This is a genomic window from Actinophytocola gossypii, assembly GCF_025165815.1.
GTDB lineage: Bacteria > Actinomycetota > Actinomycetes > Mycobacteriales > Pseudonocardiaceae > Actinophytocola > Actinophytocola gossypii.
Window position 1 is genome coordinate 114,676 of record NZ_JAFFZE010000025.1, and the last position, 43,513, is coordinate 158,188.

Annotated in this window: 52 protein-coding genes and 2 pseudogenes (1 of these 54 cut by a window edge); 35 read left to right on the forward strand and 19 right to left on the reverse strand. The window is 71.7% G+C overall.

All coding sequences use genetic code 11. The annotated features are described in order from the left end of the window. The 5 genes from JT362_RS30850 to dapC all read left to right on the forward strand — a co-directional run. Window positions 1–520, forward strand: the 3' portion of a protein-coding gene (locus JT362_RS30850; RefSeq protein ID WP_260195435.1) for an ABC transporter permease. 428 nt of this gene lie to the left of the window's left edge; the window shows 520 of its 948 coding nt (coding positions 429–948); the start codon falls outside the window, past its left edge; it ends in the stop codon at window positions 518–520. Between the two features lie 22 nt (window positions 521–542). Continuing rightward, window positions 543–1,391, forward strand: coding sequence for an N-acetyl-1-D-myo-inositol-2-amino-2-deoxy-alpha-D-glucopyranoside deacetylase (gene mshB / locus JT362_RS30855; protein ID WP_260195367.1), 849 nt, complete (start codon window positions 543–545; stop codon window positions 1,389–1,391). Then, window positions 1,391–1,783: a hypothetical protein gene (locus JT362_RS30860; RefSeq protein ID WP_260195369.1), complete on the forward strand. Its 393-nt coding sequence runs from the start codon at window positions 1,391–1,393 to the stop codon at window positions 1,781–1,783. Before mshB ends, JT362_RS30860 begins: the two co-directional genes overlap by 1 nt. An 89-nt stretch (window positions 1,784–1,872) precedes the next feature. Then, entirely contained in the window at window positions 1,873–2,199 is a 327-nt protein-coding gene (gene fdxA / locus JT362_RS30865; RefSeq protein ID WP_260195370.1) for a ferredoxin, read from the forward strand. Next, window positions 2,196–3,278 (forward strand): succinyldiaminopimelate transaminase, encoded by a 1,083-nt coding sequence (gene dapC, locus JT362_RS30870; protein ID WP_260195372.1) that lies wholly within the window; start codon window positions 2,196–2,198, stop codon window positions 3,276–3,278. The genes fdxA and dapC overlap by 4 nt, the downstream gene beginning before the upstream one ends. On the opposite strand, the gene JT362_RS30875 is transcribed toward dapC, so the two are convergent. The 3 genes from JT362_RS30875 to abc-f form a co-directional block, all read right to left on the reverse strand. Then, the gene (locus JT362_RS30875) at window positions 3,229–4,116 is read right to left on the reverse strand and encodes a CHAD domain-containing protein (protein WP_260195373.1); all 888 of its coding nucleotides are present in this window, start codon (window positions 4,114–4,116) and stop codon (window positions 3,229–3,231) included. The two genes, dapC and JT362_RS30875, sit on opposite strands and share 50 nt — an antisense overlap. 4 nt (window positions 4,117–4,120) lie before the next feature. Next, window positions 4,121–4,375, reverse strand: coding sequence for a hypothetical protein (locus JT362_RS30880; protein ID WP_260195375.1), 255 nt, complete (start codon window positions 4,373–4,375; stop codon window positions 4,121–4,123). Window positions 4,376–4,476: 101 nt separating this feature from the next. Next, a complete protein-coding gene (abc-f, locus tag JT362_RS30885; RefSeq protein WP_260195376.1) occupies window positions 4,477–6,078 on the reverse strand; it encodes a ribosomal protection-like ABC-F family protein in 1,602 nt (533 codons plus the stop codon). Between the two features lie 101 nt (window positions 6,079–6,179). On the opposite strand from abc-f, the gene JT362_RS30890 reads away from it, so the two are divergent. Next, the gene (locus JT362_RS30890) at window positions 6,180–6,791 is read left to right on the forward strand and encodes a TetR/AcrR family transcriptional regulator (RefSeq protein ID WP_260195377.1); all 612 of its coding nucleotides are present in this window, start codon (window positions 6,180–6,182) and stop codon (window positions 6,789–6,791) included. Here the strand turns inward: JT362_RS30890 and dapD are convergent. The 3 genes from dapD to JT362_RS30905 are packed head-to-tail and all read right to left on the reverse strand — an operon-like array spanning window position 6,788 to window position 9,153. After that, window positions 6,788–7,759, reverse strand: coding sequence for a 2,3,4,5-tetrahydropyridine-2,6-dicarboxylate N-succinyltransferase (dapD, locus tag JT362_RS30895; RefSeq protein ID WP_260195378.1), 972 nt, complete (start codon window positions 7,757–7,759; stop codon window positions 6,788–6,790). The two genes, JT362_RS30890 and dapD, sit on opposite strands and share 4 nt — an antisense overlap. A gap of 10 nt (window positions 7,760–7,769) precedes the next feature. Beyond that, window positions 7,770–8,645 carry a hypothetical protein gene (locus tag JT362_RS30900; protein ID WP_260195379.1) on the reverse strand — a complete coding sequence of 292 codons (876 nt, stop codon included), beginning with the start codon at window positions 8,643–8,645 and terminating at the stop codon, window positions 7,770–7,772. Window positions 8,646–8,661: 16 nt separating this feature from the next. Next, entirely contained in the window at window positions 8,662–9,153 is a 492-nt protein-coding gene (locus JT362_RS30905; RefSeq protein WP_260195380.1) for a SigE family RNA polymerase sigma factor, read from the reverse strand. 79 nt (window positions 9,154–9,232) lie between these two features. Here JT362_RS30905 and dapE point away from each other — a divergent pair, with 79 nt between their 5' ends. After that, complete coding sequence (gene dapE, locus JT362_RS30910; protein ID WP_260195436.1) at window positions 9,233–10,291, forward strand: succinyl-diaminopimelate desuccinylase; 1,059 nt, start codon at window positions 9,233–9,235, stop codon at window positions 10,289–10,291. Here dapE and JT362_RS30915 read toward each other — a convergent pair. Next, window positions 10,284–10,790, reverse strand: coding sequence for a hypothetical protein (locus JT362_RS30915; RefSeq protein WP_260195381.1), 507 nt, complete (start codon window positions 10,788–10,790; stop codon window positions 10,284–10,286). The genes dapE and JT362_RS30915 overlap by 8 nt on opposite strands. Window positions 10,791–10,830: 40 nt before the next feature. Here JT362_RS30915 and JT362_RS30920 point away from each other — a divergent pair, with 40 nt between their 5' ends. The 6 genes from JT362_RS30920 (at window position 10,831) to JT362_RS30945 (ending at window position 14,818) form a co-directional block, all read left to right on the forward strand. Continuing rightward, window positions 10,831–11,610, forward strand: a complete 780-nt coding sequence (locus JT362_RS30920; RefSeq protein WP_260195437.1) for an LOG family protein — start codon at window positions 10,831–10,833, stop codon at window positions 11,608–11,610. Between the two features lie 80 nt (window positions 11,611–11,690). Next, a complete protein-coding gene (locus JT362_RS30925) occupies window positions 11,691–12,116 on the forward strand; it encodes a hypothetical protein (protein WP_260195383.1) in 426 nt (141 codons plus the stop codon). Between the two features lie 66 nt (window positions 12,117–12,182). Then, complete coding sequence (gene folP, locus JT362_RS30930) at window positions 12,183–12,998, forward strand: dihydropteroate synthase (protein WP_260195439.1); 816 nt, start codon at window positions 12,183–12,185, stop codon at window positions 12,996–12,998. After that, the gene (locus tag JT362_RS30935) at window positions 12,998–13,906 is read left to right on the forward strand and encodes a glucosyl-3-phosphoglycerate synthase (RefSeq protein WP_260195384.1); all 909 of its coding nucleotides are present in this window, start codon (window positions 12,998–13,000) and stop codon (window positions 13,904–13,906) included. Before folP ends, JT362_RS30935 begins: the two co-directional genes overlap by 1 nt. Before the next feature lie 34 nt (window positions 13,907–13,940). Beyond that, on the forward strand, window positions 13,941–14,252 hold the full coding sequence (locus tag JT362_RS30940) for a DivIVA domain-containing protein (protein WP_260195385.1): 312 nt from the start codon (window positions 13,941–13,943) through the stop codon (window positions 14,250–14,252). Further along, a complete protein-coding gene (locus tag JT362_RS30945) occupies window positions 14,249–14,818 on the forward strand; it encodes a DNA-3-methyladenine glycosylase I (protein WP_260195386.1) in 570 nt (189 codons plus the stop codon). Before JT362_RS30940 ends, JT362_RS30945 begins: the two co-directional genes overlap by 4 nt. Here the strand turns inward: JT362_RS30945 and JT362_RS30950 are convergent. Beyond that, window positions 14,811–15,410: a DUF4245 domain-containing protein gene (locus JT362_RS30950; protein WP_260195387.1), complete on the reverse strand. Its 600-nt coding sequence runs from the start codon at window positions 15,408–15,410 to the stop codon at window positions 14,811–14,813. The genes JT362_RS30945 and JT362_RS30950 overlap by 8 nt on opposite strands. A 100-nt stretch (window positions 15,411–15,510) precedes the next feature. Here JT362_RS30950 and glpX point away from each other — a divergent pair, with 100 nt between their 5' ends. The 4 genes from glpX (at window position 15,511) to JT362_RS30970 (ending at window position 18,567) form a co-directional block, all read left to right on the forward strand. Then, window positions 15,511–16,566, forward strand: coding sequence for a class II fructose-bisphosphatase (glpX, locus tag JT362_RS30955; RefSeq protein WP_260195388.1), 1,056 nt, complete (start codon window positions 15,511–15,513; stop codon window positions 16,564–16,566). Between the two features lie 78 nt (window positions 16,567–16,644). After that, complete coding sequence (locus JT362_RS30960) at window positions 16,645–17,427, forward strand: S1 family peptidase (RefSeq protein ID WP_311202774.1); 783 nt, start codon at window positions 16,645–16,647, stop codon at window positions 17,425–17,427. 422 nt (window positions 17,428–17,849) lie between these two features. Continuing rightward, complete coding sequence (locus JT362_RS30965; RefSeq protein WP_260195389.1) at window positions 17,850–18,179, forward strand: L,D-transpeptidase; 330 nt, start codon at window positions 17,850–17,852, stop codon at window positions 18,177–18,179. A 10-nt stretch (window positions 18,180–18,189) separates the two neighbouring features. Then, complete coding sequence (locus tag JT362_RS30970) at window positions 18,190–18,567, forward strand: DUF2784 domain-containing protein (RefSeq protein WP_260195390.1); 378 nt, start codon at window positions 18,190–18,192, stop codon at window positions 18,565–18,567. Here JT362_RS30970 and JT362_RS30975 read toward each other — a convergent pair. Then, complete coding sequence (locus JT362_RS30975) at window positions 18,518–19,507, reverse strand: NAD(P)/FAD-dependent oxidoreductase (RefSeq protein ID WP_260195391.1); 990 nt, start codon at window positions 19,505–19,507, stop codon at window positions 18,518–18,520. The two genes, JT362_RS30970 and JT362_RS30975, sit on opposite strands and share 50 nt — an antisense overlap. A gap of 86 nt (window positions 19,508–19,593) precedes the next feature. Between JT362_RS30975 and JT362_RS30980 the strand changes: the two genes are divergently transcribed. After that, a complete protein-coding gene (locus JT362_RS30980) occupies window positions 19,594–20,988 on the forward strand; it encodes a class II fumarate hydratase (protein WP_260195392.1) in 1,395 nt (464 codons plus the stop codon). A gap of 6 nt (window positions 20,989–20,994) precedes the next feature. On the opposite strand, the gene JT362_RS30985 is transcribed toward JT362_RS30980, so the two are convergent. Then, window positions 20,995–21,867, reverse strand: a complete 873-nt coding sequence (locus JT362_RS30985) for a LysR family transcriptional regulator (protein ID WP_260195393.1) — start codon at window positions 21,865–21,867, stop codon at window positions 20,995–20,997. A gap of 81 nt (window positions 21,868–21,948) precedes the next feature. Here JT362_RS30985 and JT362_RS30990 point away from each other — a divergent pair, with 81 nt between their 5' ends. Genes JT362_RS30990 through pdxR form a run of 3 tightly spaced genes read left to right on the forward strand, consistent with a single transcriptional unit; the run spans window position 21,949 to window position 25,056 of the window. Beyond that, window positions 21,949–22,830, forward strand: coding sequence for an EamA family transporter (locus JT362_RS30990; RefSeq protein WP_260195394.1), 882 nt, complete (start codon window positions 21,949–21,951; stop codon window positions 22,828–22,830). An 11-nt stretch (window positions 22,831–22,841) separates the two neighbouring features. Continuing rightward, entirely contained in the window at window positions 22,842–23,663 is an 822-nt protein-coding gene (locus tag JT362_RS30995) for an NmrA/HSCARG family protein (RefSeq protein WP_260195395.1), read from the forward strand. Window positions 23,664–23,685: 22 nt separating this feature from the next. Continuing rightward, window positions 23,686–25,056 (forward strand): MocR-like pyridoxine biosynthesis transcription factor PdxR, encoded by a 1,371-nt coding sequence (gene pdxR / locus JT362_RS31000; RefSeq protein ID WP_260195396.1) that lies wholly within the window; start codon window positions 23,686–23,688, stop codon window positions 25,054–25,056. Here the strand turns inward: pdxR and JT362_RS31005 are convergent. Next, window positions 25,031–26,080 (reverse strand): MerR family transcriptional regulator, encoded by a 1,050-nt coding sequence (locus tag JT362_RS31005; RefSeq protein WP_260195397.1) that lies wholly within the window; start codon window positions 26,078–26,080, stop codon window positions 25,031–25,033. The genes pdxR and JT362_RS31005 overlap by 26 nt on opposite strands. Before the next feature lie 150 nt (window positions 26,081–26,230). Here JT362_RS31005 and JT362_RS31010 point away from each other — a divergent pair, with 150 nt between their 5' ends. After that, complete coding sequence (locus JT362_RS31010; RefSeq protein WP_260195398.1) at window positions 26,231–27,745, forward strand: ATP-dependent DNA ligase; 1,515 nt, start codon at window positions 26,231–26,233, stop codon at window positions 27,743–27,745. Window positions 27,746–27,772: 27 nt separating this feature from the next. Here JT362_RS31010 and JT362_RS31015 read toward each other — a convergent pair. Continuing rightward, a pseudogene (locus tag JT362_RS31015) lies at window positions 27,773–27,988 on the reverse strand (response regulator transcription factor); the annotation flags it as partial. A gap of 180 nt (window positions 27,989–28,168) precedes the next feature. Between JT362_RS31015 and JT362_RS31020 the strand changes: the two are divergent. The 3 genes from JT362_RS31020 (at window position 28,169) to JT362_RS31030 (ending at window position 29,773) form a co-directional block, all read left to right on the forward strand. Then, window positions 28,169–28,501: a hypothetical protein gene (locus JT362_RS31020; protein ID WP_260195399.1), complete on the forward strand. Its 333-nt coding sequence runs from the start codon at window positions 28,169–28,171 to the stop codon at window positions 28,499–28,501. Window positions 28,502–28,537: 36 nt separating this feature from the next. Continuing rightward, a complete protein-coding gene (locus JT362_RS31025) occupies window positions 28,538–28,873 on the forward strand; it encodes a hypothetical protein (RefSeq protein WP_260195401.1) in 336 nt (111 codons plus the stop codon). A gap of 282 nt (window positions 28,874–29,155) precedes the next feature. Continuing rightward, complete coding sequence (locus JT362_RS31030) at window positions 29,156–29,773, forward strand: hypothetical protein (RefSeq protein ID WP_260195403.1); 618 nt, start codon at window positions 29,156–29,158, stop codon at window positions 29,771–29,773. Window positions 29,774–30,070: 297 nt separating this feature from the next. Here JT362_RS31030 and JT362_RS31035 read toward each other — a convergent pair. Together JT362_RS31035 and JT362_RS31040 are read right to left on the reverse strand one after the other, a co-directional pair. Beyond that, window positions 30,071–30,640, reverse strand: a pseudogene (locus JT362_RS31035) (ATP-binding protein); the annotation flags it as partial. A gap of 221 nt (window positions 30,641–30,861) precedes the next feature. Continuing rightward, window positions 30,862–31,752, reverse strand: a complete 891-nt coding sequence (locus tag JT362_RS31040) for a hypothetical protein (protein WP_260195404.1) — start codon at window positions 31,750–31,752, stop codon at window positions 30,862–30,864. A 34-nt stretch (window positions 31,753–31,786) separates the two neighbouring features. Between JT362_RS31040 and JT362_RS31045 the strand changes: the two genes are divergently transcribed. From JT362_RS31045 to JT362_RS31060, 4 genes are read left to right on the forward strand one after another with little or no spacing between them, the layout of a single operon-like run. After that, the gene (locus JT362_RS31045; protein ID WP_260195405.1) at window positions 31,787–33,226 is read left to right on the forward strand and encodes a GuaB1 family IMP dehydrogenase-related protein; all 1,440 of its coding nucleotides are present in this window, start codon (window positions 31,787–31,789) and stop codon (window positions 33,224–33,226) included. A 30-nt stretch (window positions 33,227–33,256) separates the two neighbouring features. Further along, window positions 33,257–34,372 (forward strand): helix-turn-helix domain-containing protein, encoded by a 1,116-nt coding sequence (locus tag JT362_RS31050; protein ID WP_260195407.1) that lies wholly within the window; start codon window positions 33,257–33,259, stop codon window positions 34,370–34,372. 2 nt (window positions 34,373–34,374) lie between these two features. Continuing rightward, complete coding sequence (locus JT362_RS31055) at window positions 34,375–34,920, forward strand: PIN domain-containing protein (protein WP_260195408.1); 546 nt, start codon at window positions 34,375–34,377, stop codon at window positions 34,918–34,920. Further along, window positions 34,920–35,975 (forward strand): ABC transporter ATP-binding protein, encoded by a 1,056-nt coding sequence (locus JT362_RS31060; RefSeq protein WP_260195409.1) that lies wholly within the window; start codon window positions 34,920–34,922, stop codon window positions 35,973–35,975. The genes JT362_RS31055 and JT362_RS31060 overlap by 1 nt, the downstream gene beginning before the upstream one ends. 52 nt (window positions 35,976–36,027) lie before the next feature. Here the strand turns inward: JT362_RS31060 and JT362_RS31065 are convergent, their stop codons facing one another. Continuing rightward, entirely contained in the window at window positions 36,028–36,225 is a 198-nt protein-coding gene (locus tag JT362_RS31065) for a zinc ribbon domain-containing protein (RefSeq protein WP_260195410.1), read from the reverse strand. Next, entirely contained in the window at window positions 36,186–36,377 is a 192-nt protein-coding gene (locus tag JT362_RS31070; RefSeq protein WP_260195442.1) for a transposase, read from the reverse strand. The genes JT362_RS31065 and JT362_RS31070 overlap by 40 nt, the downstream gene beginning before the upstream one ends. 20 nt (window positions 36,378–36,397) lie before the next feature. Between JT362_RS31070 and JT362_RS31075 the strand changes: the two genes are divergently transcribed. Both JT362_RS31075 and JT362_RS31080 read left to right on the forward strand, forming a co-directional pair. Beyond that, window positions 36,398–37,201 carry an ABC transporter permease gene (locus JT362_RS31075; RefSeq protein ID WP_260195411.1) on the forward strand — a complete coding sequence of 268 codons (804 nt, stop codon included), beginning with the start codon at window positions 36,398–36,400 and terminating at the stop codon, window positions 37,199–37,201. A 137-nt stretch (window positions 37,202–37,338) separates the two neighbouring features. Beyond that, window positions 37,339–38,130 (forward strand): hypothetical protein, encoded by a 792-nt coding sequence (locus tag JT362_RS31080; protein WP_260195412.1) that lies wholly within the window; start codon window positions 37,339–37,341, stop codon window positions 38,128–38,130. 50 nt (window positions 38,131–38,180) lie between these two features. Here the strand turns inward: JT362_RS31080 and JT362_RS31085 are convergent, their stop codons facing one another. The 3 genes from JT362_RS31085 to JT362_RS31095 form a co-directional block, all read right to left on the reverse strand. After that, window positions 38,181–38,864 carry a DUF998 domain-containing protein gene (locus tag JT362_RS31085; protein ID WP_260195414.1) on the reverse strand — a complete coding sequence of 228 codons (684 nt, stop codon included), beginning with the start codon at window positions 38,862–38,864 and terminating at the stop codon, window positions 38,181–38,183. A gap of 82 nt (window positions 38,865–38,946) precedes the next feature. After that, window positions 38,947–40,284 carry an RNA 5'-3' helicase PhoH2 gene (phoH2, locus tag JT362_RS31090; RefSeq protein WP_260195415.1) on the reverse strand — a complete coding sequence of 446 codons (1,338 nt, stop codon included), beginning with the start codon at window positions 40,282–40,284 and terminating at the stop codon, window positions 38,947–38,949. Between the two features lie 283 nt (window positions 40,285–40,567). Then, window positions 40,568–41,359, reverse strand: a complete 792-nt coding sequence (locus JT362_RS31095) for an isoprenyl transferase (RefSeq protein WP_260195417.1) — start codon at window positions 41,357–41,359, stop codon at window positions 40,568–40,570. A 37-nt stretch (window positions 41,360–41,396) separates the two neighbouring features. On the opposite strand from JT362_RS31095, the gene JT362_RS31100 reads away from it, so the two are divergent. From JT362_RS31100 to JT362_RS31115, 4 genes are all read left to right on the forward strand, one after another. Beyond that, a complete protein-coding gene (locus JT362_RS31100; protein WP_260195418.1) occupies window positions 41,397–41,816 on the forward strand; it encodes a CoA-binding protein in 420 nt (139 codons plus the stop codon). Between the two features lie 62 nt (window positions 41,817–41,878). Next, window positions 41,879–42,538: a PAQR family membrane homeostasis protein TrhA gene (gene trhA / locus JT362_RS31105; RefSeq protein WP_260195444.1), complete on the forward strand. Its 660-nt coding sequence runs from the start codon at window positions 41,879–41,881 to the stop codon at window positions 42,536–42,538. 83 nt (window positions 42,539–42,621) lie between these two features. Beyond that, a complete protein-coding gene (locus JT362_RS31110; RefSeq protein ID WP_260195419.1) occupies window positions 42,622–42,819 on the forward strand; it encodes a type II toxin-antitoxin system HicA family toxin in 198 nt (65 codons plus the stop codon). After that, on the forward strand, window positions 42,816–43,205 hold the full coding sequence (locus JT362_RS31115) for a hypothetical protein (protein WP_260195421.1): 390 nt from the start codon (window positions 42,816–42,818) through the stop codon (window positions 43,203–43,205). The genes JT362_RS31110 and JT362_RS31115 overlap by 4 nt, the downstream gene beginning before the upstream one ends. Window positions 43,206–43,513 lie beyond the last annotated feature (308 nt).

Below are 43,513 nucleotides of genomic sequence, written 5' to 3' on the forward strand. Positions count from 1 at the left end.
CTTCGTGCTCGCGGTCGTGCTGCGCTCCGAGCTGGCCGGCCTCACCGTGTTCGGCGTCGAGGTGTTCCCCGGTGTGCCGCTGCGGTTCACCACCGAGGTGCCCTGGTTCAAGGAGGTCGCGCTGCCGGCCGTCACCCTGGCCGTCGGGGAGGTCGCGGTGATCGCCAGGATCGCCAGGGCGGCGATGCTGGACGTGCTGACCGCCGACTTCCTGCGCACGGCCAGGGCCAAGGGCGTCGCCGAGTGGCGGGTGGTCTTCCACCACGGGTTGCGCAACGCGCTGATCCCGGTGGTGCACCTGGTCGGCATCGGCCTCGGCACGACGCTGGGCGGAGCGTTCCTGGTCGAAGAGGTCTTCGAGTACCCCGGCCTCGGTTACCTGTTCTTCCGCTCCATCGGCGAGAAGAACGATCCGGTGGTCATGGCCATCACGGTGTACGCGACCATCACGTTCGTGCTCCTCAGCGCGCTGGCCGACCTGGTGTCCGCGTACCTCGATCCCCGCATCCGGATCCAGTGACCGACCGACTTAGGCTGATCGAGTGACACTTTCCACCGCGCCCCGGCTGCTGCTCGTGCACGCCCATCCGGACGACGAGAGCCTGTGGACCGGCGGCACCATCGCCCGCTACGCGGCGGCCGACGTGCAGGTCACGCTGGTCACCTGCACGCTCGGCGAGGAGGGCGAGATCATCCCGGAGTCGCTGGCCGGGCTCGCCGCGGACCGGGCCGACCAGCTCGGCGGCTACCGGATCGGCGAGCTGCGCTCGGCGTGCGCGGCGCTCGGCGTGTCCGACCACCGCTGGCTCGGCGGCGCGGGCCGCTGGCGCGACTCGGGCATGGCGGGCATGCCGGCGAACGGGCACCCTCGGGCGTTCGCCGGCGGGGACCTGGACGAGCAGGTGGCCGCGCTGGCCGAGGTGGTGGCCGAGGTGCGCCCGCAGGTGGTGGTCACCTACGGCCCGGACGGCGGCTACGGGCATCCCGACCACATCCGCGCGCACCAGGTCACGATGGCCGCCTGCACGGGCGCGGAGGGGGTCGAGCGGATCTTCCACGCGGTGACCTCGCGGCGCGCGACCGAGCTGGGGGTGGCCGAGCTGGCGGCCGTGCCGGAGCTGCCGTTCCGGCTGCCGGCGCCGGGCGAGCTGCCGGAGACCGACGACGCGGTGATCACCACCTCGGTGCCGACCGCCGAGGTACTGGCGACCAAGGTGCGGGCGCTGCGGGCGCACTCCACGCAGGTCAGCGTGTGGCAGTCGGCGGACGGGTCGGCGCGCTGCTACGCGTTGAGCAACGGCGTCGCCCAGCCGCTGCCGGCGGCGGAGTTCTACGTGCTGGCCGAGGGCGACCCGGACGGCGCGGCAGCGGACCTGTTCGGCGGCCTGTGATGACCGCGCGGGACCGGGTGCTCCTCGTGGTGCTGATGCTGGACGCGGTGGTGCTCGGGGTGGTGGAGCTGATGTTCCTGCCGCTGTCGTTCGACGGGTACCTGCTGCCGAACCTGGGTGGGTTCCCGCTGCCGCTGATGCCGCTGCTGGCCGCGGTGACCACGCCGCTGCTGGTCTCAGTGGCTGGGACGCTGTCGCCTCGGGTGGTGGTCGCGGCCGCTCCCCTGGCAGCGTGGATCGTGACGGTCGCGTGGGTCGGTGTGTTCGGGCCGGGCGGGGACGTGCTGCTGACCGCGGACTGGCGCTCGCTGCTGCTGTTCGGCTGCGGGGCGCTGCCGTCGGCGGTGGTGCTCGGCCGCGTGCTGGCCGCCACACATTCGGCCCCACGGTGACGTCGCTCGAGTGCCGAGGGGGATACTAGCGACAGCCGGTAACCTCCGCGTGCAGGCACATCTCTCACAGGAAGAAGCAGGAGAACGCAGTGACCTATGTGATCGCCGAGCCCTGCATCGATTTGCTCGACAAAGCGTGCATCGAAGAGTGCCCGGTCGACTGCATCTACGAAGGGGACCGGATGCTCTACATCCACCCCGACGAGTGCGTGGACTGCGGCGCCTGCGAGCCGGTGTGCCCGGTCGAGGCCATCTACTACGAGGACGACGTCCCCGACCAGTGGAAGGAATACACCAAGGCCAACGTCGACTTCTTCGACGAGCTCGGTTCCCCGGGCGGCGCGGCCAAGGTGGGCAAGGTCGCCGCGGACCCGCAGTGGATCAAGGACCTGCCCCCGGTCCAGCACGACGAGTGAGCCGCGCGCTCCCGACCTTCCCGTGGGACTCGCTGGCATCGGCCAAGGCCAGGGCCGTTGAGCATCCGGCCGGGGTGATCGACCTGTCCGTCGGCACCCCGGTCGACCCGGTGCCCGACGTCATCCAGCGGGCCCTGCTCGACGCCGCCGCCGAGCCCGGCTACCCGACCACGCACGGCACGCCCGCCCTGCGCGCGGCGGCCGCCGGTGCGCTGGCCCGCCGGCACGGGGTGACGGTGCCGGCGCAGGACGTGCTGCCCACGATCGGGTCCAAGGAGCTGGTGGCGTGGCTGCCCACGCTGCTCGGCCTGGGGCCAGCGGACACGGTGGTGATCCCGGCGCTGGCCTACCCGACGTACGAGGTCGGGGTGCGGCTGGCGGGGGCGTCGGTGCTGCGGTCGGACGGGCTGTTCGCGGCCGGGCCGGCGCGGCCCGCGCTGGTGTGGGTGAACTCGCCGTCGAACCCGACCGGGCAGGTGCTGCCGGTGGAGCACCTGCGCAAGGTGGTGGCGTGGGCGCGGGAGCGGGGCGCCGTGGTCGCCTCGGACGAGTGCTACCTGACGCTGGGGTACTCGTCCGCGCCGACGTCGATCCTGCACCCGTCGGTGTGCGACGGGGACGTGACGGGGTTGCTGGCGGTGCACTCGCTGTCGAAGTCGTCGAGCCTGGCGGGGTACCGGGCGGGGTTGGTGACCGGCGACCCGGCGCTGGTGGCCGGCCTGCTGGCGGCGCGCAAGCACGCGGGGATGATCGTGCCCCGGCCGATCCAGGCCGCGATGACGGCGGCGTTGTCCGACGACGAGCACGTGGCGGTCCAGCGTTCGCGGTTCGCGGGCAGGCGGTCGGTGCTTCGGGCGGCGTTCGAGGGGGCGGGGTTCCGGATCGACCACTCGGCGGCGGGCCTGTACCTGTGGGCCACCCGGGACGAGCCGGGGTGGGACACGGTCACCTGGCTCGCCGAACGCGGCGTCCTGGTGGCCCCTGGGTCCTTCTACGGGCCCGCGGGTGAGCGGCACGTGCGGGTGGCGCTCACGGTCTCCGACGAGCAGGCGGCGTCGGTGGCCGCGCGGCTGCGCTGAGCAGGTCGGCGGCGAGGCGGTCGACCTCGGTGAAGGCCTCGTGCCAGCGGGCGCGACGGTCGGCCCTGACGGCGTGCTCCCGCTCCACCAGGCGACCGGCGACGAAGACGGCCTCGTGGTCGATGTCGGCGAGCTCGGTGAGGTCGGCGAGTTGGTCGCGGATCTCCGCCTCGGCCACGCAGGCGTCCTGGTGGTCGCCGAGGACGTCCTGGAACTCGCGGGTGGCTTTGATCAGCCTGCGGACCGGTTTGCCGCCGGTCGGCTCGGCCAGCTCGGCGGCGTAGCGCAGGCGTTTGCCGCGGATGCGCAGCGCGTGCAGGTCGTCGTCGGGTGGGTCGTCGCCGAGGGCCAGCGCGTCCCGGCGGAGCTTGCGGTGCGGGCCGGCGATGACCTCCAGCAACGCGTCCCCGTCCCGAGGGGCGGGGACGCGCAGGCCGGTGAGGGTGTGCAGCAGGGCCGTGTACCGGCTGCCGTCGAAGACCTCCAGCAGCCGGCGCCTGGCCCGCCGGCGGTCGGCGACCAGGCCGGCGAGCAGGCGTTCGACCGCGGCCCGCTCCGCAGGCGGGAAGTCGGCGGACTGGGTGCGGATGCGGCCGAGCAGCACGTCCAGGTCGCGGACCCGGCCGAGGACGCCGCCCAGCCAGCGCAGTTCGTCCCGTACCGGGTCGAGGCCGGTGTCCGGGGTGGCCTTGAGCGCGGCCCGGAGGCGGCGGACCGCGACCCGCATCTGGTGCACGCCCTCGGGGTCGTCGCCGAGCCGCGCCACGGCCTCGTGCTCGACGAGCGCACGCACCTGTTCCTCGACCCGAGCGGAGATGTCGAGGCCGGCGCGTCCCACGGGCTCAGGCGGCGGAGAGCGCGTCCCGCAGCTGGCGGGCCAGCTCGGCCTCGGTGTAGAAGTACCGGCCGTGGGTCTCGCGCAGCGTCTGCTCGGAGTCCGCACTCAGCACGATGACCTCCGTGCCGGCGTACTCGGCCACCCGTTCCAGCTCGAACCGCCGGCGCATGGCGGTGTCGCCGTCGGCGAAGGACTCCTGCACGAGGAGCTCCCCGGTCTCACGGCGATAGACGAGCACGACATGGATCACGTTGTTCATGGTAGCCGCTCCAGAAGGTTGTCGAGGGAGTCGATCGCCGCCCGCACGGGGGCGACCGGTTTCCCGTAGCGCCGCACCTCCAGGTCGACAAGCTTGGGTGTTCAGCAGGCCAGGCGGCCGTTCTCGAGCGCCAGGCGGGTGCCGTGGAAGCGGCGGTGCAGGGCGCGGTCGTGCGAGACGACCACCAGGGCGCCGGGGAAGGCGTCGATCGCCTCCTCCAGTTCCTCGACGAGGGTGAGGGACAGGTGGTTGGACGGCTCGTCGAGCAGCAGCACGTCGGCCGGGCCGGTCACCAGGCGGGCGAGGGCGAGGCGGCGGCGCTGGCCGGCGGACAGGGCGCCGACCGGGACGTGCAGGTCCGAGGGGCGGAACAGGCCGAGCGCCAGCAGGCGCGCGGCGTGCTCCTCCGGCTGGCCGGGGCGGCCCTCGGCGAACGCCGTCAGCAGGGAGCGGCGTGGGCGGTCGACCGGGATCTCCTGCGGGAGGTAGGCCACCCGGCCGTGGCGGTTCACGACGCCCTGGTCGGGAGCGAGGGCGCCGGCCAGGACCCGTAGGAACGTGGTCTTGCCGGCGCCGTTCGGGCCGTGGACCAGTAGGCGGTCGCTTCGGGCCACCGTGAACTCCTCGATCGTGAGGCGTTCACCCACACGTACGTCGTGGAGCGTCACCACGGTGTCGGCTCGGGTGCCGGCGTCGGCCAGGCGGACGGTGAAGCGCAGCGGGTCCGGTGGGCGCGGCACGGGGTCCTCGTGCAGGCGGCGCAGGCGCTCCCGCGCGTTGCGCACCCGGCTCGACACCGAGCTCTGCACCCGGCCGGCGTCCCGGTCGTAGGCGACCTTGTTGCGGTCCTTCATCACCCGGCCAGGAGCCACCCGGTGGGCGGTGGTCGCGGTGAACTCGGTCAGCTGGGCGACCTCGTCGCACCACCGCTGGTACGCCTGCTCCCACCGGCGCCGCGCGGACGCCTTCGCCGTGAGGTAGCCCGCGTAGCCGTCGCCGTAGCGGGACACCGCGCACCGGTCGCCGTCGACCTCGACGACGGCCGTCGCCACCCGTTCCAGGAACACCCGATCGTGTGAGACGGTCACGATCGTGCCCTTGTGGGTGCGCAGATGGTCCTCGAGCCAGGTCAGCGCGGTGGCGTCGAGGTGGTTGGTCGGCTCGTCGAGCAGCATCACCTCGGGCACCGCGGCCAGCAGGCAGGCGAGGCCGAGCCGGGCCTGCTCCCCACCGGAGAGGCTGCCGAACCGGCGGTCGCGGTCGATGCCGGCGAGGCCGAGCGCGTGCATGGTCTTGTCCACCCGCGCGTCGGCCTGGTAGCCGTCGCGCAGTTCGAACGCGGTCAGCAACTCGCCGTACTCGACCAGCGCCGGACCGTCCAGATCGGACTCCAGCTCGCGCATTCTCCGTTCCATCGCACGGAGATCCGCGAGCGCGTCGTCGATCACGTCGGCCACAGTGGACGACGGCGGCAGCTCCGGCGTCTGCCCGAGGTAGCCGACGCTCGACGCGGAGACCACCACGTCGCCGTCGTCGGGCCGTTCCCGGCGGGCGAGCAGCCGCAGCAACGTGGACTTGCCGGCGCCGTTCTCGCCGACGACGCCGACGCGCTCACCGGGACGAACGGCGAGCGACACGCCGTCCAGCAGCAGGCGCTCACCGTAGGACTTGCGCACGTCGCGCAGGGTCAACTGAGTAGACAAACCACACCTCCAAGGCGGACACACGGGAACCGGGGTCGCCTCAGAAGTCCATGTCGCTCGCGCCTCCACAAACGCTACTCAAGTTGCGTTAGCATGGTGCCATGTCCACCACGCCGGCGCAACCCGTTACCCGTCCCGGCGGCCGCACCGCCCGCACCCGAGCGGCCGTGCGCGACGCGACCCTGGCCGAACTCGCCGCGCACGGTCACCGCGGCCTCACCGTGGAGGGCGTCGCGGAACGCTCCGGGGTGCACAAGACCACCGTCTACCGCCGCTGGGGCGGGGTGGACGGGCTGATCGTGGACGCCCTCGACCTGGCAGCCGACGACGACTGGCAACCGGCCGACACCGGCACCTTCGCCGGCGACTGCCGGGCATTGGCCGACGCGGTCCGGCGCTCGTTCGCCGACCGGACCGAGGGCGCCGCCTCCACGGCGATCGTCGCGGCGGCGTTCCAGTCGACCAGGGCGGCGGATGCCCTGCGGAAGTTCTACGCCGACCGGCACCAGCGGTCGGAGGTCGTGGTGGACCGGGCGGTCGCCCGCGGCGAACTGCCCGCGGAGACGGACGCGGCCGCGATCGTCCGGGCCGTGGTGGCGCCGCTGTACCACCGGCTGTTCGTCACCCGCGAGCCGATCGACGAGCGGGTGACCGAACATGCCGCGGCCGCCGCGGTGGCCGCCGCGCTCGCCGGGGTGTTCGCCCAAACCTAATTCGCGTGCAAAGCCTCGTTGAGGGTTACGCCGGCGCCGGTGCGGGCGACGGCCTCGACGGCGCCGGTGGCCGAGTTGCGGCGGAACAGCAGGCCGGGCACGCCGGACAGCTCGCGGGCCTTGACCAGCCGCCCGTCCTCGAGCGCGACCTTCGTGCCGGCGGTGACGTACAAGCCGGCCTCCACGACGCAGTCGTCGCCCAGCGAGATGCCGACGCCGGCGTTCGCGCCGATCAGGCAGCCGGCGCCGATCGAGATGGTCTCCTTGCCGCCGCCGGACAGCGTGCCCATGATCGACGCGCCGCCGCCGACGTCCGAGCCGTCGCCGACCACCACGCCGGCGGAGATCCGGCCCTCGACCATGGACGCGCCGAGCGTGCCCGCGTTGAAGTTCACGAAGCCCTCGTGCATGACCGTCGTCCCGGTCGCCAGGTGCGCGCCGAGCCGCACCCGGTCCGCGTCACCGATCCGCACCCCGGCCGGCACCACGTAGTCGACCATCCGGGGAAACTTGTCCACCCCGTACACGGTCACCGCGCCCCGCCCGCGCAGCCGCAGCCGGGTGGCGGCGAAGCCCTCCACCCGGCACGGCCCGTGGTTGGTCCACACGACGTTCGCCAACACCCCGAACAGCCCGTCCAGGTTCAGCCCGTGCGGCGCGACCAGCCGGCTCGACAGCAGGTGCAGCCGCAGGTACGCGTCGTGCGCGTCGGCCGGCGGCTCGGCCAGCGAGACGGTCCCGGTGCGCACCGCGACCACCTCGACCGACCGGGCGGGGTCCGGGCCGAGCAGCGCCGAGACCCCGGTGCCGAGTTCGTCGACCGCCTCCTGCTCGGACAGCCGCTGGGTGCCCGGCACCGCGTCGTCGTCCAACTTCGGGTGCGGGAACCAGGTGTCCAGGATCGTGCCGTCGTCCGCCACGGTGGCGATGCCGACTCCCTGCGCGCCGGTGATCTCAGTGCTGCTCACGCCCGTGAGGCTAGTCGAGGTGGAACCGGGGGTCGGCGGCCAGTGCGGCCAGCTGCTCGGCGGTGAACGGAAGCCCGTCCAGGGCCGGGAAGTTCGTGAACGCGCGGTCGGCCGCCTGTCCGACGTACACCAAGGTGCCGTCCTCGTGCCGGTAGCCGGCCCACTGGTCGAACTGGTCGCGGCCGCCGGGGGGGACGGTGACCACCGCGACCCGCTTGCCGTCGACCAGCACCTCCGTGCAGTCGCCCATCCCACCCCAGTACGGCGGCATGTCGCAGCCCTCGCCGACTCCCGGGCCACCCGGCGTCCGCACCGCGGCGGACAGCCTGCCGACCCCGTCACCCTTCGTCAGCGCCACGTCGGCCGAGTACGTCCACACCTCGACCCCGTCGAAGGTGTCGTCGTAGTTCGCCTGGTGCGTCCTCATCGGCGACCCGGCGAGGTCCCCGGTGCCCACGAGGTCGTCCGGCGTCTCGTACCCGGCCGGCACCGCGGCCTCCAGCTCGGTGAGCACCGTCATGCCCGCGTCGTACTCGGGCCCTTCGGTGGCCGTGCGGTCGGTCTGCCCGTTGGGCCAGGACGGCTCGGTCTCCTCGGTCGACACGGCCGACGACGGCGCCTCCGTGGTCTGGGTGACCGACACGCTCGGCTGGCCGGCGGCGACGTTCAGGCCGGGTGCGTCCCCGGACCCCGACGGGACCAGCACCGCCACGCCGACGGCGATCGCCACCACGGCGGCCGCGCTGCCCCCGCCGGCCCACATGGCGCGCCGGCGCCTGCGGTCGCGCCGGGCGGCGTCCAGTACCGGCCCCTCGTTCATCGGCGGCGGCTCGGGGGTGGCGGACATGTTCGTGCGCAGGGCGTCCCGGAACTCGTGCTCGTTCATGGGTGTCTCCGTGGTGTCAGAAGGTGGAGGTGGGAACCAGGTGGCGCAGCGCGTCGAGGCCGCGGGCGGTCTGGCTCTTGACGGTGCCGGCCGTGCACTTCAGTGCCTTGGCGGTGTCCTCGACGGACATGTCCTCCCAGTAGCGGAGCACCAGGGCGGCCCGCTGCCGGGGCGCGACGTCGGCGAGCGCGCCCAGCAGCACCATCCGGTCCTCGACGCTCCCGGCGACCGGCTCGGACCGGTCGTCGTGCTCGGCGGTCGGCCGTTCCCGGTGGAAGAACCCGCGCCGGCTCTCGTCCAGGAACGTGCGCACGAGGATCTGCCGGGTGTAGGCGTCCAACGTCTCGTGCCCGGCGATCCGGTGCCAGGCCCGGTACAGCTTCACGAACGCCGTCTGCACCAGGTCCTCCGCGCGATGCCAGTCACCGCACAGGAGGTACGCGGTGCCACGCATGGTGCTCGACCGGCTCGCGAAGTAGTCGGCGAACGCCGCGTCGCGATCTTGCATGAAGCCTCCCTGTGGTGTCCCCGGGTTAGTCACGCGGGGTGCCACCCGCCGGGTTGCAGGCGGGTACGTTTTTCCCGTGATCGCCGAACTGGACCTCACCGCCGACCCCGCCGAGCTGACCGCGCGGCTGGTCGACATCCCCAGCGTGTCCGGCGAGGAGGGCGAACTGGCGGCCGCGGTCGAGGTGGCGCTGCGGTCCCTCCCCCAGCTGGAGGTCGTCCGGTCGGGCAACACCGTGCTCGCCCGCACCTCGCTCGGCCGGCCGTCGCGGGTGGTGCTCGCCGGGCACCTGGACACCGTGCCGGTCAACGCCAACCTGCCGCTGCGCCGGGTCGGCGACGAGCTGCACGGCCTCGGCACGGTCGACATGAAGGGCGGCGACGCGGTCATGCTGCACGTCGCCGCGACCGTGCGCGAGCCGAGGCACGACCTGACGTTCGTGTTCTACGACTGCGAGGAGGTCGAGGCGGCACGCAACGGGCTGGGCCGGGTCGAGCGGGAGCTGCCCGGCTGGCTGGCCGGTGACCTGGCGGTCGTGTGCGAGCCGTCGAACGCGGTGGTCGAGGCCGGCTGCCAGGGCACGATGCGGGCGGAGCTGCGGACCGCCGGCCGGCGCGCGCACACCGCCCGCGCCTGGATGGGCGTCAACGCGATCCACGGGCTCGGGCCCGCCCTGCGCGTCCTGGACACCTACGCCGCGCGCGAGGTCGACATCGACGGCTGCCACTACCGGGAGGGTCTGCAGGCGGTGCGGGTGTCCGGCGGGGTGAGCGGCAACGTGGTGCCGGACGAGGCGGTGCTGACGGTGAACTTCCGGTTCGCCCCGGACCGGTCGGTCGCGGCCGCCGAGGAGCACCTGCGTGGAGTCTTCGAGGGTTACGACCTCACGGTCACCGACCACGCAGCGGGTGCCCTGCCCGGACTGTCCGCGCCGGCGGCGGCCGAGCTGGTGGCGGCGGCCGGTGGGGAGCCGGTGGCCAAGCTGGGCTGGACCGACGTGGCCCGGTTCGCCGCGCTCGGCCTGCCGGCGGTGAACTTCGGCCCCGGCGACCCGACGCTGGCGCACACCAGGGAGGAGCACGTGCCGATCGCGCAGATCCACCGCTGCGCGGAGGTGCTGACCAGCTTCCTCACTTGAGGGTGCTGGCGCGGGCGCCGTGCACGGCCGCCAGCGCCAGCGTGCCGACCAGGGCCAGCCACCGGGCCGGCGCGGTGTCGTAGTCCTCCGCCTCGACGATGCCGTCCGCCTCGACCCCGCCGACGAGCAGCACGCCGAGCGCCGCGAGCAGGGCGACCACCACGAACCCGAGGTGCGCGCGGCGATGCGGCTCGTCGGTGAGGAACACCGCCAGCGTGCCGAACACGAGCGCCGCGAGCAGGAGCAGGGTCAGCGCGCCCTGCCAGCCCTGCGCGGCCATCCCCCACAGGGTGTCGACGTAGGTGCGGTCGGTGTCGGTGTCCTCGGCGTGCCGCCAGGTGCTCGCGGTGAGCGCGGCGACCACCCCGGCGAGCACGCTCGCCAGCACCGCGTAGATCAGGTCGGTGTGGGTTGCCCGCTGACCGCGGGAGACCGCCTCGACCCGCTTGCGCAGCGTCAACAGCGACTGTTCGAGCTTCGCGATCCGCTCTTCCGACATTCCCGGGACGGTAATGCGTCCTAGACTCGCGCGGGTGACGATCGAGCAATTCGCCAACCAGCCGGACGACGACGAGCGGCCGAGGGAGAAGCAGCGCGGCCCGGTCGTGCTGCGCCGATCGCGGCGGGACGAGGCGACCACCACCGACCAGCGGCTTCTCGACTCGCGCGGCCCGGCGGACTGGGTGCACACCGACCCGTGGCGGGTGCTGCGCATCCAGGCGGAGTTCGTGGAGGGCTTCGGCGCGCTGGCCGAGGTGCCGCGCGCGGTGACCGTGTTCGGCTCCGCCCGCACGCCGCGCGACCACGACGAGTACAAGCTGGGCATGGAGATCGGCGGGGCGCTGGCGAAGGCGGGCTACGCGACGATCACCGGCGGCGGCCCGGGTTCGATGGAGGCGGTGAACCGCGGCGCGTCGGAGGCCGGCGGACTGTCGATCGGGTTGGGCATCGAGCTCCCGTTCGAGCAGGGGCTCAACCCGTGGGTCGACCTTGGCGTGAACTTCCGGTACTTCTTCGCGCGCAAGACGATGTTCGTGAAGTACTCGCAGGCGTTCATCTGCCTGCCCGGCGGCTACGGCACCCTGGACGAGCTGTTCGAGGCCCTGACCCTGGTGCAGACGAAGAAGGTCACGAAGTTCCCGGTCGTCCTGTTCGGACGGTCCTACTGGGGCGGCCTGTACGACTGGGTCCGCGACACCCTGCTCGCCGAGGGCAAGATCGGCGAGAAGGACGTCGCCCTCCTGCACGTCACCGACGACGTCGACGACGCGATCCGCGTGGTCGAGGACGCCTACCAGGCCTGGGTGGAAACGCACTGAGACCCGAACCGGAGTTGGCCGACGGCGAGGTCGTCCTGTGGACCGGCAGGTCGAGAGCCACTCGGCGATGGAAGGTCGGGGTGGCGGTCTACCTGCTCGTGGGGGCCGCTCTCGCGGGCGTGGGGATGCTCGCGCCGCCACCGTTCGGTGGCACGGGACTGCTGGGCGCCCTGTCCGGCACGGTGCTGGGCTGGCTGCTGCTCATTCCGTTCTACGCCCGTCGCGGCCTCACGACCGGTTACCACACGGTCACCAACCAGCGCGTGATCGTGCGGTCCCCTCGTCTGCCGGTGCGCCGTACGGAGCGGCTGGCCGATCTGGCCGACCCGGTGCTGCTGACCGACGGCGCGACGATCAGCTTCGGCGACCGCTCTCGTTACGAGCCGGCCGGCGTCCGGCCCGACGGGGCCCCCGTCCACCCGCTCGTGCTCCGCTCGGTTCCGGACGCCGAGCGGGTGCTGGAGCTGATCCGCGACGCCCAGCGCGATGCCAGGGCCGGCGGGTAGACCTGGCACCATCGGACCGTGCTGCGATTCGGTGACCGGGCGGTGGCGTCCGACCGTGCCCTGGTGATGGGGATCGTCAACCGCACCAGGGACTCCTTCTACGACCGTGGTGCCACGTTCGACGAACCGGCCGCGCTGGCCGCGGTGGACCAGCTGGTCGAGGAGGGCGCGGACATCGTCGACATCGGCGGGGTGCGGGCCGGGGCGCACGGCGAGCGGGTGGACGCCGACGAGGAGCTGCGCCGGGTGGTGCCGCTGGTCGAGCTGGTGCGCGAACGGCACCCGGACCTGGTGATCAGCGTCGACACCTGGCGGCACGAGGTCGGCCGGGCCGCCTGCGCCGCCGGCGCGGACCTGATCAACGACACCTGGGCCGGCGCCGACCCCCGGTTGGCCGAGGTCGCGGCCGAGTTCGGCGCCGGGATGGTCTGCTCGCACACCGGCGGCGCGGAGCCGCGCACCGACCCGCACCGGGTGCGGTACACCGACGTGGTCGCCGAGGTCGTCGCCGAGTTGGTGGCGCGGGCCGAGCACGTGGTGTCGCTCGGCGTGCCGGCGGAGTCGGTGCTGATCGACCCGACACACGACTTCGGCAAGAACACCTGGCACGGGCTCGCCCTGCTGCGCCGGCTCGACGAGCTGGTGGGCACCGGCTGGCCGGTGCTGATGGCGTTGTCCAACAAGGACTTCGTCGGCGAGACCCTCGGGGTCGGGCTGGCCGACCGGGTGGACGGCACGCTGGCGGCGACGTCGGTGGCGGCGCTCGCCGGCGCCCGGGTGTTCCGCGCCCACGAGGTGCGGCGGACCAGGCACGTCGTCGAGATGGTGGCGAGCATCGCCGGCACCCGCCCGCCGGCCACCTGCCTGCGGGCGCTGGCCTGATGCACGAGGCCGCGCGGGACTGGTTCGCCTCGCGGACCTGGCAGAGTGTCGAGTGGACGGTGGCCGACCTGGTCGCGGCCAAGGGGTCGCGCACGGTCAGCGTGGTGCTCCCGGCGCTGGACGAGGAGGCGACGGTCGGCGCCGTGGTCGCGTCGATCCGCCCGCTGGTCGGCACGCTGGTCGACGAGTTGGTCGTGGTCGACTCCGGGTCGGGCGACCGGACCGTCGAGGTGGCCGCCTCGGCCGGCGCGCGGGTGGTGCGGCACGGCGACGTGCTGCCCGAGCTGGCGCCGGTGCCCGGCAAGGGCGAGGTGCTGTGGCGTTCGCTGGCCGCGACCACCGGTGACGTGCTGGTGTTCGTCGACTCCGACCTGGTGGAGCCGGACCCGGGGTTCGTGCCGGCGCTGCTCGGCCCGCTGCTGCTGTCGCCGTCGGCGCAGCTGGTGAAGGGCTTCTACCGGCGCCCGCTGGACGCGGCGGACTCCGGCGGCGGGCGGGTGACCGAGCTGATGGCCCGGCCGCTGCTGTCGGCGCTGCGCCCGGAGCTGTCCGGGGTCGTGCAGCCGCTGTCCGGCGAGTACGCGGGCACCCGTGCGCTGCTGGAGGCGGTGCCGTTCGCGGCCGGGTACGGGGTGGAGATCGGGCTGCTGCTGGACGCGCACGCGCTGGTCGGGTTGGACGGGATCGCGCAGGTCAACCTGGGCGTGCGGCGGCACCGCAACCAGCCGCTGACCGCGCTCGGGCCGATGGCCGCGCAGGTGCTCGGCACGGCGCTGGCCCGTTGCGGGGTGCCCGGCGGGCCGGGCGAGCTGACCCGGTTCGTCGAGGTCGCCGGCGAGTGGGTGCCGGACTCCGTCGAGGTCGAGGCCGCCGACCGGCCGCCGATGCGGGAGCTGCTCGTGCGCTGAGGAACCGTCGGCGGGGTGTGCGACGATCCCCCTCGTGACCACCGCACTGATCTACCTGGTCGTCATGGTCCTCGTGGCGACCGTGGTGTTCCTGCTGGCCTCGGTCGTGTTCGGCCGGGGTGAGGAGCTGCCCGCCCTGCCGCCGGGGGCGTCCCCGACGCGCCTGCCGTCGTCGGGGATCACCGCCGAGGACGTGCGGGACGTCCGCTTCCAGCTGGTGTTGCGCGGCTACAAGATGTCCGAGGTCGACTGGGTGCTGCGGCGGGTCGGCGGGGAGCTGGCCGACCTGCGGGCCGAGGTCGCCGAGCTGCGCGAACGGCTCGCGGAGTCCTCGGAGCCGAGGTGACGGCCGCGCTCGGCCCGGACGGCAGGCGGCGCTGCGGCTGGGGCAACTCGGCGGACATCTACGTCGCCTACCACGACGAGGAGTGGGGCGTTCCGCTGCGCGGCGAGCGGGAGCTGTACGAGCGGCTGACGCTGGAGGCGTTCCAGTCGGGACTGTCGTGGCTGACGATCCTGCGCAAGCGGGAGGCGTTCCGGACGGCGTTCGCGCGGTTCGACCCGAAGGCGGTGGCGGAGTTCGACGACGCGGACGTGGCCCGGCTGATGGCCGACGCGTCGATCGTCCGGAACCGCGCCAAGATCGACGCCGCGGTGAACAACGCCCGCGCGATCGCCGACCTGGACGTGCCGCTGGACGAGCTGCTGTGGTCGTTCGCCCCCGACCCGGCCGGCCGCCCACGCCCGCGCACGCTGGCCGACGTCCCGGCCGTCACCCCCGAGTCGAAGGCGATGGCCAAGGAGCTGAAGCGCCGTGGATTCGCGTTCGTCGGCCCCACCACGGCCTACGCCCTGATGCAGGCCACCGGCATGGTCGACGACCACCTGGCCGACTGCTGGCGCGCTAGCTGACCAGCGGCGACGCGTCGAGCGTGGCCTCCGCGAGGGTGCGGAACTCGTCCTCGGTGCCGTTGCCGGTGACCAGGGTGACGGTGCCGTCGAGCGTGGTCACCCAGGCCACCTCGTCGCGCCGCGAGGTGTGCACGTCCCAGGTGACCCCGCCGGCCTCCGCTGTCCCGGTCGGCCGGCCGGACTCGCCGGTCTCGGTGTCCAGGACGTCCGCGGCTGTTCCGCCGGACTGGCTGAGCTGCACGTACCGCCCACCCGGCGTCACCCAGCCGACCCGCACCACCGAGTTCGCCTCGGCACCCGTTCCCACGCCCGAGGTCGACGACGAGTTCGCCCGCCACCCCTCGGGCGTCGCCGGCTGGCGCACCGGGTACGTGACCGACCGGGCCGCGTCGCCCAGCTTCGCCGACACGTCGACGGTCGGCGCGTTCTCCGGCCCGACGTCCGGCCCGCCCGGGTCGAACGAGCAGCTCTGGGTGACCGACGCCAGCACGCCGACGATGACCAGCAGCACCAGGATGGCGCCGACCATGTCGCGCATTCGCAGCCCGGCGCGTCCCGGCGGCCGGTGTCCACCAGGTTCCGTGTCCACCACACCCCCATCCTCGCAGGCCACCGAGAGGATGCTCACGCGTCCCCACGTCCCGGGATCTGGGAGGATCGGGGGGACCGTTCGGGCGCACACGGGAGGCGGCATGAAACCCACCACCAGCACCAGCCGGCGTGAGGCACCCGACCGCAACCTCGCCCTGGAGCTGGTCCGGGTGACCGAGGCGGCGGCGATGGCCGCCGGGCGCTGGGTCGGACGCGGCGACAAGAACGGCGGCGACGGCGCCGCCGTGGACGCCATGCGCAAGCTCATCGGCACCGTCTCGATGCGCGGCACCGTGGTGATCGGCGAGGGTGAGAAGGACCACGCGCCGATGCTCTACAACGGTGAGGAGGTCGGCAACGGCGACGGCCCGGACTGCGACGTCGCGGTCGACCCGATCGACGGCACCACGCTGATGGCCAAGGGCATGCCGAACGCGATCGCGGTGCTCGCGGCCACCGAGCGCGGGGCGATGTTCGACCCGTCCGCGGTGTTCTACATGGAGAAGCTCGCGGTCGGCCCGGAGGCGGCGGACGTCGTCGACCTGACCGCGCCGATCGCGGAGAACATCCGCCGGGTGGCCCGGGCGAAGCACTCGGACCCCTCGGACGTGACCGTCTGCATCCTCGACCGCGAGCGGCACGCCGAGCACGTGCGGGCGGTGCGCGACGCAGGTGCCCGGATCCACTTCATCTCCGACGGCGACGTGGCCGGCGCGATCTCGGCGGCCAGGCCGAACACCGGCGTGGACATGCTGTACGGGATCGGCGGCACACCGGAGGGGATCATCGCCGCGTGCGCGCTCAAGTGCATGGGCGGCGCGCTGCAGGCCCGGCTGTGGCCCAAGGACGACGAGGAGCGGGAGAAGGCGACCGGCGCCGGCCACGACCTGGACCGGGTGCTGGTCACCGACGACCTGGTCAGCGGCGACAACGCGTTCTTCTGCGCGACCGGGATCACCGACGGCGACCTGCTCCGCGGCGTGCACTACCGGGGCGGCGGGTGCACGACCCAGTCGATCGTGATGCGCTCGAAGTCCGGGACGGTGCGGATGATCGACGGCTTCCACCGGCTGACCAAGCTGCGCGAGTACTCGACCGTCGACTTCGACCGGGTCGAGCAGGCCGCCGAGGACGACGCGCTGCCGCCGCTGCCCTGAGTTCCCTACTTCCGGCGGGGGTAATGCCCTACTTCCGACGGTGTCACTCTTTCGAGTGTCGCGGCTACCGTCCGCTACATGTTGAGAAAACGAGCTCTCGCAGTCGGACTTCTCGCCGGAGCGGCGACCGCACTCGCCGTCGTCGCCGGCCCGTCCGCGTTCGCCGCGGACAAGCAGGACGTGAACCCGCTGATCGTCGGCGGCGGTGACGCCGACCAGACGTACTCGTTCATCGTGTCGCTGCAGAGCGGCGGCGGCCACTTCTGCGGTGGCTCGCTGATCAGCCCGGAGTGGGTGCTGACCGCGGCGCACTGCGTCGAGGGCCAGTCGCCCGGCGGGGTGAGCATGCGGATCGGCAGCAACGAGTACGCGTCGGGCGGCGAGGAGGCGCAGGCGGCGGAGATCGTCGTGCACCCGGACTACGACGGGATGTCGCCGGGCAACGACATCGCGCTGGTGCGCACGGCCGCCCCGGCGACGTCGGCGCCGGTGTCGCTGGCCGCGGACGCGCCGGTCGGCACGGCGTCCAGGCTGCTCGGCTGGGGCCAGACGTGCCCGGAGCCGGGTGGCTGCGGCGCGCCGGACTACCTGCAGCAGCTGGACGTCGAGGTGGTGGACGCGAGCGAGTGCACCGGCATCGACGGGTCGCTCGAGCTGTGCACCAGCAACCCGGGCGGCGACTCCGGGGCGTGCTACGGCGACTCCGGCGGCCCCCAGCTCGCCGGCACGAACGGGAACTGGTCACTCATCGGAGTGACGAGCCGGACCGGCAACAACGACCCGGTGTGTGCGACCGGCCCGTCGATCTACACCGACGCGACCGCGTACGCGGACTGGATCGCGCAAACCAGCGGCGGCTGAGCAACGTATGCGGTAGTGGAGGCCGCGCGCGGGCGCCCCGTACCCGCGTGCGGCCTCCGCTCCGTGTCACGGCCCGAGCAACCCTGCGGGCCGGCGGCGCGTGGGTTATGAATGTGCACGTGCCCCTGGCCAGGTTCCTGCAAGCCGTCGTGGTGCTGACCGCCCTCGCGGCCTGCACCACCCAACCGCCGTCCCAGGCTCCGCCTCCGTCGGCGGCACCATCTTCGGCTCCGGCCGCGGCTCCAGCTTCGGATCCATCGTCGGCCTCGTCCTCGGCTCCAGCGTCGGCCCCGGCGTCGGCCCCGGCGTCGGCCCCGGCGTCGGCACCAGCGTCGGCACCAGCGTCGGCCTCGTCCTCGGATGCCTCGTCGGCGGCGGTTCCCGCCCAGCCCGTCTCCGCCCCGCCTCCTTGCGCCAGGAAGGTGCACGCCTGCGTCAGCCTCTCCCAACGCAAGGCGTGGCTGACCAGGAACGGCCGCCCGACCTACGGCCCGGTCCCCATCGCGCACGGCGGCCGCGAGAACCCGACCCCCACCGGCACCTACCCCGTGTCGTGGAAGGACGAGGTGAACACCAGCAGCATCTACGGCACCCCGATGCCGTACTCGGTGTTCTTCGCCCCCGGCGGCATCGCCTTCCACCAGGGCGACGTCCGCACCGACTCGCACGGCTGCGTCCGCCTCACCATGCCGGCGGCCAAGGCCTTCTTCGCCGCCCTCCAACCGGGTGAACTGGTACAAGTCGTGCCGTAACGTACGAACCGTGCGCGCGTTCCTGGCCGAGCTGACGATGGCCGTGCACTTCGCGGTGCTGGCGTTCATCGTGCTGGGCGCGTTCCTGGCCTGGCGCTGGCCGAAGGTGCTGCTCGTGCACCTCCCGTTCGCCCTCTGGGGCCTGGCGATCGCCACCCTCGGCTTTCCGTGCCCCCTCACCACCCTCGAGGACGCCCTCCGCGACCGCGAACAGGTCGGCTTCATCGAGCGCTACCTCGACGGCATCCTCTACCCCGACGAGTACCTGCTCGCCTCCCGGATCCTCGCCGCGGGGCTCGTCGTCACGGCCTACGCCGTCGCCGTCACCCGCTGGCGGGTCAGGTCACGTCGCTCGAATGCCCAGGGAACAGGTGTGCGTCCGGGTTGAGGTCGACGGCGATGTTGTTCACGGCGGTGGCCGCCTCGCCGAAGCCGGTGGCGATGAGCTTGACCTTGCCGGGGTACGCGGCGATGTCGCCGGCGGCGTAGATGCGGTCGCGGGCCGTCTTCATCGTCGTGTCGACGGCGACGGCGCGGCGGACGATCTCCAGCCCCCACGCCTCGATCGGGCCGAGGTCGGCGGTGAAGCCCAGCGCGGCCACCACCGACTGCGCCGGCAGCACGACCGTCGACGGGTCCGACTTGACCTCCAGCTCCACCTCGGCCAGCGCACCGGACGCGTCGCCGCGCAGCTCGACCACCTGGGCGTCGGTGATGATCGGCACGCCCAGCTCCCGCACCTGCCGCACGGTGGCGGCGAACGCGCGGAACTTGTTCCGGCGGTGCACCAGCGTCACGCTCCGTGCCACCGGGTGCAGCGACAGCGCCCAGTCGAACGCCGAGTCCCCGCCGCCGACGATGACCACGTCCTGGTCGCGCATCGCCTCCAGCTCCGGTACGAAGTGGACGACGCCGCGGCCCAGCCAACCCTCACCGGCGGGCAGCGGGCGGGGGCTGAACTCGCCCATGCCGGCCGTGATCAGCACCGCACCGGCGCGGACCACCGTGTCGCCGAGGTCGACCTCGAACTTGCCGTCCACTTCCGACAGCCCGCGCGCCGGGCGCCCCAGCAGGTACGTCGGCTTGAACTGGTCGGCCTGCTCCACCAGCGCGGCCACCAGGTCCCGGCCGAGCACCGACGGGAACCCGGCCACGTCGAAGATCTGCTTCTCCGGGTACATCGCGGTGACCTGCCCGCCCGCCTCCGGCAGCGAGTCGACGACCGCTGTTCGCAGCTCGCGGAAGCCCGCGTAGTACGCGGCGAACAGCCCGGTCGGGCCGGCGCCGACGATCAGCAGGTCGACCTCGGACGGCGAGACGGAACCCATCTGCACACCTACCCATCGCGGAGAGTGGCCAGCACCACCACAAGCTACCCGCGCACCGCCCGCCACGGCAGGCCAGACTGGAGACCGTGAGCGAGAATGACTTCAGGGTCGAGCACGACACGATGGGTGAGGTCAGGGTCCCGGCCGACGCCCTCTGGCGGGCCCAGACCCAACGCGCCGTCGAGAACTTCCCGATCTCCGGTCGTGGCCTGGAGCGCGCTCAGATCCGCGCGCTCGGCCTGCTCAAGGCCGCCGCGGCCCGGGTCAACCAGCGGTTCGACGTGCTGCCGCCGGATCTCGCCGAGGCCGTCGCCGCCGCCGCGGACGAGGTCGCCGAGGGCCGCCACGACGACCACTTCCCGATCGACGTGTTCCAGACCGGGTCGGGCACCTCGTCGAACATGAACGCCAACGAGGTCATCGCCACGCTGGCCACCCGCCGGCTCGGCCGGGACGTGCACCCGAACGACCACGTCAACGCCTCGCAGTCGTCCAACGACACGTTCCCCACGACGATCCGGATCGCCGCGACCGAGGCGGTCGTGCGGGACGTGCTGCCCGCGCTCGACCACCTCGCCGGCACCATCGAGCGGCGGGCCGGCGAGTGGGCCGAGGTCGTCAAGTCTGGGCGCACGCACCTGATGGACGCGGTTCCGGTCACGCTCGGTCAGGAGGCCGGGGCGTGGGCGGCACAGGTCCGGTACGGCATCGAGCGGCTCCGGGACACCCTGCCCCGGCTGGGCGAGCTGCCGATCGGCGGGACGGCGGTGGGCAGCGGCCTCAACGCGCCGGACGGCTTCGGCGGCGCGGTCGCCGAGGAGCTGGCCACGCTCACCGACCTGCCGCTGACCGAGGCGCGCGACCACTTCGAGGCGCAGGCCGGACAGGACGGTGTGGTCGAGGTGTCCGGGCAGCTCAGGACGCTCGCCGTGAGCCTGCACAAGATCGCCAACGACGTGCGCTGGCTGGGTTCCGGGCCGCGCACCGGGCTCGGTGAGCTGGCGCTGCCGGACCTCCAGCCGGGCAGCTCGATCATGCCGGGCAAGGTCAACCCGGTGATCCCGGAGGCCACGATGATGGTCGTGGCGCAGGTGATCGGGAACGACGCGGCGGTGGCGTTCGCCGGCAGCCAGGGCAACTTCCAGCTGAACGTGATGCTGCCGGTGATCGCGCGCAACGTGCTCGAGTCGGCCAGGCTGCTGGCGGCGGTGTCGCGGCTGCTGGCGGACAAGGTCTTCGCCGGTGTCGAGGCGAACACCGAGCGGCTGCGCGAGTACGCGGAGTCCTCGCCGTCGATCGTCACGCCGCTGAACCGGTACCTGGGCTACGAGGAGGCCGCGTCGATCGCCAAGCAGTCGCTCGCGGAGCGCAGGACGATCCGCGAGGTGGTGCTGGAACGCGGCCACGTGCGGGACGGCAGGCTCACCGAACAGCAGCTCGACGACGCCCTGGACGTCCTCCGGATGGCCCGCGGCGGCTGATCCCGGCTACCCGGTGATGCCGAGGAGGTCGAGGAACGCGATTGCCGCGGGGGTTCTGGTGACCGGGCTCCAGATGACGTGCTCGACCCGGGCCGGCGCGTCGGTGACCTCGACGGTGACCAGACCGGTGAGCTGAGGCACGAACGCGGACGGGAGCATGGCGACGCCGAGGCCCTGGACGACCAGGCGGGCCAGGAAGTCGGCGTTGGTCACCTCGAAGGCGACGTCGCGGACCAGGCCGGCGGCCGCGAAGGCCTGGTCGGACTGGGCACGCCCGGCGGTCCCGGCGGGCAGGTCCACGAACACCTCGGCGGCGAGCCGGCGAAGGTCGACCTCCGCCTCGCCGGCGAGCGGGTGGTCCGGCGCGACCACGGCGACGAGCCGGTCGCGGGCCAGTTCGTGCGCGGCGACGCCCTCGGGACGCGCCGTCGTCGGCAGCCCGAGGAAGGCGACCTCGATCGCGCCCTGCCCGACCTGCTCGACCAGCTCCTCGCTCGCACCCACCCGCAGGCTGATGCGCACGTGCGGGTACCGCTGGTGGAACTCGCGCAGCGTGCCCGGGATGTCGACCGCGGCGACGGTGGGGATCAGACCGACCGCGAGCCGCCCGCGGACCTCGCCGACCGCCGCGGCCACCTCGGCCTTCGCCCGCTCGGCTGCGTCCAGGCACTGCCGGGCGGCCGGCAGGAACGCCGCGCCGGCCGGGGTCAGCCGCACGCGGCGGCTGGTGCGCTCGAACAGGCGGGCGCCCAGTTCCCGCTCCAGGCGCGCGACCTGGTGGCTGAGGGCGGACTGGACGACCAGACACCGCTCGGCGGCCCGGGTGAAGCTGTTCGTCTCGGCCACCGTGACGACATAGCGCAGCTGCTGGAGTTCCACGCGATCTATCTTCCTTCGCGATCGATGAAGTGACAAACATGTGTTGGACTCATTGATCGGGTTGGAGTGAGACTCCACAGCGTGACAACAGCAACGACACAGCGCGCTCCGGGCAGAGCCGGAACCACCGTCCTCACGGCTGTCGCTCCCGCCGTCTGGGGCACGACCTACGTCGTCACCACCGAGCTGCTTCCGCCGGGACACCCACTGTTCGCGGCGCTCCTGCGCACCCTGCCGGCCGGTCTGCTCGCGCTGGCGGTCACCCGGGCGCTGCCGCGCGGAGCCTGGTGGGCGAGGGCCGCGGTGCTCGGCGTGCTGAACATCGGCCTGCTCAACGCGCTGCTGTTCATCACGGCCGAGCGCCTGCCGGGAGGCGTGGCCGCCACCCTCGCGGCGGCCCAGCCGCTCGTCGTCGCCGTGCTGGCCGTGCTCGTGCTGCACGAGCGCCCGTCCGGCTGGCGTCTCGCCTGGGGAGTCGTCGGCGTGCTCGGCGTCGGCCTGGTGGTGATCGGGCCAGACGCCGCGTTCGACACCGTCGGCGTCGTGGCCGGCCTGGCCGGCGCGGCGTCGATGGCGCTCGGGTTGACGCTCACCAAGCGCTGGGGGCGTCCGCCCAACGCCGGTCCCACCGCGTTCGCGGGCTGGCAGCTCGCCGCCGGCGGTGTGTTCCTGCTGCCCGTCACCTTCCTCGTCGAGGGGGCACCGCCCGCGATCGACCTGACGGCCGGCCTCGGCTACCTCTGGCTGGGCCTGGTGGGCGGCCTGATCGCCTACGTCCTGTGGTTCCGCGGCATCGCGGCTCTGCCGGTCACCTCGGTCGCGGTCCTCGTCCTGCTCTCGCCGCTGGTCGCCGCCGTGCTCGGCGCCGTGCTCCTCGGCCAGACCCTCGGCCCGGTCCAGCTCGTCGGGTTCGGGCTCTCCCTCGCCTCGATCGTCGCGGGACAGCTTCCCGCACCCCGTTGAAAGGATCCTCGGTGTCGAACCAGAAGACCGTCCTCGTCATCGGCGCCACCGGCGGCCAGGGCGGCGCCGTCGCCCGCGCGCTGCTCGGCACCGGCTGGGCCGTCCGCGCCCTCGTCCGCGATCCAGGAAGGGCCAGGGACCTCGAGGCGCTCGGCGCCGAACTGGTCACCGGCGACCTCGACGACCCCGGTTCGCTGCGTGCGGCGGCGCGGGGTGTGCACGGCGTCTTCAGCGTGCAACCCGCCGACCTGACCGCCCCGGATCCGGAAACCGAGGTGCGGCGCGGGAAGAACGTCGCCGACGCGGCCGAGGGGGTCGCGCACCTGGTGTACAGCTCCGTCGGCGCGGTCGGCCGCGAGTCCGGCGTCGCCCACTTCGAGACGAAGGCGGAGATCGAGGCATACCTCGAGACCGTCGGCGTGCCCGCGACCGTGCTGCGGCCGGTGTTCTTCATGGAGAACTGGCGGTACCTGCTGCCGGAGCCGCGGAACGGCGAGCGGGTCGGCTCGATCGCGTTGGACGAGGACACCTCGCTGCAGATGATCGCGCTGACCGACATCGGCCGGATCGCCGCGAACGTGTTCGACGAGGCCGTGGTCGGCAGGACGATCGAGATCGCGGGCGACGAGCTGACCGTGCGACGGATCGCAGAGCTGTTCACGAAGGCCGACGGCGTCCCGACCCGCTTCGAACGGCGGCCGGCCCAGCCCGGCGAGCTGGCGACGATGTTCGCCTGGCTCGACCGGGCGGGCTACCGGGCCGACATCGCCGCCCTCCGCGAGCGGTACCCGGATCTGCTCACCTTCGAGGCATGGCTGGCCGGCGACCGGTAGTCCAGTCGTAGGGTCGCGGGCGATGACCACCGACTGGGCCACCCTGCGGGAGCTGCTCCTGCCGGCCGCCGGCGCCCGCGGCCGCCGGGTCGAGTCCGCGCTGCGGACCGCGATTCGCGACGGGCAGCTCGCGGCCGGCGTCCGGCTGCCGTCCAGCCGGGACCTCGCGGCCCAGCTCGGGGTCGCCCGCGGCACGGTCACCGCCGCGTACGGGCAGCTCGTCGCGGAGGGGTACCTGGTCAGCCGGCGCGGGTCCGGGACGCGGGTCGCCGGCGCCATCGGGCGAGCCGCACCGGCGGCCGAGCCGGCGCCCGCGCCCACCCGCTGGCGGTACGACCTGCGGCCGGGACTGCCCGCGCTCAGCGCGTTCCCCCGGGCCGAGTGGATCGCCGCCACCCGTGCCGGGCTCGCCGCGCTGCCGGACGAGGCGCTCGGCTACCCCGATCCGGCCGGGCTGCCCGAGCTGCGCGCCGAGCTCGCCGGCTACCTCGGCCGGGTCCGCGCGGTGACCGCGACCGCCGACGACGTCCTGGTCACGCACGGCGCCGCCGAGGGCCTGTCGATGCTCGTGGCGGCCGTCGGCGGGCGGGTCGCGGTCGAGGAGCCGGGGCATCCCGGGCAGCTGGAGATGTTGCGCGCCAACGGGGTCACGCCGGTACCGGTTCCCGTCGACGAGCACGGCATCGTGGTCGACGCGATCGCCGGCTGCCGGGCGGTCGTGGTCACCGCGGCGCACCAGTTCCCGCTCGGCGTCGCGCTGCACCCGGACCGGCGGCACGCGCTGCTCTTCTGGGCCCGCGCCAACGACGGCCTGATCATCGAGGACGACTACGACGCCGAGCACCGCTACGACCGCCCCGCGCTGCGCGCCATGCAGGCGATGGAGCCGACCCGGGTCGCCTACCTCGGTACCGCGAGCAAGACCCTCGCCCCGGCGCTGCGGCTCGGCTGGCTGGTGCTCCCGCCCGGCCTGCGCGCGGAGCTGATCCACCGCAAGCGGACCACCGACCTCGGCTGCTCCCCGCTGCCGCAGGCCGCGTTCGCGCGGATGCTCGCCACCGGCGGCTACGACCGGCACCTGCGCCGCACCAGGGCCCTGTACCGCGCCCGCCGCGACGCCCTGCTGACCGCGGTGGCCGAGCACCTGCCGGCCTGGCGCCCGGTCGGCGTCGCGGCGGGGTTGCACGTCGTGCTCAGGCTGCCCGACGGCACCGACGACGCCGAGGTGCGGCGGCGGGTGGCCGAGCGGGGCGTGCACGTGGTGGCGCTGTCGGAGTACTCGGCGGATCCGCCGTACCCCGGGCTCGTGGTCGGCTACGCGGCGACGAGCCCGGACCGGCTCCGGGCGGCGGTCGCCGAGATCGCCGCTACCCGGCTTTGCTGTCGGCCTTGATGTCGGCGACCACGCAGCTGATGTTGTCCGGCCCGCCCGCCTGGTTGGCCAGGTCGACGAGCCGCTCGACCGCCTGGTGCGGGGAGGGGACGCCGGACAGGGTGGTGTGCAGCGTGTGCACGTCGAGGACGGTGTGCAGGCCGTCGGAGCACAGCAGGTAGCGGTCCCCGGCGTGCACGTCGTGCAGGGCGACGTCCGGCTCGGGATCGCCGTCCCGGGTGAGTGCCTGGAGCAGGATCGCGCGCTGCGGGTGGGTGGCGACCTCGTCCTCGGTGAGCTTCCCTTCGTCCACAAGGGACTGGACGACGGTGTGGTCGTGGGTGATCTGGAAGAGTTCGGTGTCCCGCAGGAGGTACGCGCGCGAGTCTCCGATGTGGACGAGCCCGAGGCGCGACCCGGACCAGAGGAGCGCGGTGAGGGTGGTTCCGCTGTCGTCCTGGTCGAGTTCCCGAACCGCCGAGCCGGCCTGGCGGCCCGCGTCGGCCAGCACGTTGAGCAGGTCACCGGCGGAGTCGAGGTTCCGCAGGGCGTCGATGGCCGCGGAGCTGGCGGTGGCCCCGTCGTCGCCGAACCCGTCGGCGACCGCGAGGACCCGGTCGCCGGCGAAGGCGCGGTCCTGGTTGACCTCGCGGACGAGACCGCGGTCAGTACGCGCGGCGTAGGTGATGGTGAGCGGTCCGGCCGGCATGGCGTCGTCCTTCCCGGACAGGTGCTGGACGAGGAAGGCGGCCAACTCCCGCCGCGCCGCGGTGTCCGACTCGACCAGCTGCCAGAACTCCGCCACCGCCGCCGCGGCCTCCGGCTTCGGTGCGTCACACACGGCCCTGATCCGCGCCAACGGCATACCGAGGCGCCGCAGCCAGGCGACCAGCCGGGCACGTTCCAGCTGCTCCGGCTCGTAGAACCGGTACCCGCTGACCGGGTCCACCCGAGCCGGCCGCAACAGCCCCAACTCGTCATAGAGCCGCAACGCCTTCGGCGACAACCGAGAAGCCCGCGCGAACGCGCCGATGGTGAGCGCCACCGCCACCTCCCTCGTCCCTGGACGACCCCACCGTCCACCTTCCCCTTCGGTCAAGGTCAAGCCACGACCTCGCCGATCGCCCGAGCGGAGCTACAAGCCCTCGTGACCAGCGGGAACGCGGTTGTCGGTGCCTCGGGGCATGATGGTCACGTGTTGTTCGTCGATGTCGTGACCACTTCCGCCGCGGTCTCCGCGACGCGGTCGCGCCTGGCCAAGGTCGAGGCCCTGGCCGGGCTGCTGCGCCGCGCCGGGGACCAGGTGCGCGCGGTGGTCTCGTTCCTCGCGGGCTCGCCGACGCAGGGGCGCGTCGGGGCGGGGTGGCGGACGCTGGTCGAGTTGCGCATCGAACCCGCCGGCGAGGCTTCGCTGACCGTCGAGCGGGTGGACGCCGCGCTCGGTGCGGTGGCGTCGACCAGCGGGAAGGGCTCGGCGGCCCGGCGCACGGAGTTACTCGGCGCGCTGTTCGGCGCGGCCACCGAGGCCGAGCAGCGCTTCCTCCTCCACCTGCTGACCGGCGAGTTGCGGCAGGGCGCCCTCGAAGGCGTCATGCTCGACGCCATCGCGGCGGCCGCCGGTGTGGGCAAGGAGGACGTGCGGCGGGCGTTCATGCTCTCCGGCCGGTTACCCGACACGGCCGAGGCGGCGCTCACCGGCGGCACCGACGCGCTGGCCGGGTTCGGGCTGACGCTGGGCCGGCCGATCCGACCCATGCTGGCCTCGCCCGGCGAGTCGCTCGCCGACGCGCTCGGGATGGGCCCGTGCGTGGTCGAGTACAAGCTCGACGGCGCCCGCATCCAGGTGCACAAGGACGGTGACGACGTGCACGTCTACACCCGCACCCTGCGCGAGATCACCGGCGCGGTTCCGGAGCTGGTCGACCTCGTGCGCGGGCTGCCGTGCCGGCGCGTGGTGCTGGACGGGGAGACGCTCGCGCTCAACGACGACGGCCGGCCGCGCCCGTTCCAGGAGACGATGAGCCGGTTCGGCGCCACCAACGAACGCGAGCTGCTGCTGCACCCGTACTTCTTCGACTGCGTGCACCTGGACGGCACCGACCTGGTCGACGCGCCGCTGCGCGAACGGAACACCGCGCTGCTCCGCGCCGTCGGCGAGGCGCTGGTGATCCCGGGCGCGCTGGAGCCGACCGAGGAACGGGCCGAGCAGGTCCTGGCCGACGCGCTGGACGCCGGGCACGAGGGCGTCGTGGTCAAGGCGCTCGACTCGCCCTACCAGGCGGGCCGCCGGGGCAAGGCCTGGCGCAAGATCAAACCGGTGCACACGCTCGACCTGGTGGTGCTGGCCGCCGAGTGGGGACACGGGCGCCGCACCGGCTACCTGTCCAACCTGCACCTCGGCGCCCGCGACCCCGACGGCGGCCCGTACGTCATGGTCGGCAAGACCTTCAAGGGCCTCACCGACGAGCTGCTCGCCTGGCAGACCACGGAGTTCCCGAAGCACGAGACCCACCGCACGGACTGGACCGTCCACCTGCGCCCGCACCTCGTCGTCGAGATCGCGCTCGACGGTGTGCAGACCAGCACCCGCTACGAGGGCGGCGTCGCGCTCCGCTTCGCCAGGGTCGTGCGCTACCGCCCGGACAAGGACCCACCGGACGCGGACACCATCGACACCGTCCGGTCCCTGTTGCCCGCGCCCGCGGGCTGAACGATCGTGGTGCTGGCGCGTGATATCCACCCGGGAGCGCACCGCGAGCTTGCCCAGGATATGGGATACGTGGGTCTCGATCGTGCGGGTCGAAAGCACGAGACGCTCAGCGATCAGCCGGTTGGAGAGGCCCTGGGCGACCATACCGGCGATCGTCGTCTCGGTGGGAGTGAGGCTGTCCCATCCGGAACGCGCCTGCCGGTGCTTGGACCGCGGACCTCGGCGCATCCCGTGATTGCGCATCTGTGAACGCAGCGTGGCGAGATCCCAGGTCGCTCCGAGCTGCTCGTAAAGCTCGCCGGCACGGATGAAAGCCGCGCGCGCGGAGATTCGGTCGCCCGTGCCCGCGTATCCCGCGGCGGCGGCCTCCAGAGCCTTGGCGCGCAGCAGCGGGAGACCGGCCGCTTCATAGCCTTCGGCGGCATGACGCAGCAGGACGGGATCACGGTCGAGCAAACCCTGGCAGTATGCCGCGGTGGCAGCCCTGCGCCACGCTTCCGGTCGCCGAGCGAGCGCCGCCGCATGGGCGGCAATGTCCTTTGCGACAGCAGCGTTTCCGGTCAAGGCGGCCAGTCGGGCAGCATGGGGAAGGATGCGCTCCATCTCGTCCAGTTCCTCGGCCCAACTGGCGACACCGGTGGTGAGCACGGCGAGTGCCTCAGCCGGCTCGTTGGCGAACTCTCGATCCAGGCTGCGGGCCAGCGTCAACGAGGCGACAAGACGCTTCCCGATCAGTTCCGCACTCGACGCCGCTAGTCGTAGATTCGACCGGGCCTTCTCTGGATCATTACGGTGAAAGCAGACGATGGCGGCGATACCTCGACCACAACAAATCACCCCCGGAGCCTTGAAGTCGTCCGGCAGCGTCTCGACTTCGGCCAGCGCGTCATCCCACCGGCCGACTTCGAGCAGAAGCTCTCCTCGAGCGGTGTGCGCCTGCGCGAGCCGAACGAGAATGCCGGCCTGGTCGGCGCGCTCGCGGACTCGCTCTCCCACGTCGAGAGCCTCCTCGTAGCGGTCCAGGTAACCCAGCGCCACAGCATGGTTGACCTGAAGCAGCAGGCTCAGATCGACCAGGTCAGCGTCATCCTCACGGACCACCTCCCGCGCCCGCTCGAACAGCGGTAACGCGGCCGTCACGTCTCCCCGCATGATCGACACTACGATCAGCACGTGCAGCGCCCACCCCAGCGCCATCTGGTCCTCCGCTGACTCGGCGGCAGACAGCGCCTCGGCGGCGAACCTTCCCGCGACAATCACCTCGCCCAGATTTCGATGGGCTCGTGCGATCAACACCAGCAGCCGAGCCCGCCCCCGTGCTGTCCAGTGGGGCTGCGTCAAAGCGCCGACCAACAGCTCGATCGACTCCGCCAACCTCCCATCCAGCGCACGGCACTGCGCGACAGTCCAGTGCAGGTCGACCACGACATCGAGGTCAGTGACCACGGTCATCGCGCGGATGGCGACCCGTTCCGCATCGGCGGTGTCGCCCGCTCGATACAGGGCGTCGGCGAGCCGAGAGACCAGGACGGCGTGCCGCTTAGGCTTCGTGGCCGAGCGGTGAACCGCCTCACGCAGCAGGTCGATCGCGGTTCGCGGTGCCTGGGCGACCAGGGCGGGCGCGGCGCCGGCCAGCCAGTCCAGGAGTGTCTCGTCCAGGGGACCGGCATAGGACACCTTGACCGCTTGCAGCAGCTGCCAGGCGACGCGATGGTGTGGAACGCCCGCGTTGGCCAGTGCCCTGGCCGCGTCCAGGTGCCACACCGGGCGGACGGCCTCGGCTATGTCGTCGTAGAACACTCTTCGGATCAACGGGTGTCGGAACGCGAGCTTCTCACCAGCGTCCCGCAGCACACCCGAAACACGGGCCTCATCGAGGACGAAGACCAGCTCGGTAATGCGCCAACCAACCACGACCGCGAGGTCCGAGACGAGAAAGTCCACGCCCAGCAACGCGGCGGCTTGCATGACCGGACGCGCCTCGCGGGACAGGAAGTCAAGACGGTTCGCGATCACAGCGATCAGTGAACGGGGCACCGAACCGTCGACGACGTCGATCACCCCGTCGTCGGTGACCTTCAACCAGCCGGACCGAGCCAGCGCGCCCATCAGCTCGGTCAGGTAGAGCGGGTTCCCTGCCGCCTCGAAACAGAGCCGAAGCAGGTCCTCACTAGGGTTTCCTTCGGCGATCGAGGCCACCATCGCGGCGACCGCATCTTCGGGCAGACCAGCGAGACGAATCGTGTCGTTCTCGCCCACCGACCGGCGTACCGCGAACAGCTCGTCGCGCTGCGGCACCGGGCGAAGAACGCCAATCAGCAGGAGAGCGGAGCGGTCGACCGAGCGCCTCAACCACTCCCACACCTCGATCGTAGTGCGATCGGCCCACTGCAGGTCGTCGACGACGAGAACCACCGGCGCCGCACTGCACACCTCGGCGACAAGGGTGAGCATCTGCTCCGCTGCCGCGACCGCCGGATCGGCGACACCGCTGACCTCCCCACGGAGCAACCTCAGCACAGTCGCCAGCCGCGGTTCCTCGGCGGTTCCGCCTGCCCGGAACGCGTCCAGCAGCGGCTGCAGCGGGAGCGCCTGGCCCAGCTCGTCAGCCGCCGCCCAGTAGATGCGGCACCCAGCTCGCTCTGCGACGGCGCACGCGGCCCGGGCGAGGGACGACTTGCCGATCCCCGCTTCGCCCTCGATGAGTACCGTCCGCCCCGATCCCGCGACGAGGTCGTCGATCCAACCGCTCAGCCGGGCGAGGTCGGCGTCCCTGCCCACGAGCACATTCCCGGCCGGCATGTCGCCAGGGTAGTGACGTGGCGTGCCCGGTGGCGGAAAGAAGGAGGCCTCGACGGCGAGACCCAAGCGCCGTCGAGGCCGTGCCCGAGTCATCGCGATCGACCGGCGGGTCCCCGACCACGACGGGCCGTACCCCCAGAGCGGCCGTCGTCGCCAACCGATGTGCTTCGCTGCTCGCGCATGCAACCACCTTCGATCAATCGGTCGATCGAGACATCAGTGGATCCACGGAGAGCTAACGGGTCCTGGATCGTGCCGACGGACTGACGGTGGCGCGGGGTCCGGCCAATCCGACGGACCTCGAACGCACGACGCTAGAACGGCGTGGTCACCGGTCGCTGCGGGTCGACCGAGGGCGACGGGTCGGTGTCGGTCGCCATCAGGGTGCGGGCCAGCTCGGCGGCGGTGGCGCAGTCGGGTGCCCTGGTTCGCAGGATCCGGTCGCCGAGTGGTTCCGGCGCGCCCGAGTCGCCCGCGCGCCAGCCGTACTCGCAGTCGTCGGTCTCGTAGACGGCGACGGGCCGGCCGTCGAGGGTTTCCGCCCGCTCGTTGGACAGCGCGCCGGCGGTGCCATGCACGATCCGCACCGAGTACGCCGACTCCCAGCCGCTGTCGTTCACGCGCCTGGCCTGGCACAGGTCCAACCCGTGCGCGCCGGCCTCGGCGAACCTCGGCTCGAGCCCCTCCAGCCGGTCGCCCGCGGCCCGTTCGAGCAGGTCGCACGCGTCCTGGCGCGGGCCGGACATCGCGACCACGTCCGGGTTGGCGAGCAGCCGGACGCCGGTGCGGGCCGCCCTGGTCGCCGCCTCGCACAGCGGGCCGGCCAGTCCGGTGCCCTGTGCGTCGAACCGGACGTACAGGTCCGCGCCGACCGGCAGGTCGACGACGCAGTTGCGGGCGAACGGCCGGCGCAGCGCGGCGGCACCGTCCAGTTCGAACCGCTCGGCGGAACCGGAGCTGCGGGCGGGATCGAGCCACTTGCCCACGACCACCACGATCCGCGGCGCCTCGACCGTGAAGCACCGGTATGGCGAGCTCCACCGCAGCTCCCCCTGGCCGGGCAGCAGCGTGCACGGGTTGATGGCCCGCAAGGCGGACACGACCGCGTCCCGGTCCCGCTCCGAGGTGTCCGGCTCGTCCACGGCCGTGGCCGTGCACCCCGTGACCACGACCGCCATGACCAACAGCACCCCCAGCACACGCATGCGCGGCAGTGTAAGGACGACCTAGGCTTTCGGTGTGCGTTTCCTCAGCGACCGGACGCCCGGCCACGACCTGACCTACGACGACGTCTTCCTCGTCCCCGGCCGGTCGGCGGTGGCCTCGCGGTTCGACGTCGACCTCGCCACCTCCGACGGCACCGGGGCCACCATCCCCGTCGTCGTCGCCAACATGACCGCGGTCGCCGGGCGGCGGATGGCCGAGACCGTCGCGCGGCGTGGCGGGCTGGTCGTGCTGCCGCAGGACGTCGACCCGTCGGTGGTCGCCGACATCGTCGCCTGGGTGAAGTCGCGGCACACCGTCTGGGACACCCCGCTCGTGCTCACCCCCGGCGACGCCGTCGCCGACGCGCTCACCCTGCTGCCCAAGCGGGCGCACGGCGCGGTCGTCGTGGTGGACGGCGACGGGCGGCCGTTCGGGGTGGTCGACGCGGCGGCGTGCGCGGGGGTCGACCAGTTCACCCGGCTCCGCGACATCGCCAACACCGATCTGGTGACCCTGCCCATCGGTACCCCGCCGCGCGAGGTGTTCGACCGGCTGCACGGGCACTCCACGCCGGTCGCGCTCGGGGTCGACGACGGCGGGCGGCTCGCGGGCGTGCTCACCGGGGTCGGCGCGCTGCGTGCCGAGCTGTACCGGCCGGCGGTCGACGCGGCCGGCCGGCTGCGGGTCGCCGCGGCCGTCGGCGTGAACGGTGACGTCGCGGCCAAGGCCGAGGCGCTGGCGGCGGCCGAGGTCGACGCGCTGGTCGTGGACACCGCGCACGGCCACCAGGAGAAGATGCTGGCCGCGCTCAAGGCCGTGCGCGCGACCAACCCGGCGGTGCCGGTGGTGGCGGGGAACGTGGTCACCGCCGAGGGCGTGCGGGACCTGGTCGACGCGGGCGCGGACGTGGTCAAGGTCGGCGTCGGCCCCGGCGCGATGTGCACCACCCGGATGATGACCGGCGTCGGCCGCCCGCAGTTCTCGGCGGTGCTCGAGTGCGCCGAGGCCGCCCGCGAGCTGGGCAAGCGGGTCTGGGCCGACGGCGGCGTGCGGCACCCGAGGGACGTGGCGCTCGCGCTCGCCGCCGGCGCGTCCAGCGTGATGGTCGGCTCCTGGTTCGCCGGCACCTACGAGTCCCCCGGCGACCTGCGCCACGACGAGCACGGCCAGCCGTACAAGGAGTCGTTCGGCATGGCGTCCAAGCGCGCGGTCACCGCCCGCACCCGCGCCGACGGGGCGTTCGACCGCGCGCGGAAGGCCCTGTTCGAGGAGGGCATCTCCACCTCCCGGATGCGACTCGACCCCGCCGCCCCCAGCGTCGAGGACCTGCTCGACTCGATCTGCTCCGGCGTGCGCTCGGCGTGCACCTACGCGGGCGCGACCACGCTCGAGGAGTTCCACACCCGCGCGGTCGTCGGCACCCAGTCGGCGTCCGGTTTCGCCGAGGGCGCACCACTACCTCGCGGGTGGTGACACCCCTTCGCTTGTTCTATAATCGCACAAATGAGCATCGATCCGGAGGTCCTGGGACAGCGGATCACCGAAGCTCGCGCTCGTGCCGGTCTGACTCAGGTACAGCTGGCCGCGGCCGTGTCACTCGATCGCTCGGCGCTCGCCAAGATCGAGACCGGTCAACGTCGCGTCTCGGCCCTGGAACTTGCCCGACTCGCCGAGACCGTGGACGTGCGAATCGAGTGGTTCGTCCGAGACGCACCGCAGGCTGTCATATCCAGGCGCAACGCCCAGGAGCCCGGCGCGGCCAACGCCCGCATCGATTCCCTGGCGGAGCGGATCACCCGGGAAGTCGAGTTCGTACTCGGCCTCGACGACAAACTGGTCCTGAGCCTCACGCCAGCGCACGCGGTGCCGGAGAACGTGACGCAGGCCGAAGAACTCGCCGCCACCGCGCGCCACGCGATCGGCATGCACCACAACGGACCCTGTACGGGTCTCGCCACCAAGGTGGAACAGCTCGGCCTGCTGGTGTTCTCCCTCGACCTCGGTGTCGAATCAGCCGATGCGGCAACGGTTCTACTTCGGCAGGGCGGCATCGCGGTCATCAACGGGGGGTTGCGCGTCGGTCGGCGACGTCTCGCCCTGGCGCACGAACTCGGCCACTATCTAGTCGCGGACGACTACACGGTCGATTGGCGGATCGCTGAGCATCTGAACGCCGAGCAGCGGGAGAGCATCCTCGACCGGTTCGCGCGTGCCTTCCTCCTGCCGGAACCAGGTCTACGAGCGGAATGGGCGGACCACACCGCACAGGATGGCGACCTGCGGACCGCGGCGGTTCGGCTCGCGAGTTCATACCAAGTGGACATGGCGACGCTCGCCCGACGCCTGGTCGAACTCGGCCTGGTCAGTCCATCCGAAGCCAGTCGCATCCGAACGATCAGTACCACCCGCGCCGACATCGTCGAGCTTGATCTCGTAGTGGGCGAGGAGTTGAGTCCGCCGGCCCTGCCGCGGCCGTATGAGCGCGCTGTGCTCCGCCTGTTCCGAAGTGAGTCGATCTCCGCGGCGCGCGCGCTCGATCTGCTGCTCGACACCTGGACCGACGACATGCTGCCCGACTTGCCCACTCGTCCGGCGGACCAGATCTGGCAGTACATCTGATCGTGGCCGACCAGGAACTCGTGTTCGACAACGGACCGCTCTGCCACTTCGCTCGCGAGGGTTGGCTGGGAATCCTCAGAACGGTCGTGGGAACCAGAACCGCAGTGGTACCCGACACCGTGGTCGACGAGCTGCGCGCAGGGGCTCAAGGTCGGCCGCACGTCCAGCTCGTGCTGGACGCACCGTGGCTACACCACCGCAGTCTCGTGAGCGAGACCGAACTCGAAGCGTTCACGCAGTTCGCATCGCTGCTCGTCGCGAGGGGCCGCAACGTGGGAGAGTCCGGCGTGCTCGCCTACGCGAAGGCCAACGGGGCAGTCGCCGTGATCGACGACGGGCCGGCGCGCAAGATCGCTCGCGCGAGCGGCATCTCGCACATCGGCACGCTGGGGCTGCTGTGCGAGGCGCTACGGGAGAGTCAGCTGACGGTTGAACTGATCTCCACAGTCGCGGACCATCTTCTCGAGGGTGAGTACCGGCTGCCATTCCAGGCCGGCGGCTTCGCGAAATGGGCGCACGATCAGGGGCTCATTCCACCCGCAGGGTGATGAACATCCTGCTTGCCCGCGTGGATAGCCTGGGCGACGTGAATGCCGTCGAGGTTGTTGACCTGGTCAAACAGTACAAAAAGGCGCCGAAACCGGCGGTCGACGGGCTGAGTTTCACCGTTCGGCGGGGTGAGGTCTTCGGGCTGCTCGGACCGAACGGGGCCGGCAAGACGACGACCGTCGGCGTGCTGACCACGCGGGTGCTGGCGACCTCGGGACGGGCTTCGGTGCACGGGGTGGACGTGCGGACCGAGTCGACCAGGGCGCGGGAGTTGCTGGCCGTGGTGCCGCAGCGCAACAACCTCGACCGGTCGCTGAACATCCGGCAGAACCTGTTGTTCCACGCCACCTACCACGGCGTTCCACGCGCCGAGCGGAACCGGCTCGCCGACGAGATCCTGGAGCGGATGGGGCTCGCCGACCGGGCGAAGGACCGGCTCGACAACGTCTCCGGGGGGCAGGCGCAGCGCGTGATGATCGCCCGTGCGCTGATGCACCGGCCCAAGGTGCTGTTCCTCGACGAGCCGTCCACCGGGCTCGACCCGCAGGCCCGCCTGTTCGTCCACGACCGCATCGCCGAGCTGCGTGACGACGACGTCACCGTCGTGCTCACCACGCACGACATGGACGAGGCGGCCAAGCTCTGCGACCGGGTCGGCATCGTCGACCACGGGAAGCTCCTCGCGCTCGACAGCCCGGCCGCGCTGACCCGCGGGCTGCCGGGCAGCACGACCGTCACCGTGACCGTCTCCCTCGACGGGACCGGCGCCGACCGGGTCGCGGCCACGCTGTCCGATGTGGACGGAGTGGAGCGGGTGGAGCGGATCACCGCCGCCGCGCCCGCGCTGCCGCCGGGCGGCTTACCCGGCGCACCGACCACATCGGACGGTGTGAGCGGTCAGTTCCGGCTCTACACCGAGCACGAGCCGGCCGTGGTGCTGCCCTCCGTACTGAAAGTGTTGGCGGGCACCGGAAGCGACCTGACCGACCTGTCGATCGGCACGCCCAGCCTCGAGGACGTGTTCATCCACCTGACCGGACGGGAACTCCGTTGACTTCCCTCCGGGTTCTGTCTCCGATGGGAGGTCGCGACGGTTGCCTCACCGACTAGTGCCGGCGTGGTCTGACACCGTCTCCACCGGCGGTGACCACCAGCCCGGCGGCCAAGATGTTGCGTGCCGCGTTCACGTCACGGTCATGGACGACGCCGCACCGGCAGGTCCACTCGCGGGCATTGCTCGACGGAAACCACTGATCGACCGTGATCACGGTGCGGCCGTACCAGGCCGCCTTGTACTCCAGCATCGGTTCCTGAGCATGTCGGACAGGTTCAAGTCCTCGATCACGATCGTTTGGTTCTCACGAACGAGCCGAGTCGTCAGTGTGTGCGGGAAGTCCCGCCTGCGGTCGGTGATGCGGGCGTGAACGCGGTTCTCCTCCGGCCAGGCAGCAGGAATATTGACCGATTGGAGTTTCGATGACCACCGCCGTGCGGGAACGTTCGCGGTTCGCCATCTCGCTGCGCACGTTCGGCAACGTGTTGTGGCGGGACATCTTCGTCACCGGCCGGGAGCTGGTCCCCTTCCTGGCGCAGGTGATCCTGCAGCCGTTCTTCATGCTGTTCATCTTCGGCAAGGTGCTGACGAACCTCGGCTACGTCGGCGACGACTTCACCGCGATCCTGCTGCCCGGGATCATCGCGCTGAACGGGTTCCTCGCCGCGCTGCAGAACACCACGCTGCCGCTGGTGATGGACTTCTCCTGGACCCGCGAGATCGAGGACCGGCTGCTCGCCCCGATGCCGATCCCGCTGGTGGCGGTGGAGAAGATGGTGTTCGGCGCGCTGCGCGGGATCATCGCCGCCGTGGTCATGGTGCCGATCGGGTTCCTGATCCTGCCCGGGGTGAGCTGGCCGGCGTCCGCGCTGCTGCCGGTCACCGGCATCCTCGTCCTCGGCTCGCTCGCCGGCGCGGCGATCGGCATGACGATCGGCACGCTGGTCACCCCGCGCCGGATCAACATCATGTTCGCGGTCATCCTGACCCCGTTGATGTTCACCGGCTCCACCCAGTTCCCGTGGCGGGGTCTGACCGACCTCGGGTGGTTCCAGGTGCTGTGCGCGCTGAACCCGCTCACCTACGTCAGCGAGGGCATGCGCGCGCTGCTGGTGCCGAGCGTCGACTCCATCCCGCTGTGGGTCGACATCCCGGTGATCCTGGCCGCCTGCGCCGTCTTCGGCGCCATCGGCATCAAGGGGTTCATGCACCGCGCACTGGACTGAGCGAACCGCGCCACCTCCAACGGGGAAAAACGGCGACGGTTCGTGAACGGGTCCGGCTCGCTCGGGTGAAAACCTGACACAGCTGAATGAAGGATGTTTGGCGCCCTTCCGGCCTACTTTTCCGAGCGCATACTGGCTTGGCCCGCCTGAACAATTCCGTGAAGAAAGGCCCCGTCATGTCTGCGATCAACTGGAACAGCGGAAAGCTCATCACGCTCACCCAGGGCGACACCGCCACCATCGAAGGGCTGAACTCCGGCCAAGTGTACGGCTTCTTCTTCTACAACGCGGCACAGAACGACGCCACCACGATCGTCGACGTCACCTGGAGCAACGCGCACCCTCCGCAGCAGGTCCCGGTCTACGGCACCACTGCCAACCAGGGCCTCGCGTCGGTCCTGCTGATGTCCGGCGACGACTCGAACACCGTCGCTGCCTCGATCCTGCAGGGCAACCCCGGCGCGGACGTGCAGGCGTTCGTCTGCAGCGTGAAAATGCCGGTCGACACCAGCGGCATCAACAATCAGCCGCTACCCGCCAACGGCCAGCCACAGGCGTTCCGCAGATTCACCCGGTACTTCGACGTACCCGCCTCGCACTGGTACGACGTCACGATCGAGAGCGACGTGGACCAGTTCATCGTCGTCCAGTTCACCGAGGAGATGGCTGAGGTCATCGTGGTCAAAAGCGTCGCCAACCCGAAGGAGAACGTCTTCCCCGTCGGCAGGGTAGAAAAGGACAAGCTGTTCTCCATCCAACCCACCGAGGACGAAAGAATTCAGGTCAACCTTCAGGGTGACGGCACCCAGACGGTGTGGATGAACGCCGACAGCGTGCAGAACTCGCAGAACGCCACCATCACCCTGCAGTCGCTGACCGCGCGGGACGGCCGGCCGCGTCAGCGCCAGGACCCGGCGCTCCCGGTCTGACCGGCCCCGGCGCCCGCCGTGCCCCCCTCCCGCACGGCGGGCGCCGGCCCCTACCCCCGGTGCGGCCCCCGGCAGCGCAGCGGGAGCAGGGGGAGCAGCCCGAGCAGCGCCAGTTCCAGCACGAACAGCAGCCGCTGGAACAGCCCGTTCAGCTCCTGCAGCGCCTCCGGCATCACCCCGAAGTGGCTGGTCATGAACAGTGCCAGCACCACCGTGGTGATCGCCGCGGTGGCGTACAGCGCGCGCCGGAACCCCGCCAGGTAGCCCACCCCGGTCAGCTGCTTGGCCACCAGCACCACCGCGATCGGCGCGCAGAAGAACACCACGCCCGCCGCGTACCGGTGCACCTGCGCGGAGAACGACAGCGACTCGCCGAGGTCGGTCGGGAACACCGCCGCGAGCCCCGCCCCGAGCACCGCGAGCACGAGTGCGAACCGCAGCAACCCGTTGCCCAGCAAGCGGATCGCCGAGAGTCCGGCCATCGCGCCGAGCACGGCGACGCACATGCTCAGCAACGCCGCGCCGAACATCCAGCCGATCTCGGGCACGAACACGTAGTCCGACATCGTCGTGTCCAGCACGCTCATCGAGTCCCAGGCGGTGACCGTCAGGTTCGCCATGAACAGCAGCGAGCAGACGATCCCGGCCAGGCCCAGCCGGACGGCGAAGGTCGAGGGACGCGCGGGGGCCGGAAGAGCCGTGCCGCGGGGCGGGCTCAGCACGAGGTTCGTCATGCCCTAAACGCTCTCGTGCCGGGCGCCCCCGAACCATCCGGGAAACTCCCGAATTGACCCGGGGGCTACCCCTACTCGACCCTCAGATCTGATGCTCCTCCAGCATCTCGGTCACCAGCGCCGCGATCGGCGAGCGCTCCGAGCGGGTCAGCGTGACGTGCGCGAACAGCGGATGACCCTTGAGCTTCTCGATCACCGCCGCGATGCCGTCGTGCCGGCCGACGCGCAGGTTGTCCCGCTGCGCCACGTCGTGGGTGAGCACCACCCGCGACCCGGTGCCCAGCCGCGACAGGACGGTCAGCAGCACGTTGCGCTCCAGCGACTGCGCCTCGTCGACGATCACGAACGAGTCGTGCAGCGACCGGCCGCGGATGTGGGTCAGCGGCAGCACCTCGAGCATCCCTCGGTCGAGCACCTCCTCGATCACGTGGGTGCTGACGAGTGCGCCGAGGGTGTCGAACACCGCCTGCGCCCACGGCTGCATCTTCTCGGTCTCCGAGCCGGGCAGGTAGCCGAGCTCCTGGCCGCCGACCGCGTACACCGGCCGGAACACGACGACCTTGCGGTGCAGGTTCCGCTCCAGCACGGCCTCCAGCCCGGCGCACAGCGCGAGCGCGGACTTGCCGGTGCCGGCCCGGCCGCCCAGGGAGACGATGCCGACCTCCTGGTCGAGCAGGAGGTCGAGCGCGACCCGCTGCTCGGCGGAGCGTCCGTGCAGCCCGAACACCTCGCGGTCGCCCCGGACCAACGCGACCTGCTTGTCCTTGGTGATCCGGCCGAGCGCGCTGGCCGACGCGGAGAGCAGCCGCAGGCCGGTGTTGCACGGCAGGTCGCCCGGCTCGATGCCGTACGCGGCGAGGTCGAGCTCGCCGTCCCGGTACAGCGTGTCCAGGGCCTCGGCGGGCAGTTCGAGGTCGGCCATGCCGGTCCAGCCGGACGGGGTGACCTCCTGGGCGCGGTACTCGTCGGCGTCCAGGCCGACCGCGGCGGCCTTGACCCGCAGCGGGATGTCCTTGGTGACCAGCGCCACACCATCGGTGTGCGAGGCCATGTTGAGGGCGCACGCGAGGATGCGCGCGTCGTTGGAGTCGGTGCGGAAGCCGGCTGGCAGGACCGTCTGGTCGGAGTGGTTGAGCTCCACGTGCAGGGTTCCGCCCTCGTCCCCCACCGGGATCGGCCGGTCGAGCCGGCCGTGCCGTTCTCGCAGGTCGTCGAGCAGGCGGAGAGCCTCCCTGGCGAACCAGCCGAGCTCGGGGTGGTGCCGCTTGCCCTCGAGTTCACCGATCACGACCAGCGGCAGGACCACGGCGTGCTCGGCGAAGCGAGTCACCGCCCACGGGTCGGAGAGCAGCACGGACGTGTCGAGAACGTAGGTACGGCGCAGGTCACCCGGGCCTCCAGAGGAACGCGAAGCAGTCACGGCAACTCCAACGCGAACGCGGCACCCACGTCCGCTCCTCGTAGGGCCGGGCACCCACCCAGGCTGGGCGATCAGCTCGCCCGCGAGGGCCGGGTGCCGGCCCTCTCGATCGTTGCCATCACGACCTGGGCCTCCCGGGAGGGACCGCGTGGGCACGCTCCCTCACTTCGGACGCTACCTGTGGTTGGGCCCACCCGACAGCTTGCGACCCGGGTGAATTTGTGTTGCCCGACGCACGTGCGGATGCACGTGTGCCCGTTTTGCCCCGATTACCCGGAGTGAGTCAGGAGCCGAAGCGCCGGTGCCGGATCGCGTAGTCGCGCAGGGCCCGCAGGAAGTCGGTGCGCCGGAAGTCGGGCCAGTACGCCTCGCAGAACCAGAACTCGGAGTGCGCCGACTGCCACAGCAGGAATCCGGACAACCGCTGTTCACCGGATGTTCGGATGACCAGGTCGGGGTCGGGCTGGCCGGAGGTGTAGAGGTGCTCGGCGATGTGGTCGACGTCGAGGACCTCGGCGAGCTCCTCGATCGTGGTGCCGTTCTCGGCGTGCCGCAGCAGAAGCTTGCGCACCGCGTCGGCGATCTCGCGTCGCCCCCCGTAACCGACGGCGATGTTGACCTCCATGCCGGTGCGGCCCTCGGTGCGCCGGGCCGCGGCGGCCAGCCGGTCGGCGACGTCGGCCGGCAGGACGTCCAGCGCGCCGATGATCCGCAGCCGCCACGGGTTGCCGTCCTCCGCGAGCTCGTCCACGACCGCCGGGATGACCTCGAGCAGCGCGGCCACCTCCTGCGGCGACCGGTTGACGTTGTCGGTGGACAGCAGCCACAGGGTGACCAGCTCGACCTCGGCGTCCCGGCACCAGCCGAGCAGCTCGGCGATCCGGGTCGCACCGACCCGGTGCCCGTCGTTGACGTCGGTGAACCCCGCCTCGCGCGCCCACCTTCTGTTGCCGTCCAGGACGACGCCGACGTGGCGGGGCTGCCGGCCGGCGGCCTGCTGGATCAGGCGGCGGTCGTACAGGCCGTAGACGACGCGGGAGGCTTTCTTGCGGAAACTCCGCCAGCTAGGACTCACGTCCCAACAGGGTACGCCGTGGGGGGAGACTGGAATCATGGAGCGATGGCAGGACCTCGAGGTGATCGAACGCCTGGTGCGGGAGGCGCGCACCGTCGCGGTGGTCGGCCTGTCGGACGATCCGGCGCGGCCGAGCTTCGGGGTGGCGAGGTACCTGGTGCGTGCGGGCCTGTCGGTGTTCCCGGTGAACCCCGAGCTGACGTCGTGGCAGGGGTTGCGCGCGTACCCGTCGGTGTCCGCCCTGCCGAGCCCGGTGGACATCGTGGACGTGTTCCGGCGGCCCGAGCACGTGCCCGCGATCGCCCGGGAGGCCGTGACGCTCGGAGCCGGTGCCCTGTGGCTCCAACTGGGCGTGCTCTCCCCCGAAGGTGCGACCGTGGCGTCGGAAGGCGGCCTGGACGTGGTGATGGACCGTTGCCTGGCGGTGGAGCACCGCGAGGTGGTGGGCTGGTCGTGACCCGGTTCACCACGCGGGCACAACCTACGGTCCCGTAACCTGGGGTCGTGACCGCCGCGACGATGACCCCACCGCCCCGGCCCGTCAAGCCCCGCCTGCGCGGGGTCATCCACTACTGGTCGTTCCTGGTCTCGGTGGCGACGGGTGCGGTGCTGATCGCGCTGGCCGCGTCGACGGTGTCCGGCACGGCCGCGCTGGCGACGTCGGTGTACGGGGCGACGGTGCTGGGGTTGTTCGGCGTGAGCGCGCTGTACCACCGGCGGTGGTGGCGGAGCCTGCGGGTGCGGGCGTGGATGAAGCGCCTGGACCACTCGATGATCTTCCTGTTCATCGCGGGCACGTACACCCCGTTCTCCTTGTTGGCGATGCCCCGGGAGACGGGGTACGTGGTGCTGTCGGTGGTGTGGGGCGGGGCCGTACTTGGGGTGGCGCTGAAGCTGCTGTGGCCGGACGCACCGAGGTGGCTTGGGACCCCGATCTACATCGCGCTCGGGTGGGTGGCGGTGTTCGTGCTGCCGGAGCTGCTGGAGCACGCCGGGGTGGCGGCGTTCGTGCTGTTGTTGGTGGGGGGCGCGTTCTACACCCTGGGCGCCGTCTTCTACGCCACCCGCTGGCCCGACCCGTGGCCCCACGTCTTCGGCCACCACGAGTTCTTCCACGCCGCGACCGTGCTCGCCGCGATCAGCCACTACATCGCGATCTGGCTGGCGATGTATCCCTGATCGCGACGGTTCGCGAACTCTTTATCTAGCCCCCCTAGACCTTGTTAATCAAGGGGGGCTAGATTACAGTGGTGGTTAAAGCGATGGTCTACAAGGACGTGCGACGAGCACTGCTCGATGAAGGCTGTTTCCTCAAGTCCACTCGCGGGAGCCATGAGAAGTGGGTCTGCCCATGCGGGAAGCACCAGTCCATCGTGCCAAGACACAAGGTCGTATCACCTGGAGTAGTTAGAGACGTCATCGGGAAGCTCGATTGCCTACGAGAAGGATGGCTACAGTGACTGACAGTTATCTTGTTGTCGCCAAGCGTTGGGCACGCGGGTGGGAGCTCCACGTCGATGGCGTCGGGGTAACGCAAGTCGCGACCCTCTCGAAGGCTGACGCCACCGCCCGAGAGTACATCGCTCTTGCCCTGGATCTCGACGACGAGACTTCTTTTGCTGTCGACATCGTTCCCCAGCTCGACGACGAGTTGGCGAAGCAAGTCGAGGTGGCACGCGCTCAAGTCAGAGAAGCGGAACGCAGGCAGCGGGAAGCAGCCGCCAAGCAGCGGGAAGTGGCCAAGCAGTTGGAACGATCGGGCCTTTCAGGACGGGAGATCGCAGCCGTGTTGGGCCTTACGCCTCAGCGTGTGAGTCAGCTGATCGGTAGGTCGTCAAGGGCATGAGAGGCCTGCTACGGCCACATCCTGATCTGGCCAGCTGGCGATGTACCCGTGATGTTCAGCTTCGGCACAACGACACCTTCGGCACCGCCGCTCGCTCGTCGAGGTCGACCCCGGTGCAGTCGCGTTGGATCGCGATCTGGCTGGCGATGTATCCCTAATAGGGTTCTCCGGTGTTCAGGGTGGGGACTGTTCCAAGATCGGTGTTTCCGGCCCGACACGCCGGGCTGAGGTCCGGCGGGATGGGCACTGTGAGTGATGACATCGGACCTTGTGAGTCCACGCAAGAGTGACCGGAAGCCGGCGCGGGA

Bases quoted from the DNA above. Each gene is read 5' to 3' on its own strand.
- JT362_RS30860 (WP_260195369.1), top strand. From the start codon at position 1,391: ATGACCGCGCGGGACCGGGTGCTCCTCGTGGTGCTGATGCTGGACGCG.
- JT362_RS30880 (WP_260195375.1), bottom strand. From the start codon at position 4,375: ATGAACAACGTGATCCATGTCGTGCTCGTCTATCGCCGTGAGACCGGG.
- JT362_RS30890 (WP_260195377.1), top strand. From the start codon at position 6,180: ATGTCCACCACGCCGGCGCAACCCGTTACCCGTCCCGGCGGCCGCACC.
- JT362_RS30900 (WP_260195379.1), bottom strand. From the start codon at position 8,645: ATGAACGAGCACGAGTTCCGGGACGCCCTGCGCACGAACATGTCCGCC.
- JT362_RS30905 (WP_260195380.1), bottom strand. From the start codon at position 9,153: ATGCAAGATCGCGACGCGGCGTTCGCCGACTACTTCGCGAGCCGGTCG.
- JT362_RS30915 (WP_260195381.1), bottom strand. From the start codon at position 10,790: ATGTCGGAAGAGCGGATCGCGAAGCTCGAACAGTCGCTGTTGACGCTG.
- folP (WP_260195439.1), top strand. From the start codon at position 12,183: ATGGGGATCGTCAACCGCACCAGGGACTCCTTCTACGACCGTGGTGCC.
- JT362_RS30935 (WP_260195384.1), top strand. From the start codon at position 12,998: ATGCACGAGGCCGCGCGGGACTGGTTCGCCTCGCGGACCTGGCAGAGT.
- glpX (WP_260195388.1), top strand. From the start codon at position 15,511: ATGAAACCCACCACCAGCACCAGCCGGCGTGAGGCACCCGACCGCAAC.
- JT362_RS30960 (WP_311202774.1), top strand. From the start codon at position 16,645: ATGTTGAGAAAACGAGCTCTCGCAGTCGGACTTCTCGCCGGAGCGGCG.
- JT362_RS30975 (WP_260195391.1), bottom strand. From the start codon at position 19,507: ATGGGTTCCGTCTCGCCGTCCGAGGTCGACCTGCTGATCGTCGGCGCC.
- pdxR (WP_260195396.1), top strand. From the start codon at position 23,686: ATGACCACCGACTGGGCCACCCTGCGGGAGCTGCTCCTGCCGGCCGCC.
- JT362_RS31020 (WP_260195399.1), top strand. From the start codon at position 28,169: ATGACGCAGCAGGACGGGATCACGGTCGAGCAAACCCTGGCAGTATGC.
- JT362_RS31040 (WP_260195404.1), bottom strand. From the start codon at position 31,752: ATGCGTGTGCTGGGGGTGCTGTTGGTCATGGCGGTCGTGGTCACGGGG.
- JT362_RS31050 (WP_260195407.1), top strand. From the start codon at position 33,257: ATGAGCATCGATCCGGAGGTCCTGGGACAGCGGATCACCGAAGCTCGC.
- JT362_RS31060 (WP_260195409.1), top strand. From the start codon at position 34,920: ATGAACATCCTGCTTGCCCGCGTGGATAGCCTGGGCGACGTGAATGCC.
- JT362_RS31065 (WP_260195410.1), bottom strand. From the start codon at position 36,225: ATGCTGGAGTACAAGGCGGCCTGGTACGGCCGCACCGTGATCACGGTC.
- JT362_RS31075 (WP_260195411.1), top strand. From the start codon at position 36,398: ATGACCACCGCCGTGCGGGAACGTTCGCGGTTCGCCATCTCGCTGCGC.
- JT362_RS31085 (WP_260195414.1), bottom strand. From the start codon at position 38,864: ATGACGAACCTCGTGCTGAGCCCGCCCCGCGGCACGGCTCTTCCGGCC.
- JT362_RS31100 (WP_260195418.1), top strand. From the start codon at position 41,397: ATGGAGCGATGGCAGGACCTCGAGGTGATCGAACGCCTGGTGCGGGAG.
- trhA (WP_260195444.1), top strand. From the start codon at position 41,879: ATGACCCCACCGCCCCGGCCCGTCAAGCCCCGCCTGCGCGGGGTCATC.
- JT362_RS31110 (WP_260195419.1), top strand. From the start codon at position 42,622: ATGGTCTACAAGGACGTGCGACGAGCACTGCTCGATGAAGGCTGTTTC.